The organism is Citrobacter sp. MGH104 (genome assembly GCF_001034485.1).
GTDB lineage: Bacteria > Pseudomonadota > Gammaproteobacteria > Enterobacterales > Enterobacteriaceae > Citrobacter > Citrobacter freundii.
In genome coordinates this window covers 1,863,057-1,920,727 of record NZ_KQ089818.1, presented here as the reverse complement: position 1 = coordinate 1,920,727, position 57,671 = coordinate 1,863,057, and the positions used below count along the sequence as shown (strand labels likewise).

Genomic DNA, 57,671 nt, shown 5'->3' with positions numbered 1-57,671 from the left:
TTTAGCGTCGGATCAGCACCAAATCGTGCCACTAAGTCACCTTTCAATACGCCGCCTTCCACGTTGCCTTTAGTCTCAAGCGTAGTGGTAAAACGAAAGTCAGGCCCGAGCTGAATCAATGCCGCCAGCGCGGTGATCACTTTCTGGGTACTGGCCGGCAGCGCCATCTGCTGGCTATGAAAATCAATAGCGGGTGCAGGTGCGCCAACCTTCTGTACCATAAGGGCGAGGTTGGCCCCGGCAGGGAGCTGATTGATATACTCGTCGACGTTCGCAGCCTGAACGCTGAACGCTATACTGGCAGTCAATCCGATGGTAAATCTGGAAAATCGCATAATCTCGCGCTAACAACCTGGAAACAGGCCGTCATACTACGGCGCAACGCCCCAAAAAGTAAACGATGACCCATAAGGAACTCCAGGGTAAAATGATCATCAAATAGAGAATTGTAGCTGACCTGGGACCTTGAGCCCCGGGTCGGTATTTTTTTGCTTCTGACTCTGGCATGACATTCGCCAGGGTGGGCTTAGCAGCCGGGGTGAGAGCAACTGCCCCCTACAGGAATGTTCAAGAGGTATAACAAATGCAAGCTATCCCGATGACCTTACGTGGTGCTGAAAAACTGCGCGAAGAGCTGGATTTTCTGAAATCTGTGCGCCGTCCTGAAATTATTGCCGCTATCGCTGAAGCGCGTGAGCACGGTGACCTGAAAGAGAACGCGGAGTATCACGCGGCGCGCGAACAGCAGGGTTTCTGCGAAGGACGCATTAAAGATATCGAGGCTAAACTGTCCAACGCGCAGGTAATCGACGTTACTAAAATGCCGAACAATGGCCGCGTTGTTTTCGGCGCGACGGTTACCGTGTTGAATCTCGATAACGATGAAGAGCAGACCTGGCGTATTGTCGGCGATGATGAAGCCGATTTTAAACAGAACCTGATTTCAGTGAACTCGCCTATCGCTCGTGGCCTTATCGGTAAAGAGCAGGATGACGTCGTGGTTATCAAAACGCCGGGCGGCGAAGTGGAATATGAAGTGACGAAGGTAGAATACCTGTAATTCGCATCTTGGTTAAGATGTTGATACATTGTAAAGAAAGGAAAAAGGCCGCATAGCGGCCTTTTATCAACGAAGAGAGCGTGGCATTTTGCTCTCCTGCTAGCGGAAAACCCCGCGTTTTACACAAACTTCGTGTGCAACTTTGGGATATTCTTAGCGTGGCAGCGAGATTTTACGTTCTTTAGTCGGGCGATACAGTACCAGCGTTTTGCCGATGACCTGCACATTACAGGCGCCGGTTTCGCGTACGATAGCTTCCACGATCAAGGTTTTAGTATCGCGATCTTCCGAGGCGATTTTCACCTTGATAAGTTCATGGTGCTCTAACGCTTGTTCAATCTCGGCCAGTACCCCTTCGGTCAAACCATTGTTGCCAAGCATAACTACAGGCTTGAGCGGATGTGCCAGACCTTTCAGGTGCTGTTTTTGTTTAGTACTCAGATTCATCGTATATTTTTGCTTACGTTGGGATTGAAAACGGGTCATTCTACCGCCATCTCCCATATATCACCAAATAGCTGTGTAGAAATTTACACCATTGGTTACGATGAACTGCCCTTTGGGAATGTGAAATGACAGGTAAAAAGCGTTCTGCCAGCTCGAGTCGCTGGCTTCAGGAACACTTTAGCGATAAATATGTTCAACAGGCGCAGAAAAAGGGGTTACGTTCCCGTGCCTGGTTTAAACTTGATGAAATACAGCAAAGTGACAAAATTTTTAAACCGGGGATGACGATAGTTGATCTCGGTGCTGCACCCGGTGGCTGGTCGCAATATGCAGTTACGCAGATCGGCAACACCGGCCGCATTATCGCTTGCGATCTTTTACCTATGGATCCAATCGTTGGTGTGGACTTCCTTCAGGGCGACTTTCGTGATGAATTAGTCCTGAAAGCGTTACTTGAACGCGTAGGTGACAGTAAAGTACAAGTTGTCATGTCTGATATGGCGCCAAATATGTGTGGAACACCGGCGGTGGATATTCCCCGGGCCATGTATCTGGTAGAGCTGGCGCTTGGAATGGCTCGTGATGTATTAGCGCCAGGTGGTAGTTTTGTAGTGAAGGTGTTCCAGGGCGAAGGCTTCGATGAGTATCTAAGAGAGATTCGCTCCCTGTTTACGAAGGTCAAAGTTCGTAAGCCGGACTCTTCTCGCGCCCGTTCGCGTGAAGTGTATATTGTAGCGACCGGGCGTAAACCATAACCGGCAGATTTCAAACGAAAGTTTGAAAGAAACTGGATATAGAGTATCCTGACGCTGTTTTTAACACAGTTGTAATATGAGGTTAATCCCTTGAGTGACATGGCGAAAAACCTAATTCTCTGGCTGGTCATTGCCGTTGTGCTGATGTCAGTATTCCAGAGCTTTGGGCCCAGCGAGTCTAATGGCCGTAAGGTTGATTACTCTACCTTCCTGCAAGAGGTCAATCAGGACCAGGTTCGTGAAGCGAAGATCAACGGACGTGAGATTAACGTTACCAAGAAAGATAGTAACCGTTACACGACCTACATCCCGGTTAACGATCCGAAGCTGCTTGATAACCTGCTGACCAAAAACGTCAAGGTTGTTGGCGAACCACCTGAAGAGCCGAGCCTGCTGGCTTCTATCTTCATTTCCTGGTTCCCAATGCTGCTGCTGATTGGTGTCTGGATCTTCTTCATGCGTCAGATGCAGGGCGGTGGTGGCAAAGGTGCCATGTCGTTCGGCAAGAGCAAAGCGCGCATGCTGACGGAAGATCAGATCAAAACGACTTTTGCTGACGTTGCGGGTTGTGACGAAGCAAAAGAAGAAGTCGCTGAGCTGGTTGAGTATCTGCGCGAACCGAGCCGTTTCCAGAAACTGGGCGGTAAAATCCCGAAAGGCGTCCTGATGGTCGGTCCTCCGGGTACGGGTAAAACCCTGCTGGCGAAAGCTATCGCAGGTGAAGCGAAGGTTCCATTCTTCACAATTTCCGGTTCTGATTTCGTGGAAATGTTCGTGGGTGTCGGTGCATCTCGTGTGCGTGACATGTTCGAACAAGCCAAAAAAGCGGCACCGTGCATCATCTTCATCGATGAAATCGACGCCGTAGGCCGCCAGCGTGGCGCAGGTCTGGGCGGTGGTCACGATGAACGTGAACAGACGCTGAACCAGATGCTGGTTGAGATGGACGGCTTCGAAGGTAACGAAGGTATTATCGTTATCGCAGCGACTAACCGTCCGGACGTTCTTGACCCTGCGCTGCTTCGTCCAGGCCGTTTCGACCGTCAGGTTGTGGTTGGTCTGCCGGACGTTCGCGGTCGTGAACAGATCCTGAAAGTGCATATGCGTCGCGTGCCGCTGTCTCCGGATATCGATGCGGCAATCATTGCACGTGGTACCCCTGGCTTCTCCGGTGCGGACCTCGCGAACCTGGTCAACGAAGCGGCGCTGTTTGCTGCTCGTGGCAACAAGCGCGTAGTGTCGATGGTTGAGTTCGAAAAAGCGAAAGACAAAATCATGATGGGTGCGGAACGTCGCTCCATGGTGATGACGGAAGCGCAGAAAGAATCTACCGCGTATCACGAAGCAGGCCACGCGATTATCGGTCGCCTGGTGCCGGAACACGATCCGGTGCACAAAGTGACGATTATCCCGCGCGGTCGTGCGCTGGGTGTGACCTTCTTCCTGCCTGAAGGCGATGCAATCAGCGCCAGCCGTCAGAAACTGGAAAGTCAGATCTCCACATTGTACGGTGGCCGTCTCGCGGAAGAGATCATCTACGGTGCTGAACATGTTTCTACCGGTGCGTCGAACGACATTAAAGTCGCGACTAACCTGGCGCGTAACATGGTTACTCAGTGGGGCTTCTCCGATAAACTCGGTCCGTTGCTGTACGCTGAAGAAGAAGGCGAAGTGTTCCTGGGACGTTCTGTGGCGAAAGCGAAACACATGTCCGATGAAACCGCTCGCATTATCGATCAGGAAGTTAAACTGCTGATTGAGCGTAACTATGACCGTGCACGTCGTTTGCTGAACGAAAACATGGACATTCTGCACTCAATGAAAGATGCGCTCATGAAATATGAGACTATCGATGCGCCGCAGATTGACGATCTGATGGCTCGCCGCGATGTGCGTCCGCCTGCGGGTTGGGAAGAACCGGGTTCTTCTAACAACAACTCTGGCAGCACCGGCAAGCCGAGTGCACCGCGTCCGGTTGATGAACCGCGTGCGCCGGACTCTGGCACTATGTCAGAGCAGCTGGGCGACAAATAAGTTATCGTTGATGATGACCGTGTTTTAATTGAAAACCCTGGGGCTTGCTCCGGGGTTTTTCTTATCTGCATATTCAAGATTTTACCAGGGATAAAACTATGAAACTCTTTGCTCAGGGTTCTTCACTGGATCTCAGCCATCCGCACGTCATGGGGATTTTGAACGTCACGCCAGACTCATTTTCCGATGGTGGAGCGCACAACTCTTTGGTTGAGGCGGTAAAACACGCAAACCTGATGATTAACGCCGGGGCGACTATCATTGATGTGGGTGGTGAGTCCACGCGTCCGGGCGCGGCTGATGTGAGTGTTGAAGAAGAGTTGCAGCGAGTGATCCCTGTGGTGGAGGCGATTGCTCAGCGTTTTGAAGTGTGGATTTCGGTTGATACCTCAAAGCCCGAAGTGATCCGCGAATGCGCCAGAGTTGGCGCGCATATCATCAATGACATTCGCTCACTCTCGGAGCCTGGAGCGTTGGAAGCCGCAGCGGAGACCGGATTGCCGGTTTGCCTGATGCATATGCAGGGGCAGCCGAAAACCATGCAGGAAGCGCCAAAGTATGAGGATGTTTTTGCTGAGGTAGATCGTTACTTTGTTGAGCAAATAGCACGTTGCGAGCGGGCTGGAATCACAAAAGATAAATTGTTGCTCGACCCCGGGTTCGGATTCGGTAAAAATCTCACTCACAACTACACATTACTGGCACGTCTGGCGGAGTTTCATCATTTTAATCTGCCGCTGCTGGTTGGGATGTCACGAAAATCAATGGTTGGCCAGTTGCTGAATGTGGGGCCATCCGAACGCCTGAGTGGCAGTCTGGCGTGCGCGGTGATTGCCGCAATGCAGGGGGCGCAGATCGTTCGTGTCCATGACGTCAAAGAAACCGTAGAAGCGATGCGTGTGGTGGAAGCCACATTGTCTGCAAAGGAAAAAAAACGCTATGAGTAATCGTAAATATTTTGGCACTGATGGGATCCGCGGTCGCGTAGGTGATGCCCCAATTACTCCTGACTTTGTGCTCAAGCTGGGCTGGGCTGCAGGGAAAGTGCTGGCTCGTCATGGTTCACGTAAAATTATTATCGGTAAAGATACGCGTATTTCCGGCTATATGCTGGAGTCCGCGCTGGAAGCGGGCCTGGCAGCCGCCGGACTCTCAGCCTCATTCACAGGGCCAATGCCAACACCTGCCGTTGCTTATCTGACGCGTGCTTTCCGTGCTGAGGCCGGGATTGTTATCTCCGCTTCGCACAACCCATTCTATGACAATGGGATTAAATTCTTCTCCATCGATGGGACCAAACTGCCGGATGCGGTTGAAGAAGCTATCGAAGCCGAAATGGAAAAAGCGATCACCTGCGTGGACTCGGCTGAACTGGGTAAAGCTACCCGTATCGTTGATGCTGCCGGTCGCTATATCGAGTTTTGCAAAGGCACCTTCCCGAACGAACTGAGTCTGAGTGAGCTTAAAATTGTGGTGGATTGCGCTAACGGTGCAACGTACCACATTGCACCAAATGTACTGCGTGAGCTGGGTGCAAACGTGATTGCCATTGGCTGTGAGCCAAACGGTGTGAACATCAATGAAGAAGTCGGCGCCACTGACGTCCGTGCCCTGCAGGCGCGCGTGATTGCGGAAAAAGCCGATCTGGGTATTGCACTGGACGGCGATGGCGACCGCGTCATTATGGTTGACCACGAAGGCAATAAGGTCGATGGCGATCAGATCATGTACATCATCGCCCGTGAAGCCCTGCGTCAGGGACAGCTGCGTGGTGGTGCGGTAGGTACGTTGATGAGCAACATGGGCCTCGAGCTGGCGCTGAAACAGCTGGGTATTCCTTTTGCTCGGGCGAAAGTTGGCGACCGCTATGTGCTGGAAAAAATGCAGGAAAAAGGCTGGCGTATCGGTGCCGAAAACTCTGGTCATGTGATCCTGCTGGACAAAACCACCACTGGTGACGGCATCGTGGCGGGGCTGCAGGTGCTGGCGGCGATGGTGCGCAACCATATGAGTTTGCACGACCTGTGCAGCGGCATGAAAATGTTCCCACAGCTGCTGGTTAACGTACGTTACACCGCAGGTAGCGGCGATCCGCTGGAACATGAAAATGTGAAAGCGGTGATGGCGGAAGTGGAAGCGGCGCTGGGTAACCGTGGACGCGTCCTGCTGCGTAAGTCTGGTACCGAACCGTTAATTCGTGTGATGGTTGAAGGTGAAGACGAAGCGCAGGTGACTGAATTCGCCCACCGTATTGCCGATGCTGTGAAAGCGGCGTAATCCCGAAGAAAGTGAGAGCCGGAGTCTGAGACTCCGGCTTTTTTTACTATACGGCAAGCGGCTGTTTACGTCGGCGCTGCCAGAAATAACCACCGACCATCAGTAGTACAAGGACTGCCAGCCACGGCAGAACCGCCAGCAAATGCCCAGACCGGGCAAAGGTTAGCGCAATCATCAGTAGCCAACCGCCCAGCATCGGAATCGCGGTGCGCTTAACAATATCCACAGGCGAGACGCCTGCAATCCCTGCGATAGCAATGATGACGCCGGCAATCGGCGATAACGTACGACCAATACCCGCCGATATCTGGATAGGCAACATCATGACTGCGATATCGCTACCGATATGACGGCTGATGTCCGGCACCATGGGGGCGAAGGAGAAAAATGCCGCATTCCCGGAGCCCATCAGCGCTGAAATTGCGAAGGTGATTAGGGTCATCAGCAGGATAATAGAGGCTGCGCTGAGGCCAAATTCGCCAGAAAGCGACAGCAGCGCGTCGACGGCACCAATGGCTTTCAGCCCGGCGGAAAAAACTTCACCGGCGATAATCAGCGTCACGACGGTGGCAAAAACGCTGCCCATGCTGTCGAAAACCTTTTGTACGCCAGCCATCACCTCGCGCGCTTTGCGATGACGGCAGTACTCACAAACCAGCGTAATAGCGAGGCTTATCAGTACGGCGGTATCCAGCGTAATCTTAAGCGAGCTAAATATTAAATCGCTACACACCAACATCAATACCAGCGGCAGCATAGGCAGAAACAGCCAGGCGATAGGTGCGTCGGCTTCATCAGTTGCCGTTAATGTCTGCATCTGCTGAGCTGCATTGTCGCCACTTTCCCGACGGTCAAAAAAGCGTTGCACAACAATATGCAACAGGGCGATGAAAAGAATGACGGGCACAACGATCGGCAACTGATCCTGCACAAAATAGTTCACCACCTCAATACCTGCGGTTTTGGCGGCGAGAACCGAGTTGCCGGATCCTGGGCCAAACTCAACCGCACAGGTACTGGCGATAACTGCGGCAACTGCGGCGCGGCTACAGCCAAGACGGGTAAGCAATGGGTAAAGCGTCGCCATCAACAGCAGACCCAATCCGGTGGCGCTGCTGATAAACAGCGACAGGAATTGGCCTAATAGCAGTGCCAGTCCCAGCAGCAGATAAGGCGAGTTCAGCCGTTGTAAAGGACGAGATGTTACCCGAACCAGTACCTGGCTTGCGCCAATGGCTGACATGTACGTGGCGAAACCACCAATCAGCATAATTTGCAGCCCGAGGCCGCCGAGACGCACGCTCAGGGTATCGCGAATAAACTCAAAGGCGTCAAAGGGGCCAAATCCGGTGCTTTTTTTCACCAGGCCACTGAGTGAGGTCATTCCGCTAAAATGCGCGATAAGCAACAGCACAATCCCGGTCAATAACAGTACCGACTGGGGGTGATATTTTTTGAGGATCAGACGTCCGGCAAAAATGATGGCGATTAGCGCCAGTAGTAATGACATTCTTGCCCCCTTACTCGAAGTTGCCGGTAACCAGGCACTCTCCATCCCGCAGCAACGGTTTACCCGCGGCAAACAGATGGGCCAGCGAGAGGTCATCATTGAGTACACAGATATCGGCACGTTCTCCGGCGCAGAGCATGCCCCCGGAAATACCCAGCGAGCGTGCAACGTTTGCCGTCAACATTGCGATGGCCTGCGGCACCGGAATACCGACATCAATCAGGCGAGGAAGTAGGTTAAGATTGCCTGCGACCGGTGCCGCGCTTAAACCTTCAACGATACCCTGAGCGTTAAAGCGCGGAACGCTGCCATTGCCGTCAGAACTGATCGTGATGCGCTCCGCCGGAACCTGTGCTTCGAGTGCGTGGAGAATCGCTTGCTCCTGAGGCATAAAACGACTGCCACCGGACGTAACATCGATATGGCCGCCGCGATGGGCGAAAGCAATAGCCTGTTCGAACAAGGGCTCTGTTCTTGCAACATGGGTCGGTGAAATATGGTGAATCGGAATACCCGCATCACACAACTCAATAAGTTGCGACATCCCTTCCGGCAGATTCCCCAGGTGCACATGCAGCAAGCCTTTTTTCCCTGCCAGCAGGGAAGCGACGCGAATATCGCTCACTATCCTCAGCAACTCCTGGAAAGAGGGGTAAGAACCGCGGTGATCGGCGAGGGCGATTTTTACACCAAGAATTGCCGGAATAAAGGCCATATCATCGCGGATGGATCGCGTAATGGTTGGGCTGGGAACGGCGTAGGCTCCCGTATGCATAAACGCGCGTAATCCCTCAAGGTTGAGAGACTGCATTTTAGCGTAGAGGTCTTTGGGCGAACGAGAAATAGCATCGGTGCCTAACACGCCAACCACCGTGGTAATACCCGCTTGAATCAGATCGCGCACCTTGACGGCGGGTGTCCGACTGGCAAATCCGGCTTCGCCACCGCCACCGGTAAGATGAACATGCTGATCGATGATGCCAGGGATAACCCATTTACCCCGACAATCGATGACCTCGTTGACGCCATCAAACAATGAAATATCTTTTTCTACCGCCACAATTCGGTCGGCATGAATGAGCAGGGAGCAGAGGCCTAAATCCTCAGGAGAAAAAACACGGGCATTGGTCAATAAAGTAAACATAGCGGTCCTGTCAAACGTCGAAGGTGAGAGTCGGCAGGTGAAACGGAATATTGTTGTTATGATGCCCACCATAAAGCCATTACTATAACTATGACTATTACCGATTTGTTATTGGAGGATGCGGTTATGGCATGGCGGAGAGCACAACGTGGATTGTAAGTGGCTGGAAGATTTTCTGGCCTTGAGCCAGCATGGAAACTACTCTCAGGCCGCGGCGCAGCGGCATATTACTCAACCTGCGCTGAGTCGGCGTATAAAGGCGCTGGAAGAGGTGCTGGGCGTGCCTTTGTTTGATCGGACAACGACCCCCGTCACGCTGACGCGCTATGGTGAACGCTTTGAACCTTATGCCCGGCACGTCCTCAGTACGTTAACAGAGGCACGCCATGAGCTGTCGGCGATGACGCCAGCAACGGATAACACGCTGGTGATGGTCAGCCTGCATACGCTGTCGGTGAATATCCTGCCGGATATGATCAACTACCTGCGGCAGAGTGAGCCGCAGCTAAACTTTACGGTAAACGCCAGTATCCAGGGGATAGACAACCACTTCAATGCCCTGATAAACCGGCAAATTGATATGCTGGTGACTTACGATTTACCCTCTTCACAACCAGGGCTGGAGATTGCCGGAGGGTTAAAACGTTCACTATGGCGGTATGAGCGATTTATTCCTGTGATTTCTGCACAGTTGGTGGATACGCTGGACGATCCGCATACCCCGATCCCCTGGCTATGTTACAGCGACTATACCTTTGTCAGACGTATTATTGATCTTGCAGAACAACGAGTGCGACCACGGTTGAAAAAAGTGTTTGAGAGTGGTTTAAGCGAAACGATACGAGAAATGGTGTTGCGCCATATGGGAATGGCCTGGTTACCTGAATCGATGGTGGCGGAAGAGTTGGTGAATCAGCAAATTATTCACTGCTGGCCACAAAATGCAGATCTGATTTGTGAAATCCCTGTTGTGGTATGGGCGAATCTTGACGATCAACGCGCCGTCATGCAGAGATGCTGGGAGAAGTTGCTGCGTTTTTGATTGATGTGGCGATTTTTTCCGCAGTTGATACAATGCTAACAAATTGCCCTTGCGAAGGTTATTCGCTTTGGTTAGTATTCACACCCGCTTCAGTGGGAAACAGTAAATATTCCCGCTTTAATGGTCGAAGCATTGTACGCGGCAACTCCGCAAGGAACAGGTTGATTATGCACGAAGCTCTTTTAGTAGTTTTCCTTATTGTGGCAATTGGCCTGGTAGGCTTGATCATGCTGCAGCAAGGCAAAGGCGCTGATATGGGAGCCTCTTTTGGCGCAGGCGCTTCTGGTACTCTGTTTGGTTCAAGTGGTTCTGGTAACTTCATGACCCGTATGACAGCTGTATTGGGAACCTTGTTCTTCATCATCAGTCTGGTGCTGGGTAACATGAACAGCAACAAGACCAATAAAGGAAGTGAGTGGGAAAATCTGAGTGCACCGGCGAAAACCGAGCAAACTCAGCCAGCTGCTCCGGCTCAGCCGACCAGCGATATCCCACGCTAAGTATTCTGTACCGAGGTGGTGGAATTGGTAGACACGCTACCTTGAGGTGGTAGTGCCCTAACGGGCTTGTGGGTTCGAGTCCCATCCTCGGTACCAAATTCCAAAAAAAAGACGCTGCAAAGCGTCTTTTTTTTCGTCTGTTATTTTTGGCTGTCCTGTAGGTCGGATAAGCATAGCGCCATCAGGCGTTGTAATAATGTCGGATGGCGGCGTAAACGCCTTATCCGACCTTCCGCATATAAAAAAGGCCGCTTTCGCGGCCTTAAGATGGTGTATCTTTACTTCGCCTTATTTTCCAGATTCTCAACCTGCGGCAGGCCGGTTGTGGAAGAAGCGGTCAGCAGACCAGACTGCGCATAGCCAAACAGCTTCTCGCGGGTATCGGTGATATCCAGATTACGCATGGTCAACTGACCGATACGGTCGTCCGGAGAGAATACGGAATCGCCTTTTTCCATCGTCAGACGTTCTGGTTTATAAGTCAGATTGTCAGATACGGTGTTGAGGATCGAGTAGTCATTACCACGGCGCAGTTCCAGCGTCACTTCACCGGTAATCTGGCTGGCAACCCAACGCTGCAGACCGTCACGCAGCATCAGCGCCTGAGAGTCGAACCAGCGACCCTGATACAGCAGACGACCAAGCTGGCGACCATGTGCGTGATACTGCTCGATGGTATCCTCGTTGTGAATACCGGTCAGCAGACGCTCGTATGCGATATGTAACAATGCCATCCCCGGGGCTTCGTAGATGCCACGGCTCTTCGCTTCAATGATGCGGTTTTCAATCTGATCGCTCATACCCAGACCGTGACGGCCGCCGATACGGTTGGCTTCCAGCATCATCTCAACGTCGTCGCTGAAGGTTTTACCGTTCAGTGCAACCGGATGACCCTGTTCAAAACGCACGGTCACTTCTTCTGCCGGGATCTTCACGCTCTCATCCCAGAACTTCACGCCCATAATTGGGTTGACGATTTTGACGCTTGAGTTCAGGAATTCCAGATCTTTTGCTTCGTGGGTCGCCCCGAGCATATTGGAGTCTGTTGAGTACGCTTTCTCAACGGACATCTTGTAGTCGAAACCACAGGCAATCATAAATTCGGACATCTCATGGCGACCGCCGAGTTCATCGATAAAATCGGTATCCAGCCATGGTTTATAAATCTGCAGTTCGGCGTTGGTCAGCAGACCGTAACGATAGAAACGTTCAATATCGTTACCTTTATAGGTGCTACCGTCACCCCAGATATTTACGCCATCTTCTTTCATGGCGGCAACCAGCATGGTGCCGGTCACGGCACGGCCCAGCGGGGTGGTATTGAAGTAGGTCAGTCCGCCAGTGGTGTTGTGGAATGCACCGCACTGAATGGCAGCGATCCCTTCGGCAACGAGCTGCTTACGGCAATCTACCAGGCGAGCATTCTCAGCACCATATTCCATTGCACGGCGAGGAATGGCGTCATAGTCATCCTCATCCGGCTGGCCCAAATTCGCAGTATATGCATATGGGACAGCCCCTTTTTGTCGCATCCACAGCAGTGCTGCACTGGTGTCCAGGCCGCCGGAAAAAGCGATACCAATACGTTGACCTACCGGGAGATGCTTGAGAATCGTCGTCATAAAATAAAACCCTGCTTGATAGACTGGTGAAGAGGTCGCTTATTATGCTAATTGCATTTTTATGCAAAATAAATGAGTTTTCATTTAATCATCTTTTCTGGATGACAGGAAGAGTTTAGTGATAATTTCGTTAAATAACGGCGTGGGTGGCATATTTATCTTGCTGGGCTAGTGCTGGGCAGCATTCATTGATTTGCATAGTCGTAACAAGGTTGACATAACGCATAGTGAATCAATATACTGTGCGCAGATTTTACGTCCCGTCCTCGGTACCAAATCCCAGCAGTATTTGCATTTTTTACCCAAAACGAGTAAAATTTGCCACGTTTCAGGCGCGGGGTGGAGCAGCCTGGTAGCTCGTCGGGCTCATAACCCGAAGGTCGTCGGTTCAAATCCGGCCCCCGCAACCACTTTCCCTTAGAGTTCTTTTTCAAATATACTGTGAAGACTTAGGCCTTCGTAGCTGGATTTGAAAAAAATTCTTTCGGAAGGTTCTCCGAACCGCAGGTGCGGTTATAGGGTTCAGTTATCTAAAGCCCCGATTTATCGGGGTTTTTTGTTATCTGACTACAGAATAACTGGGCTTTAGGCCCTTTTTTTATGTCTTGGGGGTGGGCTTGTCCACATTAGAGCAAAAATTAACAGAGATGATTACAGCGCCAGTTGAAGCCCTGGGCTACGAACTGGTCGGCATCGAATTTATTCGTGGTCGCACATCCACACTGCGCATCTATATTGATAGTGAAGATGGCATCAATGTTGATGATTGTGCTGATGTGAGCCATCAGGTAAGCGCCGTGATGGATGTCGAAGACCCAATCACCGTTGCCTATAACCTGGAAGTCTCCTCTCCGGGTCTCGACCGTCCTCTGTTCACAGCTGAACACTACGTGCGTTTCCTGGGTGAAGAAGTCACGCTGGTTCTTCGTATGGCGGTACAAAACCGTCGTAAATGGCAGGGCGTTATCAAAGCGGTGGACGGTGAGATGATCACGGTCACAGTCGAAGGCAAAGATGAAGTGTTCGCGCTGAGTAATATCCAGAAGGCGAACCTGGTTCCCCACTTTTAACAGTCTGGATTGAGGTGAAAAGCCCGCGATGAACAAAGAAATTTTGGCTGTTGTTGAAGCCGTATCCAACGAAAAAGCGCTGCCACGCGAGAAAATTTTTGAAGCACTGGAAAGTGCGCTGGCTACAGCAACAAAGAAAAAATATGAGCAAGAGATCGACGTTCGCGTAGAAATCGATCGTAAAAGCGGTGATTTCGATACCTTCCGTCGTTGGGTAATCGTAGAAGAAGTTACTCAGCCGACCAAAGAAATTACGCTGGAAGCGGCACGCTTCGAAGACGAAAGTCTGAACGTGGGCGAATATGTTGAAGATCAGATTGAATCTGTCACCTTTGACCGTATCACCACCCAGACCGCGAAACAGGTTATCGTACAGAAAGTACGTGAAGCTGAACGCGCAATGGTTGTCGATCAGTTCCGCGAACACGAAGGCGAAATCGTCACCGGTGTGGTAAAGAAAGTAAACCGCGACAACATTTCTCTGGATCTGGGCAGCAATGCTGAAGCTGTTATCCTGCGTGAAGACATGCTCCCGCGTGAAAACTTCCGCCCAGGTGACCGTATTCGTGGTGTTCTGTACTCTGTACGCCCGGAAGCGCGCGGTGCGCAGCTGTTTGTAACCCGTTCCAAACCGGAAATGCTGATTGAGCTGTTCCGCATTGAAGTACCGGAAATTGGCGAAGAAGTTATCGAAATTAAAGCGGCTGCCCGTGATCCGGGATCGCGTGCGAAAATCGCCGTTAAGACCAACGACAAGCGTATTGATCCGGTCGGCGCCTGTGTTGGTATGCGCGGTGCGCGCGTTCAGGCGGTTTCTACCGAACTGGGCGGCGAGCGTATCGATATCGTCCTGTGGGATGATAACCCGGCGCAGTTCGTGATTAACGCAATGGCGCCAGCAGACGTTGCTTCTATCGTGGTGGATGAAGACAAGCACACCATGGATATCGCGGTTGAAGCCGGTAACCTGGCTCAGGCGATTGGACGTAATGGTCAGAACGTCCGCCTGGCTTCACAACTGAGCGGTTGGGAACTCAACGTGATGACCGTTGATGACCTGCAGGCGAAGCATCAGGCTGAAGCACATGCAGCCATCGATACCTTCACCAAATATCTCGATATCGATGAAGATTTCGCGACCGTTCTGGTGGAAGAAGGTTTTGCGACGCTGGAAGAACTGGCCTACGTGCCAATGAAAGAGCTGCTGGAAATTGACGGCCTGGATGAACAGACCGTTGAAGCGCTGCGCGAGCGTGCTAAAAACGCACTGACCACTCTGGCACTGGCCCAGGAAGAAAGCCTCGGTGATAACAAACCGGCTGACGATCTGCTGAATCTGGAAGGATTGGATCGTGAGATGGCCTTCAAACTGGCGGCCCGTGGTGTTTGTACGCTGGAAGATCTCGCTGAACAGGGCATTGATGATCTGGCTGATATCGAAGGGTTGACCGACGAAAAAGCCGGTGAGCTGATTATGGCTGCCCGTAATATTTGCTGGTTCGGCGACGAAGCGTAATAAACTGTAGCAGGAAGGAACAGTATGACAGATGTAACCGTAAAAACGCTGGCTGCAGAGATACAGACTTCCGTGGATCGCCTGGTACAGCAATTTGCTGATGCCGGTATCCCGAAGTCTGCTGACGACTCTGTGTCCGCACAAGAGAAACAAACCTTACTGGCGCATTTGAACCGTGAAAACGGCTCAGCGCCGGATAAGTTGACATTGCAGCGTAAAACGCGCAGTACTCTCAATATTCCAGGTACCGGTGGAAAAAGCAAATCGGTACAAATCGAAGTCCGCAAGACACGCACCTTTGTGAAACGCGATCCGCAAGAGGCTGAACGCCTTGCCGCGGAAGAGCAGGCGCAGCGTGAAGCGGAAGAGCAAGCCCGTCGTGAGGCAGAAGAAGCTGCCAAACGCGAGGCGCAACAAAAAGCCGAACGTGAGGCCGCAGAACAAGCTAAGCGTGAAGCCGCTGATAAAGCGAAACGTGAAGCTGCGGAAAAAGACAAAGTGAGCAATCAACAGACCGACGATATGACTAAAACCGCCCAGGCCGAAAAAGCCCGCCGTGAAAATGAAGCCGCAGAACTGAAGCGTAAAGCGGAAGAAGAAGCACGTCGCAAGCTTGAAGAAGAAGCGCGCCGCGTAGCGGAAGAAGCTCGCCGTATGGCGGAAGAAAACGAGAAAAATGGTGTGAATAACGTTGAACCTGTCGAAGACACCAGCGATTATCACGTCACCACTTCTCAGCATGCTCGCCAGGCTGAAGACGAGAACGATCGTGAAGTCGAAGGCGGTCGTGGTCGTACTCGCAGCACTAAAGCAGCGCGTCCGGCGAAGAAAGGCAACAAACACGCTGAATCTAAAGCTGACCGTGAGGAAGCACGTGCAGCGGTTCGCGGCGGTAAAGGCGGTAAGCAGCGTAAAGGTTCCGCTCTGCAGCAGGGCTTCCAGAAGCCAGCTCAGGCCGTTAACCGTGACGTTGTGATCGGCGAAACCATCACCGTTGGCGATCTGGCGAACAAAATGGCAGTTAAAGGCTCTCAGGTCATCAAAGCGATGATGAAACTGGGCGCAATGGCTACCATTAACCAGGTCATCGACCAGGAAACCGCACAGTTGGTTGCCGAAGAGATGGGCCACAAAGTTATCCTGCGTCGTGAAAACGAGCTGGAAGAAGCGGTAATGAGCGACCGTGACACCGGTGCTGCGGCTGAACCGCGCGCACCAGTTGTGACCATCATGGGTCACGTTGACCACGGTAAAACCTCTCTGCTGGACTACATTCGTTCTACGAAAGTGGCCTCTGGCGAAGCAGGCGGCATTACTCAGCACATCGGTGCGTACCACGTTGAAACTGACAACGGTATGATCACCTTCCTGGATACCCCGGGTCACGCCGCGTTTACCTCCATGCGTGCTCGTGGTGCTCAGGCAACGGATATCGTTGTTCTGGTTGTTGCTGCAGACGACGGCGTGATGCCGCAGACTATCGAAGCTATCCAGCACGCGAAAGCGGCAGGTGTGCCGGTGGTGGTTGCAGTCAACAAAATCGATAAGCCGGAAGCGGATCCAGATCGCGTTAAAAACGAACTGTCCCAGTACGGCATCATGCCGGAAGAGTGGGGCGGCGAGAGCCAGTTCGTTCACGTTTCTGCGAAAGCGGGTACCGGTATCGACGAACTGCTGGATGCTATCCTGCTGCAGGCCGAAGTACTGGAACTGAAAGCTGTGCGTAAAGGCATGGCGAGCGGCGCGGTTATCGAATCCTTCCTGGATAAAGGTCGTGGTCCGGTTGCTACCGTACTGGTGCGTGAAGGTACGCTGCACAAAGGCGACATCGTACTGTGTGGCTTCGAATACGGTCGCGTTCGTGCTATGCGTAACGAACTGGGTCAGGAAGTACTGGAAGCAGGTCCGTCCATTCCGGTGGAAATCCTCGGTCTGTCCGGTGTTCCGGCTGCAGGTGACGAAGTTACTGTCGTTCGTGACGAGAAGAAAGCCCGTGAAGTTGCACTGTATCGTCAGGGCAAATTCCGTGAAGTCAAACTGGCTCGTCAGCAGAAATCTAAACTCGAGAACATGTTCGCTAACATGACCGAAGGCGAAGTTCACGAAGTGAACGTCGTCCTGAAGGCTGACGTTCAGGGTTCTGTAGAAGCGATTTCCGACTCTTTACTGAAACTGTCTACCGACGAAGTCAAAGTGAAGATCATCGGTTCTGGCGTAGGTGGTATCACCGAAACCGACGCGACCCTGGCTGCGGCATCCAACGCGATTCTGGTTGGCTTCAACGTCCGTGCTGATGCCTCTGCACGTAAAGTTATCGAATCTGAAAGCCTGGATCTGCGTTACTACTCCGTCATCTATCATCTGATCGACGAAGTGAAAGCAGCGATGAGCGGCATGCTGTCTCCGGAGCTGAAACAGCAGATCATTGGTCTGGCTGAAGTTCGTGATGTGTTCAAATCACCGAAATTCGGCGCTATCGCAGGCTGTATGGTTACCGAAGGCACGATTAAACGTCACAACCCAATCCGCGTTCTGCGCGACAACGTGGTTATCTATGAAGGCGAGCTGGAATCCCTGCGTCGCTTCAAAGATGACGTTAACGAAGTCCGTAATGGCATGGAATGTGGTATCGGCGTTAAGAACTACAACGACGTTCGCGTTGGCGATATGATCGAAGTGTTCGAGATTATCGAGATCCAACGTACTATCGCTTAATCTTCGTCGTCTTTTGGGCCGCAATTTGCAGCCCAAAATCCTTAGAAGATGATTAGGTGTAGGCCGGGTAAGCGAAGCGCCACCCGGCAAGAAATTTAAAAAGGGGCTGATAGCCCCTTTTTTGTCTTTATTCTGGAGAATTTATTATGGCGAAAGAATTTGGTCGCCCGCAGCGTGTCGCGCAAGAGATGCAGAAAGAGATCGCACTTATCCTGCAACGCGAAATCAAAGACCCGCGTGTTGGTATGATGACCACCGTATCGGGTGTTGAGATGTCTCGTGATCTGGCATATGCCAAAGTATTCGTGACTTTCCTCAACGATCAGGACGAAGCTGCTGTGAAAAACGGCATCAAGGCACTGCAGGAAGCCTCTGGTTTTATCCGCTCTCTGCTGGGTAAAGCCATGCGTCTGCGTATCGTGCCTGAGCTGACCTTCTTCTACGACAACTCGTTGGTTGAAGGGATGCGCATGTCCAACCTGGTGACCAGCGTGGTGAAACATGACGATGAGCGTCGTGTGAACCCAGCGGACGACAGCAAGGAGGACTGATGAGTCGTCCTCGTCGTCGTGGTCGCGACATTCACGGTGTCCTGCTGCTGGATAAGCCGCAGGGCATGTCCAGCAATGATGTACTGCAAAAAGTAAAGCGCATCTACAATGCCAACCGCGCGGGACATACCGGTGCACTGGATCCGCTGGCGACAGGCATGCTGCCAATCTGCCTCGGTGAAGCGACTAAGTTTTCACAGTATTTGCTGGATTCTGACAAACGCTATCGCGTGGTTGCCCGTCTGGGCCAGCGTACAGACACTTCCGATGCCGATGGGCAAATCGTGCAGGAGCGTCCGGTAACCTTCACCGCAGAACAACTGGCGAGCGCGCTGGAAACTTTCCGCGGCGATATCGAGCAGATCCCGTCAATGTATTCGGCGCTGAAGTATCAGGGTAAGAAGCTGTACGAATATGCGCGTCAGGGTATTGAAGTGCCGCGTGAAGCGCGACCGATTACCGTCTATGAGCTGCTGTTTATCCGTCACGAAGGTAACGAACTGGAGCTGGAAGTTCACTGTTCCAAAGGCACCTATATTCGCACCATTGTTGACGATCTGGGTGAGAAGCTGGGCTGCGGCGCGCACGTCACGTATCTGCGTCGTTTGACGGTCAGCAAGTATCCGGTGGATCGAATGGTGACGCTGGAACATCTGCGTGAGCTGGTTGAACAGGCCGAGCAGCAGAACATTCCGGCGGCACAGCTGCTTGATCCTTTGCTGATGCCAATGGACAGTCCAGCATCGGACTATCCTGTTGTTAATTTGCCTTTAACATCCTCGGTTTACTTTAAAAATGGTAACCCGGTACGGACGTCAGGCGCGCCGCTGGAAGGGCTGGTCCGCGTGACGGAAGGCGATGACAGCAAGTTTATCGGCATGGGGGAGATGGACGATGAAGGTCGTGTCGCCCCCCGTCGCCTGGTGGTTGAGTATCCTGCATAGCGCTCTCTGTCTTGCGATAAAAGGGCGCTGCGAGTAGAATACTGCCGCTTAACGTCGCGTAAATTGTTTAACAATCTACGCGACGTATACACAAAATCATTCGAGCTGCATCAAGGCGGCAAGTCTGAGAATCCTCAGGAGCTTACTTAGGTAAGTGACTGAGGTGAGCGGACGCAGCCAACGCAGAGTCAGTTTGAAGGATAAAGTGTATACACTGGGATAGCTGAATTAGAGATCGGCATCCTTTCATTCTTAACACTTTGGAGTTTTAAAATGTCTCTAAGTACTGAAGCTACCGCTAAAATCGTTTCTGAGTTTGGTCGTGATGCAAACGACACCGGTTCTACCGATGTTCAGGTTGCACTGTTGACTGCACAGATTAACCACCTGCAGGGCCACTTTGCAGAGCACAAAAAAGATCACCACAGCCGTCGTGGTCTGCTGCGCATGGTTTCTCAGCGTCGTAAACTGCTCGACTACCTGAAACGTAAAGATGTTGCACGTTACACCGCGCTGATCGAGCGTCTGGGTCTGCGTCGCTAATTCTTTCGAGTTTCAGAAAGAGGGGGCCTTCATGGCCCCTTTTTTCCAGCAGATGGCAGCAATTCGCTGGAAACTAATGTATTGTTGCTATGAATGATCTTCCGTTGCAGAGGTTCGCGCGGCTAATGAGAGGCTTTACTCATGCTTATGGGTTAGGGTTGTCATTAGTCGCGAGGATGCGCAGAAGATCGGGTATTAACGATGGCGCAAAATGTGCCGTCAAAAAAATAGAGAAAGGATATTATTTTGCTTAATCCGATCGTTCGTAAATTCCAGTACGGTCAGCATACCGTTACGCTGGAAACCGGCATGATGGCGCGTCAGGCGACTGCCGCTGTTATGGTTAGCATGGATGACACCGCGGTATTCGTTACCGTTGTTGGCCAGAAAAAAGCGAAACCAGGCCAGGACTTTTTCCCGCTGACCGTTAACTATCAGGAGCGTACCTACGCTGCTGGCCGTATCCCGGGTAGCTTCTTCCGTCGTGAAGGCCGTCCGAGCGAAGGCGAAACCCTGATCGCGCGTCTGATTGACCGCCCAGTTCGCCCGCTGTTCCCGGAAGGCTTCGTTAACGAAGTTCAGGTTATCGCGACCGTTGTTTCCGTTAACCCGCAGGTTAACCCGGACATCGTGGCAATGATTGGTGCATCTGCTGCGCTGACTCTGTCTGGTATTCCATTCAACGGCCCGATCGGTGCAGCACGTGTTGGTTACATCAATGACCAGTACGTGCTGAACCCGACTCAGGACGAACTGAAAGAAAGCAAGCTGGACCTGGTTGTTGCGGGTACTGAAGCAGCCGTACTGATGGTTGAATCCGAAGCAGAACTGCTGAGCGAAGATCAGATGCTGGGTGCTGTTGTGTTCGGTCACGAACAGCAGCAGGTTGTGATTCAGGCTATCAACGAGCTGGCGAAAGAAGCAGGCAAACCGCGTTGGGACTGGCAGCCAGAAGCCGTCAACGAAGCGCTGAACGCACGCGTTGCCGCACTGGCAGAAGCTCGCCTGAGCGATGCTTACCGCATCACCGACAAACAAGAGCGTTATGCTCAGGTTGACGTAATCAAATCTGAAACCATCGCGACTCTGGTGGCTGAAGACGAAACCCTGGACGCTAACGAACTGGGTGAAATTCTGCACGCTATCGAGAAAAACGTTGTTCGTAGCCGCGTACTGGCAGGCGAGCCGCGCATCGATGGCCGTGAAAAAGACATGATCCGTGGTCTGGACGTGCGTACTGGCGTTCTGCCGCGTACCCACGGCTCCGCACTGTTCACCCGTGGCGAAACTCAGGCGCTGGTTACTGCGACCCTGGGCACCACTCGTGATGCGCAGAACCTTGACGAACTGATGGGCGAGCGCACTGACAACTTCCTGTTCCACTACAACTTCCCTCCGTACTGCGTAGGTGAAACCGGTATGGTCGGTTCTCCGAAGCGTCGTGAGATTGGTCACGGCCGTCTGGCGAAACGTGGCGTACTGGCAGTAATGCCGGAACTGGATAAATTCCCGTACACCGTGCGTGTGGTTTCTGAAATCACCGAATCTAACGGTTCTTCTTCCATGGCTTCCGTATGTGGTGCTTCCCTGGCGCTGATGGACGCAGGCGTGCCGATCAAAGCCGCTGTTGCGGGTATCGCGATGGGGCTGGTGAAAGAAGGCGACAACTTTGTTGTTCTGTCTGACATCCTGGGCGACGAAGACCACCTGGGCGATATGGACTTCAAAGTGGCGGGTTCCCGCGACGGTATCTCTGCACTGCAGATGGATATCAAAATTGAAGGTATCACCAAAGAGATCATGCAGGTTGCTCTGAACCAGGCTAAAGGTGCGCGTCTGCACATCCTGGGTGTGATGGAACAAGCGATCAACGCACCGCGTGGCGATATCTCTGAATTTGCTCCGCGTATCCACACCATCAAGATCAGCCCGGACAAGATCAAAGACGTTATCGGTAAAGGCGGTTCTGTTATCCGTGCTCTGACCGAAGAAACCGGCACCACCATTGAAATCGAAGATGATGGTACCGTGAAGATTGCTGCGACTGACGGCGAAAAAGCGAAATATGCTATCCGTCGTATCGAAGAGATCACCGCAGAGATCGAAGTAGGCCGTATCTACAATGGTAAAGTGACCCGTATCGTTGACTTTGGCGCATTCGTTGCCATCGGTGGCGGTAAAGAAGGTCTGGTACACATCTCTCAGATCGCTGATAAGCGCGTTGAGAAAGTGACCGACTACCTGCAGATGGGCCAGGAAGTACCGGTCAAAGTTCTGGAAGTTGATCGCCAGGGCCGTGTACGTCTGAGCATTAAAGAAGCAACTGAGCAGTCTCAGCCTGCAGGCGAACCGGAAGCTCCGGCAAGCCAGGGCGAGTAAGGTTGCCATTGCCCTCCGTGAAAGCGGAGGGCCTTTAACCCGGCAGGATGCCTTGTTAGCAACCGGGGAACCTGGACGTTCATTCAATCGTTGTCTTCGGGAGTGGGAAATGAAGCCTTTTTTGCGCTGGTGTTTCGTTGCGACAGCACTCACGCTGGCTGGATGCAGTAATTCCGCCTGGCGAAAGAGTGAAGTCCTCGCAGTACCATTGCAACCGACTTTGCAGCAGGAAGTGATTCTGGCACGTATGGAACAAATTCTTGCCAGTCGGGCTTTAACCGATGACGAACGCGCACAGCTTTTATATGAGCGCGGAGTGTTGTATGATAGTCTCGGTCTGAGGGCACTGGCGCGAAATGATTTTTCACAAGCGCTGGCAATCCGACCAGATATGCCTGAAGTATTCAATTACTTAGGTATATATTTAACGCAGGCAGGCAATTTTGATGCTGCCTATGAAGCGTTTGATTCTGTACTTGAGCTTGATCCAACTTACAACTACGCGCACTTAAATCGCGGTATCGCATTGTATTACGGCGGTCGCGACAAGTTAGCGCAAGATGATCTGCTAGCGTTTTATCAAGACGATCCCAATGATCCTTTCCGTAGTCTGTGGCTTTATCTTGCCGAGCAGAAGCTCGATGAGAAGCAGGCGAAAGAAGCGTTGAAGCAACGCTTTGAGAAATCGGATAAAGAGCAATGGGGATGGAACATTGTCGAGTTCTACCTGGGCAACATTAGCGAAGCAACGCTGATGGAACGCCTGAAGGCGGACGCAACGGATAACACCTCGCTCGCTGAGCATCTCAGTGAAACCAACTTCTATTTAGGTAAGTACTACCTAAGTCTGGGGGATTTGGACAACGCTACGGCATTGTTCAAACTGGCGGTGGCTAACAACGTTCATAACTTTGTTGAGCACCGATACGCATTGTTGGAATTATCGCTCCTGGGCCAGGACCAAGATGACCTGGCAGAATCGGACCAGCAATAGCTGACGTACACATCAGCCCGTAATCTTTTTTGATTGCCATCACCTTCACGGGTGAGGGCGTTGTTGTTCGTTAATACACCTACTTTGAGCCGGTTCACACTTTTCAATGAAAATTGCAGATCAATTTCATGATGAGTTATGTAGACTGGCCGCCATTAATTTTGAGGCACACGTACTACATGGCTGAATTCGAAACCACTTTTGCAGATCTGGGCCTGAAGGCTCCTATCCTTGAAGCCCTTAACGATCTGGGTTACGAAAAACCATCTCCAATCCAGGCAGAGTGCATTCCGCATCTGCTGGGCGGCCGCGATGTTCTGGGTATGGCCCAGACAGGTAGCGGCAAAACTGCAGCGTTCTCTTTACCGCTGCTCAACAATCTTGATCCTGAGCTGAAGGCACCTCAGATTCTGGTGCTGGCACCGACCCGCGAACTGGCGGTTCAGGTAGCAGAAGCCATGACGGATTTCTCTAAACACATGCGCGGCGTGAACGTGGTTGCCCTGTACGGCGGCCAGCGTTATGACGTGCAATTACGTGCCCTGCGTCAGGGACCACAGATCGTCGTCGGTACGCCGGGCCGTCTGCTGGATCACCTGAAGCGCGGTACTCTGGACCTCTCCAAACTGAGCGGTCTGGTACTGGACGAAGCTGACGAAATGCTGCGTATGGGCTTCATCGAAGACGTTGAAACCATCATGGCGCAGATCCCGGAAGGTCATCAGACCGCTCTGTTCTCTGCAACCATGCCGGAAGCGATTCGTCGTATTACCCGTCGCTTTATGAAAGAGCCGCAGGAAGTACGCATTCAGTCCAGCGTTACCACGCGTCCTGACATCAGCCAGAGCTACTGGACTGTGTGGGGCATGCGTAAAAATGAAGCGCTGGTGCGTTTCCTGGAAGCAGAAGATTTTGATGCGGCGATTATCTTCGTTCGTACCAAAAATGCGACCCTGGAAGTGGCAGAAGCGCTGGAGCGTAGCGGTTATAGCAGCGCTGCACTGAACGGCGACATGAACCAGTCCCTGCGTGAGCAGACTCTGGAACGTCTGAAAGATGGCCGCCTGGATATCCTGATTGCTACCGACGTTGCGGCCCGTGGCCTGGACGTTGAGCGTATCAGCCTGGTTGTTAACTACGACATCCCGATGGATTCCGAGTCTTACGTTCACCGTATCGGCCGTACCGGTCGTGCGGGTCGTGCTGGCCGTGCGCTGCTGTTCGTTGAGAACCGTGAGCGTCGTCTGCTGCGTAACATCGAACGCACCATGAAGCTGACGATTCCGGAAGTAGAACTGCCGAACGCAGAACTGCTGGGCAAACGCCGTCTGGAAAAATTCGCCGCTAAAGTACAGCAGCAGCTGGAAAGCAGCGATCTGGATCAGTACCGTGCTCTGCTGGCGAAAATGCAGCCGGAAGAAGAGCTGGATATCGAAACGCTGGCAGCCGCACTGCTGAAAATGGCTCAGGGCGAACGTCCGCTGATCCTGCCGCCAGATGCACCAATGCGTCCGAAACGCGAATTCCGCGATCGTGATGACCGTGGTCCGCGCGATCGTAACGATCGTGGCCCTCGTGACCGTAATGACCGTGGTGGTGAAGATCGTCCGCGTCGTGAACGTCGTGACGTTGGTGACATGCAGCTGTACCGCATTGAAGTGGGCCGTGATGACGGTGTTGAAGTTCGTCATATCGTTGGCGCGATTGCTAACGAAGGCGATATCAGCAGCCGTTACATCGGTAACATCAAGCTGTTTGCTTCCCACTCCACCATCGAGCTGCCGAAAGGTATGCCGGGCGACGTGCTGCAGCACTTTACCCGTACTCGCATCCTGAACAAGCCGATGAACATGCAGCTGGTTGGCGATGCAGTTCCGCACACCGGTGGTGAGCGTCGTGGTGGTGGCCGTTTCAGCGGCGAGCGTCGTGAAGGTGGTCGCGGTGAAGGTCGTGGCTTTAGCGGTGAACGTCGTGAAGGCGGTCGTGGCGATGGTCGTCGTTTTAGCGGCGAACGTCGTGAAGGCAATCGTGGTCCGCGTCGTGACGATTCTTCTGCTCCGCGTCGTGATGACTCCGCTGGTCGTCGTCGTTTCGGCGGTGACGCATAAGTTTCGCTGCGTAAAGTAATATATACAGCCCCGATCTCAACAATCGGGGCTTTTTTTATTTCATTTGTACTCGTGTACTGGTACAGTGCAGCACATTGAGATGTAGTCACAATATAAATGACTGGAGAGATGGCTAAATGGCAACACTAACCACCACCCAAACGTCACCTTCGCTGCTCGGCGGCGTGGTGATTATCGGCGGCACCATTATTGGCGCGGGGATGTTTTCTCTGCCAGTGGTCATGTCCGGGGCGTGGTTTTTCTGGTCAATGGCGGCGCTGATCTTCACCTGGTTCTGCATGCTGCACTCCGGGCTGATGATCCTTGAAGCTAACCTCAATTACCGCATTGGCTCCAGTTTTGACACCATCACGAAAGATCTGCTGGGTAAAGGTTGGAACGTAGTGAACGGCATCTCGATCGCCTTCGTTCTCTATATCCTGACTTACGCCTATATCTCAGCGAGCGGGTCGATTCTACATCACACCTTCTCCGAGATGTCGCTGAATGTTCCGGCGCGCGCGGCAGGTCTTGGCTTTGCGCTGCTGGTGGCATTTGTGGTGTGGTTAAGCACCAAAGCGGTTAGCCGCATGACGGCGATTGTGCTGGGCGCAAAGGTGATTACCTTTTTCCTGACCTTCGGCAGTCTGCTGGGGCACGTGCAGCCCGCAACACTGTTTAACGTGGCGCAGAGCAACGCTTCGTATACGCCGTACCTGCTGATGACGCTGCCGTTTTGTCTGGCTTCTTTCGGCTATCACGGCAACGTCCCGAGCCTGATGAAGTACTACGGCAAAGATCCGAAGACCATCGTTAAGTGTCTGGTGTACGGCACGTTGCTGGCGCTGGTGCTGTATACCGTATGGTTGCTGGGAACGATGGGTAACATTCCGCGTCCAGAGTTTATCGGTATCGCGCAACAGGGCGGTAACATTGATGTGCTGGTACAGGCGCTGAGCGGCGTACTAAACAGCCACAGTCTGGATCTGCTGCTGGTGGTGTTCTCCAACTTTGCGGTGGCGAGTTCATTCCTCGGCGTTACGCTCGGTCTGTTTGACTATCTGGCGGATCTGTTTGGCTTTGATGACTCAGCAGTGGGACGTTTCAAAACGGCATTGCTGACGTTTGTCCCGCCAATTATCGGTGGCCTGCTATGGCCGAACGGTTTCCTGTATGCCATTGGTTATGCAGGACTCGCGGCAACCATCTGGGCTGCCATTGTTCCGGCGCTGCTGGCCCGTAAATCCCGCGAGCGTTTCGGTAGCCCGAAATTCCGTGTCTGGGGCGGTAAGCCGATGATTGCGCTGATCCTGGTGTTCGGTATCGGCAACGCGGTTATCCATATTCTGTCGAGCGTGGATCTGTTACCGGTCTATCAGTAAAACCGTTGCCCGGTAGCGCTACGCTTACCGGGCCTACAGTACCGTGTAGGCCGGATAAGGCGTAGCCGCCATCCGGCACAAAGCGTGCTACCCCAACAATTCCTGCTTCACATCCATCGCCAAATCAAACGAATGAAGACGTGCCTGATGATCAAAAATCTGGCCGTTAACCATAATTTCATCGGCCTGGGTTTCACGCAAAATGGCATCAAGACCGTGACGCACTTTTGCCTTATCACCAACCAGCGACATGCTCAGCGCCTGTTGTACGCCGTACTGTTCTGAAGCGGACCACAGCTGATGCATATTCTCTACCGGCGGTGGTAGCTGGCCCGTTTCGCCACGACGCAGTTTCATAAACGCCTGCTGCATCGAGGTGAAAAGAAACTCGGCATCGCGATTGCTGTCAGCGGCAATGATGTTGATGCACACCATCGCATACGGCTTTGCCAGCCGCGCTGAGGGTTTGAACTGGGTGCGATATAGATGCAGCGCCTGATGCAGCATATCCGGAGCAAAATGCGAGGCGAAAGCAAACGGCAGGCCGAGCTGGGCCGCCAGCTGTGCGCTGTACAGGCTGGAGCCTAATAACCAGACCGGGATCTGCTCGCCGTAGCCGGGAACCGGGCGTACATGGGGGTTAGGATCGCGGGCGTCGAACCAGTCCACCAGTTCAGCGACGTCGCGAGGGAAGTTATCGATATCACCGCTCATATGGCGGCGCAGCGCACGCATCGTTGGCTGATCGCTCCCCGGCGCGCGGCCAAGCCCAAGATCGATGCGTCCCGGATACAGCGTATTCAGGGTACCGAACTGCTCGGCGATCACCAGCGGCGAATGGTTGGGCAGCATAACGCCACCGGAACCGAGATGCAGCGTGGTGGTATTGGCAGCCAGATAGCCAATCAGCACTGAAGTTGCCGCGCTGGCGATACCGACCATGTTGTGATGTTCTGCCAGCCAGTAGCGGTGGTAGCCGCGCTTTTCGGCCAGTCGGGCGAGATCAAGCGAGTGCGTGAAGGCCTCTTTTGCCGAAGAACCTTCAGGGATCGGCGCCAGATCCAGCACCGAGAACGGAATAGTTTTGTCAGTCATAACGGCTCACTTTGTTACCGGTTAATCTTTTAATACTGCATTAAAATTTGATTACCGTTGTTAACAAAGTGAGCTTTATGAGACTGACGGCAAAAACAATGCCCGATGGCGCTGCGCTTATCGGGCCTACGGGATCGCTATTTGTAGGCCGGATAAGGCAATTTGCCGCCATCCGGCTAGGCTTGCAGCTCCAGACCAGCCAGTCGCTTCCAGTAGCCGTTGCAGTCACTGTGGGCGGCAAGCGGTAATGGAGCACTGCCATTTTCATTGGCACGGAAGGCGTCAAGCATGGCGAATGTCTCTGTCCCCAGCGGGGAAAGGCGCACAATATCAACCAGCCCCTGCATGGATGTCAGCTCGTTACCGAGGTTGTAGACATAGCCGCTCATGGTCTGAATACCGTTGAGCACAAAGACCTGCTGATTCTCCTGAGACAGCACATCGCGTCCGTTCGGGTATTTGATGCAGCAGGTTTCACATTCGTCTTTTGGACGATCTTCAGAGCGTGCGGTAAAGCATCGGGCGGAGTATGCCAGCGGCAGATGCCCATAGCTCAGTACCTCGACTTCAAACTGATTGCGAATACCCAGCTCATCACACTGGTTGAGCAGGTTTACCAGCCAGTCGCGGGATAACTCTACCGGCATACACCAGCGCGTCATGCCCTGCTTGAGCAGTAAACGCAGGGTTACCGCGTTGTAGCAGTTGAGCGCATGCCCGGCGACAAACGGCAGCTTACGCTCGGCGCACATGTTTACCACCCCAAGATCGCTGGCTTCCAGCAGGAAGTCGCCGTTTTCAACATAGCGCTTCAGCTCTCCCAGTTCAGAGGAAGCCTGCACCAGCGCCAGCGTCGACAGCACCACCTGCTTACCGCTACCGGCGAGAGACTTCGCCATATCCAGCCAGTCGCCCACTTTGGTCGCACGGCGTTTGCTGCATACCGCTTCGCCAAGATAGATAACGTCAGCATGACTGGCGGCGGCCTGCTGGTAAAAATCTTCCAGCGTTTCTTTCGACCAGTAGTAGAGCACGGGTCCTAATGAATATTTCATTGCTTTTCTCACTGCCATTTACGGTGATACGCGCCAAGCGTGGTCTGCGTGCCTTCGGACATCGACCCGAGCGTTTCCATCCACGCGGCCTGCGGGACGTAGTTTTGCGGGTCGGCCATACAGCGGTCGATTGCCTGACGCCACACTTTCGCCACCTGGCTAACGTAAGCCGGGCTGCGCTGGCGACCTTCGATTTTCACCGAGGCAATATTGGCAGCCAGCAGTTCCGGCAGCAGTTCGAGCGTGTTGAGGCTGGTGGGTTCTTCCAGCGCATGGTAGCGCTCGCCATCCACCAGGTAGCGCCCTTTACACAGCGTTGGATACCCGGCGTTTTCGCCATCCTGGTAGCGATCAATCAGCACTTCGTTCAGGCGAGATTCCAGACCCTGTGGGGTCTGCTGCCAGCGCACAAAACGGGCAGGGGAGCAGGCACCGACGGTATTAGGAGATTCGCCCGTCAGGTAAGACGAAAGATAGCAACGGCCTTCCGCCATAATGCACAAGCTGCCAAAGGCGAACACTTCCAGGGGAACTGGTGTGACGCGAGCAAGCTGCTTCACCTGATGAATAGACAGCACGCGCGGCAGAACCACGCGGGCGACGTCAAAGTTGCGATGGTAGAAATTAATCGCCTCTTCATTGGTTGCAGATGCCTGAACAGAGACATGGCGCTCAATATGCGGGTAGCGCTCTGCGGCATACTCAAGCATGGCGATGTCGGCGAGGATCAGCGCGTCTGCACCCAGTTGCGCTGCCATATCAACGGCACGCTGCCAGCGTGCGTAACCATCCGGGTGCGCAAAGGTGTTAATCGCAATGTGCAGCTTACGGCGATGTTGATGAACGAAACTCACCGCTTCCTGCAATTTTTTCTCGGTAAAATTAAGGCCGGCGAAATGACGGGCGTTGGTATCATCTTTCAGCCCGATGTAGACAGCATCAGCGCCGTTCTCGATGGCCGCCTTAAGCGCCGGGAGGTTTCCGGCAGGGCAGAGCAGCTCCATAATTTATCCTGAACGTTGCGCCATGTAGGGCGCAGAAATGTTAACGAAGAGGGATTTTAGTTAACCTTGCTGAGACAATTTTTGATTTGAGGCAGTTAAAGTCGTATTGGTGACACCAATAAAGAGGTAACAATTTCGTAGCGAATTGTTGATTTATGCCGCTATGTCGTTTATTTGATATGGCAAAATAGCAGGACTATTGAAACAGGGAGTAAAGCTCGTGTTGGATAAACTGCGTTCACGCTTAGTACATTTAGGTCCTTCTCTGATGAGTGTACCGGTTAAACTGACGCCCTTTGCGCTGAAGCGCCAGGTTCTGGAGCAGGTCCTGAGCTGGCAGTTTAGTCAGGCGCTGGCCGATGGGGAGCTGGAGTTTCTCGAAGGTCGCTGGCTGAGCATTCATGTGCGTGACATTGACCTCAAATGGTATACCTCTGTTGAAAACGATAAACTTATCGTCAGCCAGAATGCAGATGCGGATGTGAGTTTTAGCGCCGATGCCAGCGATCTCCTGATGATCGTGGCCCGCAAGCAGGATCCGGATACGCTTTTCTTCCAGCGTCGCCTGGTGATTGAAGGTGATACAGAATTAGGGCTATACGTAAAAAATCTGATGGATGCCATCGAACTGGAGCAGATGCCTAAAGCGTTGCGCGTCATGCTGATGCAGTTGGCGGATTTTGTTGAGGCGGGGATGAAAACGTCGCCAGAAACCAAACAGACCTCGGTAGGTGAGCCATGCTGATTCGAGTTGAGATTCCCATTGATGCCCCTGGTATTGATGCGTTGCTGCGCCGTTCATTTGAGAGCGATGCGGAAGCAAAATTAGTCCACGACCTGCGTGAAGATGGTTTCTTAACGCTGGGTTTGGTTGCTACCGATGATGAAGGTCAGGTAGTGGGTTACGTCGCGTTCAGCCCTGTCGATGTTCAGGGTGAAGATCTGCAATGGGTCGGCATGGCGCCGCTCGCGGTGGATGAAAACTACCGGGGGCAGGGCCTGGCGCGTCAACTGGTCTATGAAGGACTCGATTCCCTGAACGAGTTTGGCTACGCCGCGGTGGTTACGCTGGGCGATCCGGCACTGTACAGCCGCTTTGGCTTTGAGCTGGCAGCGCATCATGACCTGCGTTGCCGCTGGCCGGGCACCGAAAGCGCGTTCCAGGTTCATCGCCTGGCGGACGATGCGCTGGAGGGCGTGACGGGCCTGGTGGAATACCACGACCACTTCAATCGTTTTTAACATCCGGGGCTTGCAGGCTGTTCAGTAGAGCCTCAAGCCCTTCGCCTTCTACAAGGCGCTCTTTCTGACGCTTTGTGAGCTGTTTGACGCGATACTCTATGCGCAGGGCCAGCGAACGGTCGCCAACTTGCGCCGCAAATGCCAACGTGAGTTCCCCCTTTCCACGTAGCGCCTTCGCGCCTTTCCCACTTTGATGCTGCTTATAGCGGCGCTGCACATCGGTGGTTATTCCGGTGTATAAGGCGTTGTCAGCGGTACGGATCAGGTACAGATACCAGGGTGTCATTGTCACCATCGACGTGATAATTTTCAGGCCTACAGTATAAAAGAGAACAGAAATGGAAACACTGACTGCAGTGTCTCGCTGGCTGGCAAAACAGCACGTCGTGACCTGGTGCGTACACCACGAAGGTGAATTGTGGTGCGCCAACGCGTTTTACCTGTTTGATGCGCAGAAGATGGCATTCTATGTGCTGACCGAAGATAAAACGCGCCATGCGCAGATGTCGGGACCGTGTGCACCGATTGCCGGCACGGTAAATGGTCAGCCCAAAACGGTCGCCCTGATTCGTGGTGTGCAGTTTAAGGGGGAGATTCGCCGTCTTGAAGGGCAGGAGAGTGAAGCCGCGCGTAACGCCTACAACCGCCGTTTCCCCGTCGCCAGAATGTTGCCAGCGCCCGTGTGGGAGATTCGACTGGATGAAGTCAAATTCACGGACAACACGCTGGGCTTCGGTAAAAAGATGCACTGGCTACGTGATCTATAGTTAAAAGAGTGATTGAAGCGTCAGGGGAAAATAAACGATGAGTCAGGTGTTAATAACCGGTGCAACGGGTCTTGTGGGTGGACATTTATTGCGGATGCTACTGAATGAACCCCGGATCAATGCCATTACGGCGCCGACGCGTCGACCGCTGGCTGATACGGTTGGCATCTATAATCCCCACGATCCGCAGCTAACCGATGCTCTGGCGCAGGTTACCGATCCGGTCGATATTGTCTTTTGTTGTCTGGGAACGACCCGACGTGAAGCGGGCAGCAAAGAAGCATTTATCCACGCTGACTATACGCTGGTAGTGGATACAGCTCTGACGGGGCGTCGGCTGGGGGCACAGCATATGCTGGTGGTGAGTTCGATGGGCGCTAATGCCAATTCACCGTTTTTTTATAACCGGGTTAAAGGTGAAATGGAGCAGGCGCTGATTGCGCAGAATTGGCCTCGGCTGACCATTGCCCGGCCTTCAATGCTACTGGGTGATAGGGACAAACAGCGGGCGAATGAGATGTTTTTAGCGCCGTTGTTCAGGCTGCTGCCGGGTAACTGGAAGTCGATTGAAGCGCGCGATGTTGCGCGGGCAATGTTGGCAGAAGCGCTGGCGCCTGGGCATGAAGGGGTTTCGATCCTGACCTCTTCCGAGTTACGCGAAAGGGCTAAATAAAATGCCGGATGGCGCTGACGCTTATCCGACCTACAAACGATAATGTCCTGTAGGCCGGATAAGACGCTCAGGCGTCGCTATCCGGCATCAGTATTACTTAATAAACGTAAAGGCCGTCGTGACGCGTTTCACGTCGCTTACCCGGCTGGCGATGTCTGCCGCCGCCTTCGCTTCGCGTTCGGTCACCAGACCTAACAGGAACACTTCTCCATTCTCGGTCGTGACTTTCACGTTAGAGGATTTCACCTGATCGCTGGTCAGTAACTGGGAACGTACTTTGGTGGTTATCCAGGTATCGTTGGACGCATCGCCCAGACCGATTGGCTGGCCCTGACGGATCTCATTAAAGACCTCAGTCGTACCTTCTACGCCCATCGCAATCTGTTTTGCTCGTGCAGACAGTTCGCTATTTGGCGACTGACCGACCAGCAGCACTTTACCCTGATATGCGCTCACGTTGATTCGCGCTTCTTTCTTGATCTGGGCATCTTTCGACAACGCCGTATTGACGCGTAATTCCAGGGTTCCATCATCTACCTGGGTGCCGACGCTGCGAGGATCCGTCGCGGCTTTGGTGCCGACAGCAGCAGTTCCGACAACGGCAGCAGCGACACAGCCTTGCAGCAGCAGTGCAGCGATAATCACAGCAAGCGGCGAAAATGCCTTCATGTGTACTCCTTAATCATCCTGGTGAGGGAAAAGCGTGTTATCGATGAGATCGCAAAGGCAGTTGACCGTCAGCATGTGCATTTCCTGAACGCGGGCGCTGTGGTGTGAGGGGATACGGATTTCAACATCCTGCGGCCCCAGTAATCCGGCCAGTTCCCCTCCGTCATACCCGGTCAGCGCGACGATTGTCATGTCGCGTGTCACGGCGGCTTCAACGGCTTTTACGATATCGCGGCTATTACCACGCGTAGAGATTGCCAGCAGAACATCTCCTGCATGTCCCAGCGCACGGACTTGTTTTGCATAAACTTCGTCGTGCAGGCGATCGTTGGCAATCGCAGTTAAGACCACATTATCAGTGTTTAGTGCAATCGCAGGTAAACTTGGGCGTTCTGTTTCAAAACGATTGATCATGCTGGCAGCAAAATGCTGTGCGTTGGCAGCGGACGTCCCATTACCACAACAGAGAATTTTGTTGCCATTGAGCAGGGACTGAACCAGCGTCATGGCGGCACGGGAGATCGCATCTGGAAGTGCTTCAGCCGCAGCTATCTGAGTTTGAATGCTTTCTGTAAAGCAGACTTTAATTCTATCTAACACGCTAATCCTTAAGAACCAGGCTCTGAATCTTCAACTATGAGCGGTCGTTGAACGCGCCCTTAAACCACTCAACATCATTTCCGGTGAAGGCTAACACATCGAACCGGCAATCCACAGTATCAAAACTCCCATTGTGGCGCGCAAGCCACAAGCGGGCGGTCTGTAATAATTTGTGTTGTTTGCTCCGGGTCACACTCGCCGCTGCGCCACCAAACTGGGCCGAGCGCCGATAGCGGACTTCAACAAAGACGGTAGTGCTGCCTTCACGCATTATCAGGTCGATTTCGCCGCCACGTTCACGCACGTTGGCGGCGATAAAATGCAGTCCCTTGCTTTGCAGCCAGTCAAGCGCGGTGGATTCCCACGCGTCACCAGTCTGTTTACTCGTTAACTGGCGGGGACGACTTGTCCTTGCTGGTATTTGAGCCATGATAACTTCCTGTTAATCACACAATCCGGCGTTGCGGTTAAGGTCCCGGTGTTGCCGTTAATTTCGAAACCCTGTACCTGACGCATTTGCGAGAAATGGTTGGCAAGTGACCACGCATCGACGCCCATCGCATACATACGTGCCAGTGAGTAGTCGTTACGAACCGCGCCAAGCGCCTGCTGCATGAGAGGAGCGTTAGCACCTGCCAGCATCGGTATTTCGCTGTACTGCAAGCCTTCCATCTCCAGACGGAAATCCGGGCCAGCAGTTCCCTGCGCGCTACGGGAGCTGGCGTACAGCGTCGCTCCGCTCTGGCTGCCGTTACGCATAGCGATCATCGGCTTAATAAAGGCAATTTCTTCCGGCGTCGCCAGAATATACACGGCATCAACACGGCCGCTGCCGCCGGTGATCTGCGCATCGGTGGGCGCAGCCGGAATCGTCAGGCCGCCAATCGTCACGCCAGGTTGCGCAGGTACAGAGGAGGCCACCGGGCTGCCCGTCAGGGAAATTCCCGAGCCGCCGTTGACGCCCATTTTCAGCTCGGCGGTAGAGCCAAACTTCTGCTGCAACACTACGCCACCGCCCAGCTTTTGCCATTCCTGTGCAAAGGCGTTGGCAACGCGATCGCCTAATGAACTCCGAGGGATCAACAACAGCGGCGTCTGTTTACCTTGATCGCGGATGTGACGCGCGGCGTCGCGCGCTTCATCTTCTGGCGACAAAGCGAAGTAGCAGACGTTCGGCAGGTTTTTCACCGACTCCGGCTGATTAAGTGCCAGCACGTTTAATGGCGTATTGCTTTTCATCAGCTCTTCAACATTGTTCTTCAGCAGTGGGCCAACCACGATGCTGGCACCATCCTGTTGAACCTGAGTCAGAATTTGGTTCAGAGGCTGTGATGAAGTGTCGTAGATTTTCAGCTCTGCTGATGGATTCGCCGGTGCGCTGGCGGTTGTTGGCTGAGCGGGTGCTGCGGGCTGCGCAGCAGGTGTTTCTGGCTGTGCTGGCATCTCGTTAGTCAGATCGCTGACTGACGCCTGAGAAGGGCTGGCAACGCCGTCTGTCGTTTGCGGTTGTTCTGTGGTCGTCGCAGCTGTTGTATCCGCAGCAGGCGCAGCTACCGCAGGGGCCGCTACGGGTTGAGTACCCATATTTTTCGCCGCTTCAAAGCCTTGCTGAATAGTCCGGCCAAATACAGCGGCCTGACCGTTCAGCGGCAGCAGCAGCGCAATTTTGCTGGTGGAGGCGGGCTTAAAGCTCTGGACGTTAACCAACTGCGTTGGCAGTATTTTTGCGCCCGGGTTTTGCGGATAACGTTTCTGCCAGTCAGCAATACCCGCTTTCATCATGTCTGGATCGTTACGGTTATCGAACCAGACGCGCTGGAGATCCAACCAGCCTTGCAGCACGTTTTCATCCGCATTGATGACCAGTGCCTGTGCTTGCTCCTGGGTCATGGATGACAGCGCCTGCCAGGTGGCATCGATGTTTTTCTGCTTAGCATTCGCGGCCAGCAGCGGTTCCTGGGCGATCAGGGCGCGCAGTAGTGTCAACGATGGGCGACCCTGGTTGACGTCGATTTGCGCCTGCCAGTATCTGGCCTGCTGGTTTTGATCGAAATCGGCAGGAGTGAGTTTATCCAGCAGGGCCTGAGCGCCAGCGATATCTTTCTGTGCGAGCTTGATCTCGACGGCCAGCAGAGACTGCTCACGACGCTGAGTGTCGTTTAGTTTCTGCGGCAACTGGTTGAACAGCTCGCTAGCCTGCTGGCTCTTGCCTTCTTTCAGCAGTGCACGAATGGCGAGTAATTGCCAGTTGGTCTTGCTATCATCTGAGCTTTGCTGCATTTGTTGCAGATAAAAGCCGGAATCAGCCTGCGCAGTGCCCTGCATATGGGCTGCACTCTGGTCTGGCGCCTGGGTGCCACAGCCTGCGAAAATCAGTGCTGCCAGAATGACTGGTAGCGCGCGCGCGGCTTTCAAACGAGAAAATGTTGAGGGTACCATACTGTATCCAGTGATATTTTTTTACTCAATGCTCAATATTAAATCGGCAATACGGACGACACAATGAAACAACACGAATCGGCGGATAATTCTCAAGGCCAACTCTTTATTGTACCTACTCCTATAGGAAATTTGGCTGATATTACCCAACGAGCGCTCGAAGTTTTACAAGCCGTTGATTTGATTGCCGCTGAAGACACACGTCATACAGGATTATTGTTACAACACTTCGCGATTAACGCCCGTTTGTTCGCGTTACACGATCACAATGAGCAACAAAAAGCGGAAACGCTGGTGGCGAAACTCAAAGAAGGGCAAAACATTGCGCTGGTTTCCGATGCCGGAACGCCGCTGATTAACGATCCTGGCTACCATCTGGTGCGCACCTGTCGCGAAGCGGGGATCCGCGTTGTTCCTCTACCGGGCCCTTGCGCGGCGATTGCTGCCCTGAGCGCTGCTGGTTTGCCTTCAGACCGCTTTTGCTATGAAGGTTTTCTGCCTGCCAAATCGAAAGGGCGTCGTGATGCGATGAAAGCCATTGAGGCAGAGCCGCGTACGCTTATTTTTTATGAATCTACCCACCGCTTGCTGGATAGCCTGGAAGACATGGTTGCCGTCTGGGGCGAATCCCGTTACGTGGTGCTGGCGCGCGAGCTGACCAAAACCTGGGAAACCATTCACGGCGCACCGGTCGGCGAACTGCTGGCGTGGGTCAAGGAAGATGAAAACCGTCGTAAAGGTGAAATGGTGCTGATTGTCGAAGGGCATAAAGCGCAGGAAGACGATCTCCCTGCCGATGCGCTGCGTACGTTGGCTTTATTACAGGCAGAACTGCCGCTGAAAAAGGCCGCCGCGCTGGCCGCTGAAATCCACGGCGTGAAAAAGAATGCGCTGTATAAACATGCACTGGAACAACAGGGAGAGTAGACGTGAGCACCTACCAACCGCCTTTTACCGTTACGCCATTGATCCTCAATCAAGTCATTGAGATTGGTGAGCTGATGGGGCATTGGGCGGCGATGGCGGGCAGGATATCTCCTCTTTTGCGCAAAGAGAACCGTATTCGTACTATCCAGGCTTCTTTAGCGATTGAGCATAATTCGTTGACGACGGATCAGGTTACAGCCCTGATGGACGGTAAGCGTATTTTGGCTCCGGCTAAAGATATACAGGAAGTCAGAAATGCGATTCTGGCATACGAAAAAATGTCGGAGTGGAAAAGTGAAAAACTCTCCGATCTTTTACAGGCACATCAAGTCCTGATGATGGGGCTTGTCGATAACCCGGGCCAATTGCGATCTGGCAATGTCGGTGTTTACAGGGAAAAACAGCTTATTCATATGGCCCCGCCGGTCTCACAAGTTCTTCGCTTGATGAATGATTTACTGGACTGGTTAAAAACGACAGAACTTCACCCGCTTATCGCGGGTGCTGTATTCCATTATGAGTTCGAATTTATTCATCCTTTTGCCGACGGCAATGGACGGATGGGGCGATTGTGGCAGACATTAATCCTGAGTGAGTGGCGTTCAGAATTAGCCTGGTTGCCGGTGGAAACGCTGATCCACTACCAGCAGGATCGCTATTACCAGGTGCTAGGAGTGTGCGATCGGCAAAGCAGCTGCACGCCATTTATAGAATTTATTCTGGAAAACATTATCTCTGCTTTGCAAGAGGGATTAGGACAATCATCGACCCTGTCGGAAGAAATGTCGGAAGAAATGTCGGAAGAAATGTCGGAAGAAATGTCGGAAGAAATGTCGGAAGAAATGCCGTCTGATTTACTGGATATGGAAAAGCGCATTCTACGAATCTTGTCGAATCAGCCTGGTAGAACTGCCAAAAGTATCGCTGATGAGTGTGAAATTTCACCCCGAACAGTTGAACGCTATCTGAAAGCGTTGCAGCTAAAAGGCAAACTGCAACGCGTTGGCTCGACGAAAGGAGGGATGTGGCGGGTAATTTAAACGACCAGCAGTTCAACGCCTGTTTTAACCAGCGCTGATTTATCCTGTTTGCTTATGCTGTCGTCGGTTATTACGCAGTTAATCTTCTCCATGGGAAGTACCTGATTAAATCCGCGTCGGTTAAATTTTGTCGCATCCAGTACGGCAATGACCTTATGTGCAGCCGCCGCCATTACGCTACTAATCGAATAGCCTTCGTTGAATGTCGTAATACCATTAGTGGCATCGATCCCGTCAGCACCCACAAACATCAGGTCAGCGCTTATCCCTTGTAGGGAACGTTCAGCGATAGTGCCATGCATTGAATGCGTTTTGTGACGCACCGTGCCACCGCAGACGACCAGCGTAATATCTTTGTTTTCCGATAACGTAAACGCAGCAGGCAGGCTATTGGTAATAACAGTGATATTACTTTTTCGGTTTAGCGCCTCAGCGATCAGTAAGGTCGTGCTTCCGCTATCCAGAATCACGGTCATTCCTTCTTCGACCATTGCCGTTGCCGCCTGAGCGATCCGCTTTTTAGGATCGCTGGCAAGCTGATACCGATCTTCTAACAATACTTCCTGATTGTCACCTTCAGCCAGATGGCTTCCAGGTTTTGCCGCACCGCCATGAAAACGGGTGACCAGACCCTTCTCTTCTAATAACCGCAGGTCGGCGCGAATGGTGACTTCAGAAATACCAAAGGTATTCGAAAGGTCCATTACCAGTACGCTACCTTGCGTATTAATCAGGTCGACAATTTTATTCCTTCTCTCAAATGAGTTCATATTGATTTGCCTGATAATTTGACTGTCACTAGTTTAATCGAAGGATTGCGAAAGGTGAACGCTAAATTTCGAAAGTAAATGTGAGCCAGCGCAGGTTGCTGGCTCGTGGGGTCAGGAGAGTTTGAGCAGAATTTTACCCTGCATCGGCGCGCCATTGAGTGACTTGACGGCGCTGGCAAAGCTCTCGGCATCACCACTGTGGGCAATTAATGGCTCAAGCTGTAAGCGTTTTTCCGTCAGTAAACGCGCTGCGGTTACCCACTCTTCTCCAGGCCATGGGCTGGAATAGTTCATCCAACTGCCAAGAATGGTTAACTCTTTACGCAATATTTGTCCAAAGACACCAGAAGCCAGCGCCAGATCGTGATGCAGCGTACCCACTAACGCCAGTTGAGCGCGAGGGCCGGCAATTTCTATCGATAGCGTCACAGTTTGTGGGGTTCCTGCGGTTTCCAGTATGAGTTGGTCAAACTGAACATTCTCCAGATCAGAGTGAATCTCAGTCGCACTCATCTCCCGACTGTTAAACACATAGGTTGCCCCCAGTTCTTTTGCTAACGCCAGCTTTTGCGGGTTGATATCAATCGCCGTGATGCTTTTGGCGCCGAGTTCACGGGCACATTGCAGTGCCAGTAAACCGATAGTACCCGCGCCAACAATAATCACGTTTTTGCCTTCACAACCCTGCGCCAAATGAAACGCATGCAGGCCGACGGTGATGGGCTCAATGAACGCGCCATCTTCAATCGGCATATCTGAAGGCAGGCGGAACAAATTAGCGCGTTTCACCACCACATATTCTGCGTTGCCCCCTTCGCTACGTGAACCGACAAACTGATACTGCTTACACAACGAGAAGTAGCCGCGCTCGCACTGAGGGCAGTGGAAGCAGGGAAGTAGCGGTACGCAGGCAACGGCATCGCCGGGTTGTAGGTCGGTAACCCCTGCGCCGTAGGATTCAACATAGCCACTGAACTCATGCCCAAGCGTGATTGGATAATAGTGAGCGCCACGATTGAAGATTCGGGGAATGTCCGAGCCGCAAAGCCCTGAGCTGACTACCTTAACCAGTACATCTTCATCCGTTTGCAGATGTGGTATGGGACGTTCTTCAACGCGTACGTCGCCCTCAGCGTGAATAACCACTGATTTCATAAGAGTCTCCAGAAATGTGAAGGGGAGCAAATGCTCCCCAGAAATTATGATGCGGTCTGGCTTTCCGTTATGGCTGCAGCTTTTTCAGCTGCCACGAAATTACGTGCCCGACGCCAGGTCAGCAGCACACCCAACAGGTAAATAGCAGCGATAATGATGAAACCTACCACGTTCTGCCAGGTGAAAAGCTGGATCAGCAGCCAGGTGATTGGGGAGCCGCCCTGGTCCATTGAGGCCACCATGCCACCGGCTTTCAATGCGCCTGCATTGGCGGCAAGCTGAGTGTGTAAGCCGATGGTCTGGGTGGCGATCCACAAGGTGATGCCCATGATGATGACGCCAGAGATCAGCGTGCGGAACAGGTTCCCCTGATGAACGGCTACCGCCATGGCAACAAAGAAACCAATGGTCGCGAGATCGCCGAAGGGCAGTACCTGATTACCTGGGACCAGCACGGCAATCAGGATGGTCAGCGGGATAAAGATCAGACTGGCAGAAACTACCGACGTATGACCGAGAAGCAGCGCAGGGTCCAGACCAATTAAGAACTCCTGACCGCCAAATTTTGCCTGCAGGCGTTTGCGGGCATGCTTCGCGATAGGTGTTAAGCCATCCATAATCGGTTTAATCACGCGTGGCATCAGCAGCATCACGGCAGCCGTTTTCACGGCTAGTTGCAGGACGCCTTTCACGTCATATCCTGCCAGCATACCGATAACCAGACCCATAACGAAGCCGACGGTAACCGGCTCGCCAAAAGGTCCGAAGCGTTTCTGTACATCGTCTGCACTGAAGTGAATACGATTCAGACCCGGGATTTTTTCAATGATCGTATCAACCAGGACCGCGATAGGGCCCAGGTAGGCTGAGGAACCGTGGGGGATAGCAATCCCTTCCAGACCAAAAAAGTCGCGCGTGTCTTTCGCAAACCAGTCACCCAGTTTGTAGACGAAGGCGGCATGAACAACCACGCCGAGAATGCCCAGCCAGTATGAACCGGTTGCCAGATGCAACATGGCGCCGGTAAACGTCATATGCCAGATATTCCAGATGTCGACGTTCACCACGCGGGTCATGCGGGTAACCAGCATCAGGATATTCACCCCAATGGCGACAGGAATCGCAATTAACGCAATTTGCGAAGCCCAGGTCATTGGTGATGAACCCGGCCAGCCGACGTCAATAACGTGCAGGTTGATTTGAAACTGTTCCGCCATCGCTTTTGCGGCTGGTCCAATAGAGTCCAGCATCAGGCCGATCACCAGACCAATACCGACGAAGCCGATCCCGATATGCAGACCAGATTTAAAACAATCCCCGAGCTTCATTCCCAATAATTTTGAGAAGATGATGATCACTAACGGCAGCATAACCGTTGGACCTAAGTCGAGGATATAACGCATTATTTCGCTAAACATGGCGTTACCCCACGAGGATAGTCAGTATTTTTTGCTGTAATGCTTCGATACCCACGCCTGAGACAAAAGGCATGCCGTGAACCACCGGGATATCGCCAAATGTACGGTCAACGCGAGCAGTAGTACAAATAAGGTCCGCGCCATCCATATAGGTTTCGATTTCCGTTACCCGGCACTGAACCAGGTCGAGTTGGATATTGTTGGCTTCGCAGAGCTCTTTGATTTCTTCCGCAGCCATTGTTGAAGTTGCTACAGCACCGCCACAGGCCACAATTACTTTACGTTTCATAGGGTATTCCTTTTATTATCAGTTTTTTATCAAGCCTGGGTGCAGGGCTCAGACTCAAGGATTTTTTCCCGAAAGAGTATTGCCAGTTCTGCATCGGGTGCATTCAGCAATGCTTCAATGGTGCTCGGGTTTTGTAGCTCACTAAACAGACGACGCAGGAGCTTCAGTTGCGCCGTCGGGTTTTCAACAATTAAGGCGATAATTAAAGAGACGGCTATCTCTTCATCATCATCCGCTTGTTGAAAATTAACCGGTGTATCTGGGCGAATCAGATAGATAGCCGGAGATTTCGCGTGAACAGCTTCACAATGCGGAATCGCAACGGCATGACGTTCCAGCGCAATTCCAGTTGGAAAGGTTACTTCACGCTCAATCAGGGCCTGCGGGTAGCTTTCATGCACGACCCCTTTAGCCAGCATCTCCTCCCCAATATGGGTCAGCGCATGCTGACACGAGCTAAAGTTAATTCCTGTTCGGACAAAGAGTTGACTCATATATTCTCCAGATTTCAGGCGATTACTGGTGCGCAACCAAAGCGATAGGCGCGCAGAACATCCTGGATTTTGTCGATAATCAAATTGTGTGGTGTCGCGGATAACGTGCCTTCAGACAGACGCTCAAACTGCACCGGCATAAATTGGCTAATGAGTCCCAGAGGTAACGCGACGTCATTAAGGTTGGTTATTAATTTCTCTACACTTTGGCGAATGCGGGGATGCGGCCAGTAGTAACGAATACGGTCGGAGAGACTGAAGTGAATATCAACCATCGCCTGACTCCAGGTTGGACGATAGTATTTTTTCCAGTAATCCGGTTCATTCAGCATCACTTCGTCAATCACGTCCAGAACCCGGCTTCGCTGCTCTGGGGATACCAGCTCATTTTCCATTTGCGCCAGGGCAAAAATGGCTTCACGCAGGGCGAAGGTGAGTGCCGGACCCACTTTCAAAATTGCATAGTGATCGCGTACCAGTGCACGGTATGCCTGACGGGTTTGATAATCTGTTGAATGCGCTTCGTAGACCATTGGGGTTTCTTTGATCCAGGCAGAAAGCGCTTTTGCAGCTTGTGGTTGATAGTGAATGATTTGAGTGTGGTCGAACTCGACGCCGGGCTGAACCACAATGGCGATAACGCGAGTTAACGCCTCTTCAAGTCCTAACGCACGGAAGGCAACCTGGTGGGTTTCCAGTGTCCGGGCGGCATCTTCTTCGCGCGTAACGTGTACAGTGCCAATGGTGCTGGCTTCTCCACCAGGTACCGGGACTTCTGTACCAATCACGTAAGTCAGTTGGCGTTTTTGTTCTTCCGTGGCTATTGCTTCTGCAGCCTGGCAAAGTAGGGCAGCTCGCTGGGCAACAACCATTGGGTCCAGCGGTGTAGGGTCGTCAGCGCAGGACATTGAAGCGTCCAGGTGAATTTTGCTGAATCCTGCAGCAACGTAGGCTTTAATTAACTCAACCGATTTCTCCATCGCTTCTGCCGCAGTTTCATTTTGCCAGCAGTTAGGGCCGAGGTGATCGCCCCCGAGGATCAGTCTTTCGCGAGGGAAACCAATCTCTTGTGCGATGCCATAGACAAAGTCACGGAAATCAGCGGGTTTCATCCCTGTATAGCCACCAAACTGATTAACCTGATTAGACGTCGCTTCGATCAGAACTTTACTGTCTGTATTGAGATCAAAGCGTAATGCGGATTCAATAACCAGCGGATGTGCTGAACAAACCGAACAAATACCTAAATGCTCACCTGCTTTATGACGAGAGATTATTTCTTTCACTTCTATCTCCGATATCTTTTGTTTATCTTCATAATATTTTTGGATTGAAGGCAAAGGGTAAAAGCGACTTTCGTGATCCAGCTTTAAAACAGACCTTTGTCAGAATCCGGACAAGTAAATTAAATCAATTAGTTACAATTTCCCTTCACAGCCGCAATCGGCAATGACTTTACGCACCACCTCTTTCATGGCGGCTTTGGCAGGCATCATGTAATGCCGTGGGTCATTCGCATTGGCATGTGTACTCAGATAAGTTTTGAGTGCGCCAGAAAAGGCGATTTTGAGTTCGGTCGCGACGTTCACTTTGCAGATTCCTAAAGAGATAGCGCGCTTAATATCATGTGTAGGCAGGCCGGATGCGCCATGTAAAACCAAAGGGATTTCAACGCACTGGCGAATTTCTGCCAGTCGTTCGAAATCCAGTTTTGGTTCAGCGTTGTACAGGCCATGCACCGTGCCAATCGCGACCGCCAGTGAGTCGATGCCGGTTTTTTCCACGAACTCCCGAGCCTGTTCTGGGTGGGTATAAAGCGCATCTTTTCCATCCACGATCAGGTCATCTTCTTGTCCACCCAACCGTCCCAGCTCCGCTTCAACGCTAACGTCATAGCGGTGGCAGTAGTCCGTCACGCGTTTAACTAACGTAATGTTCTCGGCAAACGGCAGATGGGAACCATCGATCATGATGGAGCGAATACCCGTAGCGACTTTCGCTTCAATATCAGTGGCGCTTTCATGGTGATCGAGATGGATGGCGAGGGGATGGTTCCAGCATTTTGCCAGTTCACTGGCGATTGCAACGATGTTACCAACCCCGGCATAGCTAAATGTGCCTGGCGTACCGGCGACGATCAACGGAGAACGTAGTTCGGCAGCTGTTTCCACGACAACCTGTAGGGTCTCCAGGTTGTGGATGTTAAACGCCGGTACGGCGTAGCCTTCTTGTTGCGCCTTCTTCAGCATCATTTTGCTTGAAATGATAAACATACTTCCTCCGAAGTCTTTCGATTTTCTTTCTTCGAAATAAAGTATAGGGTTTCGTAATGTTTTTATGTGATTTCGATCTGAAAAATGAAAGTTTCGAAAGAAATGGGAGGGTTATGAAAGGTGGTTTGAAAGGCGATTTAGCATTAGGCATCAATCCGCGCCTGAAGAAACCAGGCGCGGATAAGGTTAGTCAGACATTAATTAAACAAACGAGATAGCCAACTTCGTTTCTGGCGTGCTGCTTCAGGGGGTGGGGTGACGGGTACTGAGACCATCTCTCCTAATCCCTGTCCAATACGCTGCCCAATCTCATGTAGAGCTCGTTGGGCATCCGCACCTTGCGCAGTGAATCGCATACGATTACCATTTTTTGCGCCTAACGAGACAACTTTCATCAGATTTTTACCATCTACAGGACCTGTGTTGTTATCAAGGTTTTCAATCGTGACGGCGCAATCAAATTGCTTAATAAATTTGACCAGTACAGCACTCGGTCTGGCATGCAGGCCATGCGGGTTATGAATAACGAAGGTGGCCTGTTCACCTGCAATTCTTTCTTCTGGTGGGTTATTGTCCGTATCAGTGCCAGTTAAAATGGTTAAAACTTCGCAGGGTGTTTTCGCCTTTTGTAACGCTTGAGGGACGTTGTCATCACTTAATACGCGGGTCAATTGACGCAGAATCTCAAGATGTTCATTTGAACGCGCTGCAATACCAGTGACCATATGTGCAATGTTATCATCCCCCCATGCCACACCCTGACGAAAAATGATGACCTTCACGCCAGTATTCAGTACGGCGTGGCGAGTCTCAGGCGTGCCGTGAGGGATGGCAATACCGTTACCGAGGTAAGTGGAGATTTGAGCTTCACGATCCAGCATACCTTGCAGATACTCAGGTGTCGTATTCCCGGCTGCAACCAACTTCTCTGAGACCCGTTGGAGTGCAGTGGCTTTATCGATTTGCTCGTCACTGATGAAAATGTCCTGCTCACAAAGTTGCATTCTGACCTCCTGTCTGAATAGTGGTGCTGTCTGAACCGACAGGCAGTTTGCGATTTAGCCACAATCTCCACGATCCCAGCATAATGGCGCCGCATGCGGAGCCTGCAAGAATACACAGCACCCAGGCAATGGGTTTGCTGACTAATGGCAGGATCAGGAAACCGCCATGCGGGGCGGGTACCTGAATATGCAAGCTGTAGCTGAGAACGGCGGAGATACTTGACGCGATCATCATCATTGGGATTACACGTAGAGGATCTTTTGCAGCAAACGGGATCGCGCCTTCAGTGATGTGCGTACAGCCAAGAATGTAGTTCACCATCCCGGCAGCGCGTTCTTCTTCGCTAAAACCTCTTGGGAAGAAGGTGGTTGCCAGAGCGATCACCAACGGAGGAGTGATACAGGCAGCGGAAACGCCCGCCATAAAGAAATAGTTACCCTGGCCGAGCAGCAGTGTGCCGGTAACGTAGGCAGCTTTGTTGACCGGGCCACCAAAGTCGAACGAGCACATGGCACCGACGACAATTCCAAGCAGAATAGGATTGGCTTCCTGTAATGATGCAAGCCAGTTCATCATACCGTTGTTGATCGCGGCAACGGGTTGTCCGAGTAGCGACATCAGCGCACCAATAGCCAGCACGCCAATCAGCGGCATGATGAAAATGGACTTCAGCCCTTCGTACTGACGAGGCAAACCGTCGAGCCGATTTTTTACCCACAGCATCAGATAACCAGCTGCAAACCCGGCAATGATGCCACCGAGAAACCCTGCGCCCGTTGCGTTAGCCAGTAAGCCGCCAACGAAGCCTGCCACCATTCCAGGCCTTCCGGATATAGAGTAAGCGATATACGCAGTAAAGACGGGAACCATGATTGAAAAAGCCTGCTGCCCAATCTTCATTAACATGGCTGCAATGGCATTATATTCCGGTGACTTAGGGTCAGCGGAATAAATTCCCCACAAGAAAGAAATAGCAATCAATATACCGCCGGCGACCACGAATGGCAGCATGTTCGAAACACCACTCATCAGGTGTTTATAAATCTGACGACCTAAAGACTCTTTTTCTGTGTTGTTTTGAGAAATAGTTTTGGTCCCTTTACGAATGGAGGCTTCACCATTGAGAATCTTATTAATCAGTTCTACAGGATGGTGAATAGCTTCTTTAACGGGAACCTCAATAACCGGTAAGCCATTAAAACGATCGGGAGACACATCTTTATCGGCTGCAATAATCACACCCGCGATATCAATAAGGTCAGTGGGTGTAATAATATTCTCAACACCGCTAGCACCATTCGTTTCCACTTTTATTTCGACAGACATTTTCTTTGCTGCATGTTTTAAAGCTTCTTCAGCCATAAAAGTATGCGCGATACCGGTAGGGCAGCCGGTAACTGCAATGATCTTTTTCATAAGCAGACCTTTAATTTGTTTTTGTTTACAGCTTTCGGACATGGGTTTGAGGAAGTAATGTATCAATCGCTGCAAGTTGGCCCAGCCCGGCCGAACTTGCTACATCAGCACCCGTTGCGCTGGCAAGCGCCAGAGCATATTCGACTTCGCCTGTGGTTAACCAATGGCTTAAGAATGCAGCAAGCGCAGCATCGCCTGCGCAGGCTGAACTCACCAGGTCAATAGTCGGTGCGGAGCAGAACCAGCTATCAATGCCGTTCGAGAAGTACATTCCTTTGGCTCCGAGCGTCAGTAAAACATTCTGCGCGCCGAGAGAGTGCAATTCTGCAAAGGCATTTTTTGCCTGAACATCATTGGTTACGGTTAACCCGAAAATGGCGTTTACCTCTTCGTCGTTTGGCTTGATTAATAATGGATTAAACTCCAGTAATTGACGCAACGATGGATGACTAATATCCAGTACAATCGCAATTTCTTTTTGCCGACAAATCTGCATAATTTCAGCATAAAAGTTACTTTCGATTCCCTGGGGCAAACTGCCACTGATAACTAAATACTCTGCATCAGATAGTCGTGATATTTCATTCAATACTTGCTGCTTACAGTCATCAGGAATATATGAACCAGGATTGACCAGTTTGTACTCCTGTTGACCATCATTAATAAAAATATTAATTCTTGTTGGTTCACTGACCCACGCAGGAGATACGCTAATTTTTTTCTTGCGTAACTCTTCCACAATATAACGACCAGTAAAACCACCAAAAATACCGAGTATATGTGCAGGTCGTTGAAAATGGTTTAATACCAGAGCGACGTTGACGCCTTTTCCATTTGGGCAATATTCCGTATGGCGCGTACGGTTTACAATGTCAGGCTGTAAAGGATCGCTAAAGATATTCATATCAATTGCGGTATTGAGCGTTAACGTGTAGATCACCGGCATTCCCTCACAACTGTCCTTCACAACCGCAGACGTGGATCACTTTGCGTACGACTTCTTTCATCGCCTGTTTTGCTGGTTGCATATAGTGACGTGGGTCGTTGGCATTCGGGTTTTGCGCAAAGTACTGTTTTAGCGCATCAGAAAACGCGATTTTTAACTCTGTCGCGACATTAACTTTGCACACGCCCAGGCTAATAGCTTTGCGGATATCGTTTTCTGGAAGCCCGGAGGCACCGTGCAGCACAAGCGGGATATCGACCTGTGCGCGGATCTCTGCCAGGCGGTTAAAGTCGAGCTTGGGTTCTGCGGCGTACAGTCCATGTGCGGTGCCAATAGCGACGGCCAGAGAGTCAATACCGGTCCGCGCAACGAATTCACGCGCCTGTTGTGGGTTGGTGTACAGCGCATCTTTGCTGTCGACGATCAGATCGTCTTCCACGCCGCCCAGACGTCCCAGTTCTGCTTCTACACTCGTATCGTAGCGATGGCAAAAATCGACCACTTTTTTCACCAGCGACATGTTTTCTTCGAATGGGAAGTGAGAGCCGTCGATCATCACGGAACGGATGCCAGCCAGCACTTTGCTTTCAATATCAACCGTTGATTCATGATGATCGAGGTGAATTGCCAGAGGGAGATTGTGCTCGCGAGCCAGATCGCCTGCTATCGCCACGATATTTCCGGTCCCGGCATAGCTGAACGTTCCTGGCGTACCTGCCACGATCAATGGCGAGCGCATTTCTGCTGCGGTTTCGACAACGACCTGCAGGGTTTCCAGGTTATGGATATTAAAAGCTGGTACCGCGTAACCATCGCGTTGCGCTTTCTGAAGCATATTTTTGCTGGAAATGATGAACATGATTTTCTCTCTTTAGTTTTCTTTCAAAGTTAAAGTTAATATTGATATTACGCCTTCGTTTTGAAAGTAATCTAACGATCATTCATGGATCTTATTGTGATCATCTACACAAAATCGTATTAAAATTTATAAAATGAAAGTTATTAATTGACTATTGGTTTTCTTTTGTAAGTTAATGAGAAAAAGCAGGATGCTGCTAATTTATTGATATTACTGAAATGTTTTGAGTTTTTTGCATCTTCGTGAACGACGCGTAATTGACATCACTCAGAGGAAATTTAAAAATGAAAGTTAAAGCGCGGAAGAGACTTCCGACATGTCATATAAAAAGGGTACGTTGTGGCAAAACCATCTACCAGCCTGCTGAAGAGGCGTCTGGACATTGCCGAAATCGTTCGTAAGAACGGTGAAATCAAAGTGGACGACCTGGCAGAAATGTTAGCTGTTTCAGGAGTGACAATCCGTAATGATCTCAATTACCTGGAGCAGCAGGGTTACCTGAAAAGATCTTTTGGCGGGGCGATTTATACCGCACAGCCGGTTAGAGCATCTGTCACTCAGGATATGAGTCTGGTGCAGGAGTGGGACCGTAGCGCAGAGCTTGAGTTGGCGAAGCAGGTGGCTCGCCTGGTTGCTGATGAAGATTCGCTTTTTCTCGGAGCCGGAGTCGTTCCACGTAAAGCGCTCCCTTTTCTTGGCGAATCTCGTGAGCTGCGTCTGGCGTTCAACGATCTCGGCCATGTGGCTACTGCGCGTGATTATATTGACGGCGAGATTGTGTTGCTGGGGGGGACTCTGGACCGTAGCGGACAGAGACTGGAAGGCGAAATTGCTATGCAATCGATCCAGCGTTTTCAGCCAACCTGTAGCGTAGTGATGATTGAGCACGTCAGCGAAGATGGCACTCTGAGTGTAGCCAGCGAAAGCGCCGCGGGAATACTGGCGGAATCACTCAGGCTCAGCCAGCGATGCGTGGCGGTCATTGCGCAGCGTCCAGATTATGGTGAAGCAAGATATCCTGTAGGTAAGTTGAGCGCACTTAGTGCGGTGGTGACTCCGCAGATTGTTGCTGCCGAGTACCACTCGCGATTTATCGCCGTTGGGTTGACCAACAGCTATACCAACAATGAATGTCTGACCTGGATAAATCCCGCCCTGCTTCCGGCAAGGTGAAGGACAACGCATGAAAATGACTATTGCGACACTTGGTGAATTACTCGTCGAATTTTTGGCGAAAAAAGAGAATCAGGGTTTTTCGTCTCCTGGCGAATTTTGGGGACCGTATCCCAGCGGGGCGCCAGCTATCTTTGCCGATCAGGTCGCTAAGCTGGGCTTTCAGTCTTTGCTATTTAGTTGCGTTGGCAATGATGCCTTTGGGGAGATGAATATCGCCCGGCTGAGACGAGACGGTGTGAACGTTAAGGGCATTTCCGTTCTTCCTCATGCCACCACAGGCAGTGCGTTCGTTAGCTATCGTTCACAGGCACAGCGTGATTTTATCTTCAATTTACCTAACAGCGCCTGTGGGTTGCTGAGCGCTGAACATCTTGATGGAAAATTGCTTGGGCAATGTAACCACTTCCACATAATGGGATCTTCATTATTTTCTTTTCGACTGATTGATGCCGTGCGTAAAGCCATCAGCATTGTTAAAGAGAACGGAGGAACCATTTCGTTCGATCCGAACATTCGCAAAGAGATGCTGAATATTCGCGAGATGTCACAGGCTTTTGAATACATCCTGGATTACGCCGATTTCTTCCTGCCAAGTGATGGTGAACTGGACTACTTTGGTTTGAGCAAATCACGCGATGAGTTGCAGATTGTCGAAAACCTGCTTGCTCGGGGAATTAAACATATTGTGATTAAACGCGGTCCTCGCGGTGCCAGCTATTATTCTACGCAGGAGCAGCATCACGTCACCGGCTATCCGGTTGACGTTGTCGATCCCACTGGTGCTGGTGATTGCTTTGGCGCAACATTTGTCAGCCTGTTTCTTGCAGGATACTCGATTCCGGATGCGCTGGCTCATGCTAATGCGGCAGGCTCGTTGGCGATATCGACGCGTGGGCCAATGGAAGGTACGTCAACGTTAGCGCAGATCAAGGCGCTGATGGGGTGAAATACCAGATGACGCTGACATCGTCTGGTATTTCACTGATTGGAATAATCAGGTCACTGGCGCCGGGTTAAACACCGCCAGCTGGTTATGCAGTCCCCACTGATCTGAGAAGGTTTTCTTACGTCCGCTGGCGACGTCGAGAATAAACTCGAACAGTTTCAGACCCACGTCTTCAATGGTTTCTTCTCCGGTAGCGATGGTACCGGCGTTGATGTCCATCAGGTCAAACCAACGATTGGCCAGCTCGGTGCGTGTCGCCATTTTAATCACCGGCACAGCCATCAGGCCATACGGCGTACCGCGACCGGTGGTAAAGACTTGTACTGTGATCCCAGAAGCAACCTGTTGCGTACCGCAGACAAAATCGCTGGCGGGGGTGGCAGCGTAAATCAGACCACGTTTGGTTGGACGCTGGCCCGGCGACAAGACTTCGACAATCGCGCTCTTGCCCGACTTCGCAATAGAACCCAGCGCTTTTTCCACCACGTTTGCCAGACCGCCTTTCTTGTTGCCAGGTGATGGGTTGGCGCTCCGGTCAGTCTTGCCCATATCCAGGTAGTTATCGTACCAGGCCATCTCTTCGAGCAGACGTTTACCCACCTCTTCGTTAATCGCGCGCGGGGTCAGAAGGTGGATGGCATCGCGTACTTCGGTGACTTCGGAGAACATCACTGTCGCGCCGCAGCGTACTAACAGGTCGGAGGCATAACCTACCGCTGGATTGGCCGTCACGCCGGAAAACGCATCGCTGCCGCCGCACTGCATGCCGACCACCAGTTCTGATGCCGGGCAGGTTTCACGCTGGCGCTGATTGAGCTTTGCCAGATGGCGTTCGGCCACTTGCAAAATATCGGCAACCATTGATTGAAAGCCGACGTGTTTTTCATCCTGCAGGCTGACGATACTGGCGCTGTCGACCGGAATGCTTTTTACATCGTGCGTACCTTCCAGCAGGCGCTCTGGCTGCAGTTTTTCACAGCCGAGGCCAATGACCATTACCTCACCGCCAAAGTTAGGGTTCAGCGCAATATTATGAATAGTTCGAATGGGCACGATGGCGGCTGGAGCGTTAATCGCCACGCCGCAACCGTACAGATGATTGAGCCCCACCACACCGTCAACATTCGGGTATTTGGGCAGCAGATCGCGTTCAATGATTTTCACCACATAGTCCACCACGCCCGCCACGCAGTGCACGCTGGTGGAGATGCCGAGCAGATTCTTGGTGCCAACGCTACCGTCAGCATTGCGGTAACCTTCGAAGGTATAACCCTCGAGAGGCGGCAGCGGCTCAGGCACTTTAGTTGCCAACGGCAGCGTCTCCAGCGGCGGAGCCTTGGGCAGCTCAACCATTGATTCATCAATCCAGCTGCCGCGTGGGATGTCGCGAATGGCATAGCCTATCACTTCGCCATAACGCACGATTTCGCCATGAGCAGGAATATCCAATAGCGCCACTTTATGACCCTGGGGAATATGTTCAATGAGTTCCAGTCCGTCCGGAAAACGCGTTCCGGCTTTCAGACCATTGTCATTGACAATTATCGCCACATTATCTGTTTCGTGAACTTTAATATAAAACGCCGTTGGCGATTCTTGTCTAATTTCGATGTCGGCCATTGTCCAGTATTCTCCAACAAGTGGTGATAATAGTGTGGATATTTATATTTTGAATCTCATTTTCAGTAATAAAGATTCGGTATCGTGAAATAAGAATGTCAGGAGTTTATCGTGAAGAATGTGACAATGATCACTTAAACTCAGCAAGACCGCACCAGCAGGGGGAGCAATACGTAAATGTGTGGATTAGCGCCCATGCATGTGTGCATATGCCCAAAACATTATTTTCATAACGCATGTTTAATGAGCGCTTGCACAATGATTAACGTTGCACTGCTGATTATACTAAATCACGGTTTCATAGCGTCTGATAAATTATTATACGTTTTTATTATCGGTAATTTATCACCAGGGATATCTGCCAAATAATAATAAAAACTTTTATGTACCCGAGGTAATTAGAATGATACTGGATACAGTTGTCGAGAAAAAGAAAGGTACGCACACCCGTTACTTAATATTGCTAATAATATTTATTGTTACCGCCGTTAACTATGCGGACCGTGCCACGCTATCTATTGCCGGCACGGAAGTGGCGAAAGAGTTGCAGCTCAGTGCCATCTCAATGGGTTACATTTTCTCCGCCTTCGGTTGGGCTTACCTGTTGATGCAAATCCCTGGCGGCTGGCTGCTGGATAAGTTCGGTTCGAAGAAAGTCTACACTTACAGTCTGTTCTTCTGGTCGCTGTTTACTTTTCTGCAGGGTTTTGTCGACATGTTCCCGCTGGCCTGGGCGGGTATTTCAATGTTCATCATGCGCTTTATGCTGGGCTTCTCGGAAGCACCGTCCTTCCCGGCGAACGCCCGTATTGTGGCCGCCTGGTTCCCGACGAAAGAGCGCGGTACGGCATCTGCGATTTTTAACTCTGCACAATATTTCTCCCTGGCGCTGTTTTCGCCGCTGCTGGGCTGGCTGACCTTTGCCTGGGGCTGGGAGCACGTCTTTACCGTGATGGGCGTGATCGGTTTTGTGCTCACCGGCCTGTGGGTAAAGTTTATTCATAACCCAACCGATCACCCGCGTATGTCGCAGGAAGAGCTGAAGTTTATCTCTGAAAACGGCGCGGTCGTGGATATGGACCATAAAAAGCCCGGCGATGTGAAATCAGGTGGTCCTAAACTGCATTATATCAAGCAGTTGCTGACAAACCGCATGATGCTTGGCGTGTTCTTCGGACAGTATTTTATCAACACTATCACCTGGTTTTTCCTTACCTGGTTCCCGATTTACCTGGTACAGGAAAAAGGCATGTCGATCCTGAAAGTCGGTCTGGTGGCGTCGATTCCTGCGCTGTGCGGATTTGCCGGTGGCGTGCTCGGCGGTGTGTTCTCTGATTATCTGATTAAACGTGGCTTCAGCATCACTTTGGCACGTAAGCTGCCGATTGTGCTCGGAATGTTGCTCGCGTCGACCATTATTCTGTGTAACTACACCGATAACACCACTCTGGTGGTTGCGCTGATGGCGCTGGCGTTCTTCGGCAAAGGCTTCGGCGCGCTGGGTTGGCCGGTGATTTCCGATACCGCGCCGAAAGAAATCGTTGGTCTGTGCGGTGGGGTATTTAACGTATTTGGCAACGTAGCCTCTATTGTCACCCCGCTGGTGATTGGTTATCTGGTGAGCGAGCTGCACTCATTTAATGCTGCGCTGATGTTTGTAGGGTGTTCGGCGCTGATGGCAATGGTTTGCTACCTGTTTATTGTCGGTGACATTAAACGTATGGAATTGCAGAAATAAACAAAGGTATAGGCGATGAATAACACGATTTTCCCGAATAAGTTTAAAGCGGCCCTCGCGGCGCAACAGATTCAGATTGGCTGCTGGTCTGCATTGGCCAGCCCAATCAGTACCGAAGTTTTAGGCCTGGCGGGTTTTGACTGGCTGGTACTGGACGGCGAACACGCGCCAAACGATATCTCGACGTTTATCCCGCAATTGATGGCGCTGAAAGGCAGCGCCAGCGCGCCGGTCGTACGCGTGCCGACCAACGAGCCGGTGATTATCAAGCGCCTGCTGGATATTGGGTTTTACAACTTCCTGATCCCGTTCGTTGAGACACAAGAAGAGGCGGTGAACGCCGTGGCGTCGACCCGCTATCCGCCGGAAGGTATTCGCGGCGTGTCCGTCTCCCATCGCGCCAATATGTTTGGCACCGTACCGGACTACTTTGCGCAATCGAATAAGAACATCACCATCATCGTGCAGATCGAAAGTCAGCAGGGCGTTGATAACGTTGACGCCATCGCGGCGACCGAAGGTGTAGACGGTGTCTTCGTCGGCCCAAGCGATCTGGCTGCGGCGCTAGGCCATCTCGGCAATGCGTCACATCCTGATGTGCAGAAAGCTATCCAGCACATTTTTGCCCGCGCGAAAGCACATGGCAAACCAAGCGGAATTCTGGCGCCGGTAGAGGCGGATGCGCGTCGTTATCTGGAGTGGGGCGCGACCTTTGTTGCTGTTGGCAGCGACCTTGGCGTGTTCCGTTCAGCCACGCAGAAACTGGCTGATTCTTTTAAGAAATAACCACCATCGATAGTAGAGAGAGATAAAGACATGACAATGAAAGTTGGTTTTATTGGCCTCGGTATTATGGGTAAACCAATGAGTAAAAACCTCCTCAAGGCAGGTTACTCGTTGGTGGTTGCTGACCGTAACCCGGAATCCATTGCGGAAGTCATTGCCGCTGGTGCAGAAACCGCCGCCACGGCGAAAGATATTGCTGAGCAGTGCGACGTGATCATCACCATGCTGCCGAACTCGCCGCATGTTAAGGAAGTGGCGCTGGGTGAAGGCGGAATTATTGAAGGTGCGAAACCGGGCACAGTGCTTATCGACATGAGCTCCATTGCACCGTTGGCCAGCCGTGAAATTAGCGACGCGCTGAAAGCGAAAGGCGTGGATATGCTGGATGCGCCGGTCAGCGGCGGCGAGCCAAAAGCGATTGATGGTACGTTGTCGGTAATGGTCGGCGGCGATAAAGCGATTTTCGACAAGTATTACGATCTGCTGAAAGCGATGGCTGGCTCAGTGGTACATACCGGCGACATTGGCGCGGGTAACGTCACTAAGCTGGCGAACCAGGTGATTGTAGCGCTGAACATTGCGGCGATGTCTGAAGCGCTGACGCTGGCGACCAAGGCGGGTGTGAACCCGGATCTGGTGTATCAGGCGATCCGTGGCGGACTGGCCGGAAGCACCGTGCTGGACGCGAAAGCGCCGATGGTCATGGACCGCAACTTTAAGCCAGGTTTCCGTATTGACCTGCATATCAAAGATTTGGCGAATGCGCTGGACACTTCTCATGGGGTCGGCGCGCAGTTGCCGCTGACTGCTGCAGTCATGGAGATGATGCAGGCGCTTCGCGCAGATGGGCTGGGCACCGCCGATCACAGCGCGCTCGCATGCTACTACGAAAAACTGGCGAAAGTGGAAGTCACACGCTAACAAGAAGGGCGCGGATGTGCGCCCTGTATTTCTTGCCTTGCGCGGCACAGTCAGGCTACATAACTATGAAAATCGTAATTGCCCCAGACTCTTATAAAGAAAGTCTATCTGCCACTGAGGTCGCTCAGGCAATAGAAAAAGGATTTCGGGAAATATTTCCCGATGCGCAATATGTTTCAGTTCCGGTGGCCGACGGCGGCGAAGGAACGGTCGAAGCCATGATTGCCGCCACGCAAGGGAGTGAATATTCCGCGTGGGTGACGGGGCCGCTGGGCGAAAAAGTGAATGCCTGCTGGGGCATGTCCGGAGATGGTAAAACTGCGTTTATCGAAATGGCGGCAGCCAGTGGTCTGGCGTTAGTCCCTCCTGATAAGCGTAACCCGTTAGTCACCACGTCACGTGGTACCGGGGAATTGATTTTGCAGGCGCTGGATAGCGGGGCGCAGAGCATTATTATCGGCATTGGCGGTAGTGCAACTAACGACGGCGGCGCCGGTATGGTGCAGGCTCTGGGCGCGAAACTTTGCGACGCTAACGGGACAGAGATTGGCTACGGGGGCGGCAGTCTGATGAGTCTCAACAGCATCGACATTTCCGGTTTGGATCCGCGATTAAAAACCTGCTCCATTCGCGTGGCCTGCGATGTGACCAATCCGCTCACAGGTGATACTGGCGCTTCGCGCATCTTCGGCCCACAGAAAGGGGCGACGGAAGAACGCATTCTCGAACTGGACCGCAATCTTTCTCACTACGCCGACATCATTAAAAAATCGCTGCGGGTAGATGTGAAGGATGTTCCCGGGGCGGGGGCTGCCGGTGGTATGGGCGCCGCGTTAATGGCTTTTTTAGGCGCGGAGCTGCGCAGTGGGATAGAGATTGTGACTCAGGCCCTCAATCTGGAAGAGCATATTCACGACTGTACGCTGGTGGTGACCGGGGAAGGACGCATCGACAGCCAGAGCATTCACGGCAAAGTGCCGGTGGGCGTGGCGATCGTCGCGAAGAAATACCACAAACCGGTAATTGGTATTGGCGGCAGCCTGACGCGCGATGTGGAGGTGGTGCATCAATATGGTATCGATGCGGTGTTTAGCGTATTGACCAGCATCAGTACGCTGGAAGAGGCCTTCCGTGGGGCATTTGACAATATTTATCGCGCCTCAAGAAACATCGCCGCCACGTTAGCGATAGGAATGCGCAGTGCGGGGTGACATTACCCCGCAAACCCTCTATACTGCGCGCCGAAGCTGACCAGACAGTCGCCGCTTCGTCGTCGTCCTCTTCGGGGGAGACGGGCGGAGGGGAGGAAAGTCCGGGCTCCATAGGGCAGGGTGCCAGGTAACGCCTGGGGGGGAAACCCACGACCAGTGCAACAGAGAGCAAACCGCCGATGGCCCACGTAAGTGGGATCAGGTAAGGGTGAAAGGGTGCGGTAAGAGCGCACCGCGCGGCTGGTAACAGTCCGTGGCACGGTAAACTCCACCCGGAGCAAGGCCAAATAGGGGTTCACAAGGTACGGCCCGTACTGAACCCGGGTAGGCTGCTTGAGCCAGTGAGCGATTGCTGGCCTAGATGAATGACTGTCCACGACAGAACCCGGCTTATCGGTCAGCTTCACTCTTTATAAAACCCCGCTTCGGCGGGGTTTTTGCTTTCCGGGTAGGCCAGATGAATGACTGTCCACGACGCTATACTCAAAAGAACGCGGCTTATCGGTCAACTTCACTCTTTATGAAACCCCGCTTCGGCGGGGTT

General features: G+C 52.2%; 55 protein-coding genes, 2 tRNA genes and 1 other RNA gene (1 of these 58 only partly in view). 33 read left to right on the top strand and 25 right to left on the bottom strand.

Annotated elements, in window-relative coordinates:
• Positions 1-335, bottom strand: partial view of a serine-type D-Ala-D-Ala carboxypeptidase gene (gene dacB, locus SK34_RS08930; RefSeq protein WP_003839958.1) — the 5' end (the start) only. It extends 1,099 nt beyond the left edge of the window; only the first 335 of its 1,434 coding nucleotides appear in the window; the start codon lies at positions 333-335; its stop codon lies off the left edge, out of view.
• A 248-nt stretch (positions 336-583) separates the two neighbouring features.
• Between dacB and greA the strand changes: the two genes are divergently transcribed.
• The gene (gene greA / locus SK34_RS08925; RefSeq protein ID WP_003025019.1) at positions 584-1,060 is read left to right on the top strand and encodes a transcription elongation factor GreA; all 477 of its coding nucleotides are present in this window, start codon (positions 584-586) and stop codon (positions 1,058-1,060) included.
• A gap of 153 nt (positions 1,061-1,213) precedes the next feature.
• Here the strand turns inward: greA and yhbY are convergent, their stop codons facing one another.
• Positions 1,214-1,507, bottom strand: a complete 294-nt coding sequence (gene yhbY / locus SK34_RS08920; RefSeq protein WP_003025016.1) for a ribosome assembly RNA-binding protein YhbY — start codon at positions 1,505-1,507, stop codon at positions 1,214-1,216.
• A 125-nt stretch (positions 1,508-1,632) separates the two neighbouring features.
• Between yhbY and rlmE the strand changes: the two genes are divergently transcribed.
• The 4 genes from rlmE (at position 1,633) to glmM (ending at position 6,573) form a co-directional block, all read left to right on the top strand.
• Positions 1,633-2,262 carry a 23S rRNA (uridine(2552)-2'-O)-methyltransferase RlmE gene (gene rlmE / locus SK34_RS08915; protein ID WP_003025015.1) on the top strand — a complete coding sequence of 210 codons (630 nt, stop codon included), beginning with the start codon at positions 1,633-1,635 and terminating at the stop codon, positions 2,260-2,262.
• A 99-nt stretch (positions 2,263-2,361) separates the two neighbouring features.
• Positions 2,362-4,296, top strand: coding sequence for an ATP-dependent zinc metalloprotease FtsH (gene ftsH, locus SK34_RS08910; protein ID WP_003025013.1), 1,935 nt, complete (start codon positions 2,362-2,364; stop codon positions 4,294-4,296).
• Positions 4,297-4,394: 98 nt separating this feature from the next.
• A complete protein-coding gene (folP, locus tag SK34_RS08905) occupies positions 4,395-5,243 on the top strand; it encodes a dihydropteroate synthase (protein WP_003025010.1) in 849 nt (282 codons plus the stop codon).
• A complete protein-coding gene (gene glmM / locus SK34_RS08900; RefSeq protein WP_003025008.1) occupies positions 5,236-6,573 on the top strand; it encodes a phosphoglucosamine mutase in 1,338 nt (445 codons plus the stop codon). The genes folP and glmM overlap by 8 nt, the downstream gene beginning before the upstream one ends.
• Positions 6,574-6,619: 46 nt before the next feature.
• Here glmM and dcuC read toward each other — a convergent pair whose 3' ends face one another.
• Both dcuC and iadA read right to left on the bottom strand, forming a co-directional pair.
• Positions 6,620-8,083: a C4-dicarboxylate transporter DcuC gene (gene dcuC, locus SK34_RS08895; protein WP_016151051.1), complete on the bottom strand. Its 1,464-nt coding sequence runs from the start codon at positions 8,081-8,083 to the stop codon at positions 6,620-6,622.
• 10 nt (positions 8,084-8,093) lie between these two features.
• Positions 8,094-9,227 (bottom strand): beta-aspartyl-peptidase, encoded by a 1,134-nt coding sequence (iadA, locus tag SK34_RS08890; RefSeq protein WP_048232877.1) that lies wholly within the window; start codon positions 9,225-9,227, stop codon positions 8,094-8,096.
• Between the two features lie 148 nt (positions 9,228-9,375).
• Here iadA and SK34_RS08885 point away from each other — a divergent pair, with 148 nt between their 5' ends.
• The 3 genes from SK34_RS08885 (at position 9,376) to SK34_RS08875 (ending at position 10,865) form a co-directional block, all read left to right on the top strand.
• Entirely contained in the window at positions 9,376-10,269 is an 894-nt protein-coding gene (locus SK34_RS08885; RefSeq protein ID WP_008320638.1) for a LysR family transcriptional regulator, read from the top strand.
• A 167-nt stretch (positions 10,270-10,436) separates the two neighbouring features.
• The gene (gene secG / locus SK34_RS08880) at positions 10,437-10,769 is read left to right on the top strand and encodes a preprotein translocase subunit SecG (RefSeq protein ID WP_003025000.1); all 333 of its coding nucleotides are present in this window, start codon (positions 10,437-10,439) and stop codon (positions 10,767-10,769) included.
• Between the two features lie 9 nt (positions 10,770-10,778).
• Positions 10,779-10,865 (top strand) — tRNA-Leu (locus SK34_RS08875).
• 182 nt (positions 10,866-11,047) lie between these two features.
• Here SK34_RS08875 and argG read toward each other — a convergent pair.
• Positions 11,048-12,391, bottom strand: coding sequence for an argininosuccinate synthase (gene argG, locus SK34_RS08870; RefSeq protein WP_003024998.1), 1,344 nt, complete (start codon positions 12,389-12,391; stop codon positions 11,048-11,050).
• Positions 12,392-12,724: 333 nt separating this feature from the next.
• On the opposite strand from argG, the gene SK34_RS08865 reads away from it, so the two are divergent.
• The 12 genes from SK34_RS08865 (at position 12,725) to mtr (ending at position 26,593) form a co-directional block, all read left to right on the top strand.
• Positions 12,725-12,801 (top strand) — tRNA-Met (locus SK34_RS08865).
• 207 nt (positions 12,802-13,008) lie between these two features.
• Complete coding sequence (rimP, locus tag SK34_RS08860; protein ID WP_003024996.1) at positions 13,009-13,461, top strand: ribosome maturation factor RimP; 453 nt, start codon at positions 13,009-13,011, stop codon at positions 13,459-13,461.
• Between the two features lie 28 nt (positions 13,462-13,489).
• The gene (gene nusA / locus SK34_RS08855) at positions 13,490-14,977 is read left to right on the top strand and encodes a transcription termination factor NusA (RefSeq protein WP_003024992.1); all 1,488 of its coding nucleotides are present in this window, start codon (positions 13,490-13,492) and stop codon (positions 14,975-14,977) included.
• A gap of 24 nt (positions 14,978-15,001) precedes the next feature.
• Positions 15,002-17,692, top strand: a complete 2,691-nt coding sequence (gene infB, locus SK34_RS08850) for a translation initiation factor IF-2 (protein WP_003844847.1) — start codon at positions 15,002-15,004, stop codon at positions 17,690-17,692.
• Positions 17,693-17,838: 146 nt separating this feature from the next.
• Positions 17,839-18,243, top strand: a complete 405-nt coding sequence (gene rbfA / locus SK34_RS08845) for a 30S ribosome-binding factor RbfA (RefSeq protein ID WP_003024988.1) — start codon at positions 17,839-17,841, stop codon at positions 18,241-18,243.
• Positions 18,243-19,187 (top strand): tRNA pseudouridine(55) synthase TruB, encoded by a 945-nt coding sequence (truB, locus tag SK34_RS08840; RefSeq protein ID WP_048232875.1) that lies wholly within the window; start codon positions 18,243-18,245, stop codon positions 19,185-19,187. Before rbfA ends, truB begins: the two co-directional genes overlap by 1 nt.
• 273 nt (positions 19,188-19,460) lie before the next feature.
• Positions 19,461-19,730 (top strand): 30S ribosomal protein S15, encoded by a 270-nt coding sequence (gene rpsO / locus SK34_RS08835; RefSeq protein WP_000059465.1) that lies wholly within the window; start codon positions 19,461-19,463, stop codon positions 19,728-19,730.
• 246 nt (positions 19,731-19,976) lie between these two features.
• A complete protein-coding gene (pnp, locus tag SK34_RS08830) occupies positions 19,977-22,109 on the top strand; it encodes a polyribonucleotide nucleotidyltransferase (protein ID WP_003024984.1) in 2,133 nt (710 codons plus the stop codon).
• Positions 22,110-22,218: 109 nt separating this feature from the next.
• Complete coding sequence (gene nlpI / locus SK34_RS08825) at positions 22,219-23,103, top strand: lipoprotein NlpI (protein ID WP_003024982.1); 885 nt, start codon at positions 22,219-22,221, stop codon at positions 23,101-23,103.
• Between the two features lie 106 nt (positions 23,104-23,209).
• The gene (gene yrbN / locus SK34_RS24650; protein ID WP_010723222.1) at positions 23,210-23,290 is read left to right on the top strand and encodes a protein YrbN; all 81 of its coding nucleotides are present in this window, start codon (positions 23,210-23,212) and stop codon (positions 23,288-23,290) included.
• Entirely contained in the window at positions 23,283-25,211 is a 1,929-nt protein-coding gene (locus tag SK34_RS08820) for a DEAD/DEAH family ATP-dependent RNA helicase (protein ID WP_003839970.1), read from the top strand. The genes yrbN and SK34_RS08820 overlap by 8 nt, the downstream gene beginning before the upstream one ends.
• A 137-nt stretch (positions 25,212-25,348) precedes the next feature.
• Positions 25,349-26,593, top strand: a complete 1,245-nt coding sequence (gene mtr / locus SK34_RS08815) for a tryptophan permease (RefSeq protein ID WP_048232873.1) — start codon at positions 25,349-25,351, stop codon at positions 26,591-26,593.
• Between the two features lie 87 nt (positions 26,594-26,680).
• On the opposite strand, the gene SK34_RS08810 is transcribed toward mtr, so the two are convergent.
• From SK34_RS08810 to ubiU, 3 genes are all read right to left on the bottom strand, one after another.
• On the bottom strand, positions 26,681-27,688 hold the full coding sequence (locus SK34_RS08810; protein ID WP_032950308.1) for a luciferase-like monooxygenase: 1,008 nt from the start codon (positions 27,686-27,688) through the stop codon (positions 26,681-26,683).
• 176 nt (positions 27,689-27,864) lie between these two features.
• Positions 27,865-28,743, bottom strand: a complete 879-nt coding sequence (locus SK34_RS08805) for a U32 family peptidase (protein ID WP_101740011.1) — start codon at positions 28,741-28,743, stop codon at positions 27,865-27,867.
• 8 nt (positions 28,744-28,751) lie between these two features.
• Positions 28,752-29,747 (bottom strand): ubiquinone anaerobic biosynthesis protein UbiU, encoded by a 996-nt coding sequence (ubiU, locus tag SK34_RS08800; RefSeq protein ID WP_048232869.1) that lies wholly within the window; start codon positions 29,745-29,747, stop codon positions 28,752-28,754.
• 220 nt (positions 29,748-29,967) lie between these two features.
• Between ubiU and ubiT the strand changes: the two genes are divergently transcribed.
• Together ubiT and SK34_RS08790 are read left to right on the top strand one after the other, a co-directional pair.
• Positions 29,968-30,492, top strand: coding sequence for a ubiquinone anaerobic biosynthesis accessory factor UbiT (gene ubiT / locus SK34_RS08795; protein ID WP_003024968.1), 525 nt, complete (start codon positions 29,968-29,970; stop codon positions 30,490-30,492).
• The gene (locus SK34_RS08790) at positions 30,486-30,989 is read left to right on the top strand and encodes a GNAT family N-acetyltransferase (RefSeq protein WP_003024966.1); all 504 of its coding nucleotides are present in this window, start codon (positions 30,486-30,488) and stop codon (positions 30,987-30,989) included. The genes ubiT and SK34_RS08790 overlap by 7 nt, the downstream gene beginning before the upstream one ends.
• Here SK34_RS08790 and SK34_RS08785 read toward each other — a convergent pair.
• Complete coding sequence (locus tag SK34_RS08785) at positions 30,976-31,284, bottom strand: GIY-YIG nuclease family protein (RefSeq protein ID WP_269430568.1); 309 nt, start codon at positions 31,282-31,284, stop codon at positions 30,976-30,978. The two genes, SK34_RS08790 and SK34_RS08785, sit on opposite strands and share 14 nt — an antisense overlap.
• 43 nt (positions 31,285-31,327) lie before the next feature.
• Here SK34_RS08785 and SK34_RS08780 point away from each other — a divergent pair, with 43 nt between their 5' ends.
• Positions 31,328-31,756, top strand: coding sequence for a YhbP family protein (locus SK34_RS08780; RefSeq protein ID WP_003839984.1), 429 nt, complete (start codon positions 31,328-31,330; stop codon positions 31,754-31,756).
• Positions 31,757-31,793: 37 nt separating this feature from the next.
• Positions 31,794-32,429: an NAD(P)H-binding protein gene (locus tag SK34_RS08775; RefSeq protein ID WP_003024957.1), complete on the top strand. Its 636-nt coding sequence runs from the start codon at positions 31,794-31,796 to the stop codon at positions 32,427-32,429.
• Positions 32,430-32,522: 93 nt separating this feature from the next.
• Here the strand turns inward: SK34_RS08775 and dolP are convergent, their stop codons facing one another.
• From dolP to SK34_RS08755, 4 genes are read right to left on the bottom strand one after another with little or no spacing between them, the layout of a single operon-like run.
• Positions 32,523-33,098: a division/outer membrane stress-associated lipid-binding lipoprotein gene (gene dolP, locus SK34_RS08770; protein WP_048232865.1), complete on the bottom strand. Its 576-nt coding sequence runs from the start codon at positions 33,096-33,098 to the stop codon at positions 32,523-32,525.
• Positions 33,099-33,107: 9 nt separating this feature from the next.
• Positions 33,108-33,698 (bottom strand): DnaA initiator-associating protein DiaA, encoded by a 591-nt coding sequence (diaA, locus tag SK34_RS08765; protein WP_003024948.1) that lies wholly within the window; start codon positions 33,696-33,698, stop codon positions 33,108-33,110.
• Positions 33,699-33,732: 34 nt separating this feature from the next.
• Positions 33,733-34,128, bottom strand: a complete 396-nt coding sequence (locus tag SK34_RS08760; protein WP_048232863.1) for a YraN family protein — start codon at positions 34,126-34,128, stop codon at positions 33,733-33,735.
• The gene (locus SK34_RS08755; RefSeq protein ID WP_048232861.1) at positions 34,086-36,137 is read right to left on the bottom strand and encodes a penicillin-binding protein activator; all 2,052 of its coding nucleotides are present in this window, start codon (positions 36,135-36,137) and stop codon (positions 34,086-34,088) included. Before SK34_RS08755 ends, SK34_RS08760 begins: the two co-directional genes overlap by 43 nt.
• A 63-nt stretch (positions 36,138-36,200) precedes the next feature.
• Between SK34_RS08755 and rsmI the strand changes: the two genes are divergently transcribed.
• Positions 36,201-37,064: a 16S rRNA (cytidine(1402)-2'-O)-methyltransferase gene (rsmI, locus tag SK34_RS08750; RefSeq protein WP_003024942.1), complete on the top strand. Its 864-nt coding sequence runs from the start codon at positions 36,201-36,203 to the stop codon at positions 37,062-37,064.
• Positions 37,065-37,066: 2 nt separating this feature from the next.
• Positions 37,067-38,104 (top strand): Fic family protein, encoded by a 1,038-nt coding sequence (locus SK34_RS08745; protein WP_048232860.1) that lies wholly within the window; start codon positions 37,067-37,069, stop codon positions 38,102-38,104.
• Here the strand turns inward: SK34_RS08745 and SK34_RS08740 are convergent.
• The 11 genes from SK34_RS08740 to SK34_RS08690 form a co-directional block, all read right to left on the bottom strand.
• Positions 38,101-38,874: a DeoR/GlpR family DNA-binding transcription regulator gene (locus tag SK34_RS08740; protein WP_044714502.1), complete on the bottom strand. Its 774-nt coding sequence runs from the start codon at positions 38,872-38,874 to the stop codon at positions 38,101-38,103. The genes SK34_RS08745 and SK34_RS08740 overlap by 4 nt on opposite strands.
• 111 nt (positions 38,875-38,985) lie before the next feature.
• Positions 38,986-40,029, bottom strand: coding sequence for a galactitol-1-phosphate 5-dehydrogenase (gene gatD, locus SK34_RS08735; protein WP_044714500.1), 1,044 nt, complete (start codon positions 40,027-40,029; stop codon positions 38,986-38,988).
• 44 nt (positions 40,030-40,073) lie between these two features.
• A complete protein-coding gene (locus tag SK34_RS08730; RefSeq protein WP_040234106.1) occupies positions 40,074-41,447 on the bottom strand; it encodes a galactitol-specific PTS transporter subunit IIC in 1,374 nt (457 codons plus the stop codon).
• Between the two features lie 4 nt (positions 41,448-41,451).
• Positions 41,452-41,736: a PTS galactitol transporter subunit IIB gene (gene gatB / locus SK34_RS08725; protein WP_003828616.1), complete on the bottom strand. Its 285-nt coding sequence runs from the start codon at positions 41,734-41,736 to the stop codon at positions 41,452-41,454.
• A 29-nt stretch (positions 41,737-41,765) separates the two neighbouring features.
• Positions 41,766-42,230: a PTS galactitol transporter subunit IIA gene (gene gatA / locus SK34_RS08720; protein WP_048232858.1), complete on the bottom strand. Its 465-nt coding sequence runs from the start codon at positions 42,228-42,230 to the stop codon at positions 41,766-41,768.
• 14 nt (positions 42,231-42,244) lie between these two features.
• Positions 42,245-43,516: a tagatose-bisphosphate aldolase subunit GatZ gene (gene gatZ / locus SK34_RS08715; protein WP_048232856.1), complete on the bottom strand. Its 1,272-nt coding sequence runs from the start codon at positions 43,514-43,516 to the stop codon at positions 42,245-42,247.
• Positions 43,517-43,648: 132 nt separating this feature from the next.
• Positions 43,649-44,503, bottom strand: coding sequence for a tagatose bisphosphate family class II aldolase (locus SK34_RS08710; RefSeq protein WP_048232855.1), 855 nt, complete (start codon positions 44,501-44,503; stop codon positions 43,649-43,651).
• Between the two features lie 197 nt (positions 44,504-44,700).
• Complete coding sequence (locus tag SK34_RS08705; RefSeq protein ID WP_048232853.1) at positions 44,701-45,507, bottom strand: HPr family phosphocarrier protein; 807 nt, start codon at positions 45,505-45,507, stop codon at positions 44,701-44,703.
• Positions 45,494-46,924, bottom strand: a complete 1,431-nt coding sequence (locus SK34_RS08700; RefSeq protein ID WP_044714571.1) for a PTS fructose transporter subunit IIC — start codon at positions 46,922-46,924, stop codon at positions 45,494-45,496. The genes SK34_RS08705 and SK34_RS08700 overlap by 14 nt, the downstream gene beginning before the upstream one ends.
• A 25-nt stretch (positions 46,925-46,949) precedes the next feature.
• The gene (pfkB, locus tag SK34_RS08695) at positions 46,950-47,864 is read right to left on the bottom strand and encodes a 1-phosphofructokinase (protein WP_044714569.1); all 915 of its coding nucleotides are present in this window, start codon (positions 47,862-47,864) and stop codon (positions 46,950-46,952) included.
• 10 nt (positions 47,865-47,874) lie between these two features.
• Positions 47,875-48,729 carry a tagatose bisphosphate family class II aldolase gene (locus SK34_RS08690; RefSeq protein WP_048232851.1) on the bottom strand — a complete coding sequence of 285 codons (855 nt, stop codon included), beginning with the start codon at positions 48,727-48,729 and terminating at the stop codon, positions 47,875-47,877.
• A 339-nt stretch (positions 48,730-49,068) separates the two neighbouring features.
• Between SK34_RS08690 and SK34_RS08685 the strand changes: the two genes are divergently transcribed.
• Entirely contained in the window at positions 49,069-49,902 is an 834-nt protein-coding gene (locus SK34_RS08685) for a DeoR/GlpR family DNA-binding transcription regulator (RefSeq protein WP_048232849.1), read from the top strand.
• Between the two features lie 10 nt (positions 49,903-49,912).
• A complete protein-coding gene (locus SK34_RS08680) occupies positions 49,913-50,851 on the top strand; it encodes a sugar kinase (RefSeq protein WP_048232847.1) in 939 nt (312 codons plus the stop codon).
• Positions 50,852-50,899: 48 nt separating this feature from the next.
• Here the strand turns inward: SK34_RS08680 and garD are convergent, their stop codons facing one another.
• Positions 50,900-52,471 carry a galactarate dehydratase gene (garD, locus tag SK34_RS08675; protein WP_044701298.1) on the bottom strand — a complete coding sequence of 524 codons (1,572 nt, stop codon included), beginning with the start codon at positions 52,469-52,471 and terminating at the stop codon, positions 50,900-50,902.
• A gap of 403 nt (positions 52,472-52,874) precedes the next feature.
• Between garD and garP the strand changes: the two genes are divergently transcribed.
• The 5 genes from garP (at position 52,875) to rnpB (ending at position 57,536) form a co-directional block, all read left to right on the top strand.
• On the top strand, positions 52,875-54,209 hold the full coding sequence (gene garP, locus SK34_RS08670; protein ID WP_003024898.1) for a galactarate/glucarate/glycerate transporter GarP: 1,335 nt from the start codon (positions 52,875-52,877) through the stop codon (positions 54,207-54,209).
• A gap of 15 nt (positions 54,210-54,224) precedes the next feature.
• Entirely contained in the window at positions 54,225-54,995 is a 771-nt protein-coding gene (gene garL, locus SK34_RS08665; protein WP_003840018.1) for a 2-dehydro-3-deoxyglucarate aldolase, read from the top strand.
• 30 nt (positions 54,996-55,025) lie between these two features.
• Positions 55,026-55,916 carry a 2-hydroxy-3-oxopropionate reductase gene (garR, locus tag SK34_RS08660; RefSeq protein WP_003840019.1) on the top strand — a complete coding sequence of 297 codons (891 nt, stop codon included), beginning with the start codon at positions 55,026-55,028 and terminating at the stop codon, positions 55,914-55,916.
• Between the two features lie 65 nt (positions 55,917-55,981).
• Positions 55,982-57,127 (top strand): glycerate 2-kinase, encoded by a 1,146-nt coding sequence (gene garK, locus SK34_RS08655; RefSeq protein WP_048232845.1) that lies wholly within the window; start codon positions 55,982-55,984, stop codon positions 57,125-57,127.
• Between the two features lie 32 nt (positions 57,128-57,159).
• Positions 57,160-57,536, top strand: an RNA gene (gene rnpB, locus SK34_RS23640) — RNase P RNA component class A.
• The last annotated feature ends 135 nt before the right edge of the window (positions 57,537-57,671 follow it).

Bases quoted from the DNA above. Each gene is read 5' to 3' on its own strand.
- rbfA (WP_003024988.1), top strand. From the start codon at position 17,839: ATGGCGAAAGAATTTGGTCGCCCGCAGCGTGTCGCGCAAGAGATGCAG.
- dolP (WP_048232865.1), bottom strand. From the start codon at position 33,098: ATGAAGGCATTTTCGCCGCTTGCTGTGATTATCGCTGCACTGCTGCTG.
- SK34_RS08740 (WP_044714502.1), bottom strand. From the start codon at position 38,874: ATGAACTCATTTGAGAGAAGGAATAAAATTGTCGACCTGATTAATACG.
- rlmE (WP_003025015.1), top strand. From the start codon at position 1,633: ATGACAGGTAAAAAGCGTTCTGCCAGCTCGAGTCGCTGGCTTCAGGAA.
- yhbY (WP_003025016.1), bottom strand. From the start codon at position 1,507: ATGAATCTGAGTACTAAACAAAAACAGCACCTGAAAGGTCTGGCACAT.
- secG (WP_003025000.1), top strand. From the start codon at position 10,437: ATGCACGAAGCTCTTTTAGTAGTTTTCCTTATTGTGGCAATTGGCCTG.
- truB (WP_048232875.1), top strand. From the start codon at position 18,243: ATGAGTCGTCCTCGTCGTCGTGGTCGCGACATTCACGGTGTCCTGCTG.
- nusA (WP_003024992.1), top strand. From the start codon at position 13,490: ATGAACAAAGAAATTTTGGCTGTTGTTGAAGCCGTATCCAACGAAAAA.
- gatD (WP_044714500.1), bottom strand. From the start codon at position 40,029: ATGAAATCAGTGGTTATTCACGCTGAGGGCGACGTACGCGTTGAAGAA.
- SK34_RS08805 (WP_101740011.1), bottom strand. From the start codon at position 28,743: ATGAAATATTCATTAGGACCCGTGCTCTACTACTGGTCGAAAGAAACG.
- ftsH (WP_003025013.1), top strand. From the start codon at position 2,362: ATGGCGAAAAACCTAATTCTCTGGCTGGTCATTGCCGTTGTGCTGATG.
- greA (WP_003025019.1), top strand. From the start codon at position 584: ATGCAAGCTATCCCGATGACCTTACGTGGTGCTGAAAAACTGCGCGAA.
- garR (WP_003840019.1), top strand. From the start codon at position 55,026: ATGACAATGAAAGTTGGTTTTATTGGCCTCGGTATTATGGGTAAACCA.
- SK34_RS08710 (WP_048232855.1), bottom strand. From the start codon at position 44,503: ATGTTTATCATTTCAAGCAAAATGATGCTGAAGAAGGCGCAACAAGAA.
- SK34_RS08730 (WP_040234106.1), bottom strand. From the start codon at position 41,447: ATGTTTAGCGAAATAATGCGTTATATCCTCGACTTAGGTCCAACGGTT.
- nlpI (WP_003024982.1), top strand. From the start codon at position 22,219: ATGAAGCCTTTTTTGCGCTGGTGTTTCGTTGCGACAGCACTCACGCTG.
- SK34_RS08705 (WP_048232853.1), bottom strand. From the start codon at position 45,507: ATGCAACTTTGTGAGCAGGACATTTTCATCAGTGACGAGCAAATCGAT.
- SK34_RS08775 (WP_003024957.1), top strand. From the start codon at position 31,794: ATGAGTCAGGTGTTAATAACCGGTGCAACGGGTCTTGTGGGTGGACAT.
- garP (WP_003024898.1), top strand. From the start codon at position 52,875: ATGATACTGGATACAGTTGTCGAGAAAAAGAAAGGTACGCACACCCGT.
- garD (WP_044701298.1), bottom strand. From the start codon at position 52,471: ATGGCCGACATCGAAATTAGACAAGAATCGCCAACGGCGTTTTATATT.
- SK34_RS08790 (WP_003024966.1), top strand. From the start codon at position 30,486: ATGCTGATTCGAGTTGAGATTCCCATTGATGCCCCTGGTATTGATGCG.
- SK34_RS08810 (WP_032950308.1), bottom strand. From the start codon at position 27,688: ATGACTGACAAAACTATTCCGTTCTCGGTGCTGGATCTGGCGCCGATC.
- SK34_RS08760 (WP_048232863.1), bottom strand. From the start codon at position 34,128: ATGGCTCAAATACCAGCAAGGACAAGTCGTCCCCGCCAGTTAACGAGT.
- garL (WP_003840018.1), top strand. From the start codon at position 54,225: ATGAATAACACGATTTTCCCGAATAAGTTTAAAGCGGCCCTCGCGGCG.
- rpsO (WP_000059465.1), top strand. From the start codon at position 19,461: ATGTCTCTAAGTACTGAAGCTACCGCTAAAATCGTTTCTGAGTTTGGT.
- SK34_RS08690 (WP_048232851.1), bottom strand. From the start codon at position 48,729: ATGTTCATCATTTCCAGCAAAAATATGCTTCAGAAAGCGCAACGCGAT.
- infB (WP_003844847.1), top strand. From the start codon at position 15,002: ATGACAGATGTAACCGTAAAAACGCTGGCTGCAGAGATACAGACTTCC.
- dcuC (WP_016151051.1), bottom strand. From the start codon at position 8,083: ATGTCATTACTACTGGCGCTAATCGCCATCATTTTTGCCGGACGTCTG.
- SK34_RS08785 (WP_269430568.1), bottom strand. From the start codon at position 31,284: ATGGTGACAATGACACCCTGGTATCTGTACCTGATCCGTACCGCTGAC.
- folP (WP_003025010.1), top strand. From the start codon at position 4,395: ATGAAACTCTTTGCTCAGGGTTCTTCACTGGATCTCAGCCATCCGCAC.
- gatB (WP_003828616.1), bottom strand. From the start codon at position 41,736: ATGAAACGTAAAGTAATTGTGGCCTGTGGCGGTGCTGTAGCAACTTCA.
- garK (WP_048232845.1), top strand. From the start codon at position 55,982: ATGAAAATCGTAATTGCCCCAGACTCTTATAAAGAAAGTCTATCTGCC.
- SK34_RS08755 (WP_048232861.1), bottom strand. From the start codon at position 36,137: ATGGTACCCTCAACATTTTCTCGTTTGAAAGCCGCGCGCGCGCTACCA.
- SK34_RS08700 (WP_044714571.1), bottom strand. From the start codon at position 46,924: ATGAAAAAGATCATTGCAGTTACCGGCTGCCCTACCGGTATCGCGCAT.
- mtr (WP_048232873.1), top strand. From the start codon at position 25,349: ATGGCAACACTAACCACCACCCAAACGTCACCTTCGCTGCTCGGCGGC.
- ubiU (WP_048232869.1), bottom strand. From the start codon at position 29,747: ATGGAGCTGCTCTGCCCTGCCGGAAACCTCCCGGCGCTTAAGGCGGCC.
- yrbN (WP_010723222.1), top strand. From the start codon at position 23,210: ATGAAAATTGCAGATCAATTTCATGATGAGTTATGTAGACTGGCCGCC.
- SK34_RS08820 (WP_003839970.1), top strand. From the start codon at position 23,283: ATGGCTGAATTCGAAACCACTTTTGCAGATCTGGGCCTGAAGGCTCCT.
- iadA (WP_048232877.1), bottom strand. From the start codon at position 9,227: ATGTTTACTTTATTGACCAATGCCCGTGTTTTTTCTCCTGAGGATTTA.
- argG (WP_003024998.1), bottom strand. From the start codon at position 12,391: ATGACGACGATTCTCAAGCATCTCCCGGTAGGTCAACGTATTGGTATC.
- gatA (WP_048232858.1), bottom strand. From the start codon at position 42,230: ATGAGTCAACTCTTTGTCCGAACAGGAATTAACTTTAGCTCGTGTCAG.
- glmM (WP_003025008.1), top strand. From the start codon at position 5,236: ATGAGTAATCGTAAATATTTTGGCACTGATGGGATCCGCGGTCGCGTA.
- SK34_RS08780 (WP_003839984.1), top strand. From the start codon at position 31,328: ATGGAAACACTGACTGCAGTGTCTCGCTGGCTGGCAAAACAGCACGTC.
- SK34_RS08680 (WP_048232847.1), top strand. From the start codon at position 49,913: ATGAAAATGACTATTGCGACACTTGGTGAATTACTCGTCGAATTTTTG.
- rsmI (WP_003024942.1), top strand. From the start codon at position 36,201: ATGAAACAACACGAATCGGCGGATAATTCTCAAGGCCAACTCTTTATT.